Annotated in this window: 56 protein-coding genes (1 of these 56 only partly in view); 39 read left to right on the top strand and 17 right to left on the bottom strand. The window is 71.2% G+C overall.

What is annotated here, in order from left to right:
• The 3 genes from ACZ6I3_RS23300 to truA all read left to right on the top strand — a co-directional run.
• Nucleotides 1–510, top strand: a 510-nt coding sequence (locus tag ACZ6I3_RS23300) for a DNA-directed RNA polymerase subunit alpha C-terminal domain-containing protein (RefSeq protein WP_358241866.1), incomplete at its 5' end; no start/stop codon positions are given.
• Nucleotides 511–695: 185 nt separating this feature from the next.
• On the top strand, nt 696–1181 hold the full coding sequence (gene rplQ / locus ACZ6I3_RS23305) for a 50S ribosomal protein L17 (RefSeq protein WP_469417032.1): 486 nt from the start codon (nt 696–698) through the stop codon (nt 1179–1181).
• Between the two features lie 86 nt (nt 1182–1267).
• Nucleotides 1268–2122: a tRNA pseudouridine(38-40) synthase TruA gene (gene truA, locus ACZ6I3_RS23310; protein ID WP_469417033.1), complete on the top strand. Its 855-nt coding sequence runs from the start codon at nt 1268–1270 to the stop codon at nt 2120–2122.
• Nucleotides 2123–2138: 16 nt separating this feature from the next.
• Here the strand turns inward: truA and ACZ6I3_RS23315 are convergent, their stop codons facing one another.
• Nucleotides 2139–2957 (bottom strand): hypothetical protein, encoded by an 819-nt coding sequence (locus tag ACZ6I3_RS23315; RefSeq protein WP_469417035.1) that lies wholly within the window; start codon nt 2955–2957, stop codon nt 2139–2141.
• Between the two features lie 215 nt (nt 2958–3172).
• On the opposite strand from ACZ6I3_RS23315, the gene ACZ6I3_RS23320 reads away from it, so the two are divergent.
• The 5 genes from ACZ6I3_RS23320 (at nt 3173) to ACZ6I3_RS23340 (ending at nt 9981) form a co-directional block, all read left to right on the top strand.
• Complete coding sequence (locus tag ACZ6I3_RS23320) at nt 3173–4330, top strand: CapA family protein (RefSeq protein WP_469417036.1); 1158 nt, start codon at nt 3173–3175, stop codon at nt 4328–4330.
• 208 nt (nt 4331–4538) lie between these two features.
• Nucleotides 4539–6785, top strand: coding sequence for a HAMP domain-containing protein (locus ACZ6I3_RS23325; RefSeq protein ID WP_469417296.1), 2247 nt, complete (start codon nt 4539–4541; stop codon nt 6783–6785).
• A gap of 7 nt (nt 6786–6792) precedes the next feature.
• On the top strand, nt 6793–8289 hold the full coding sequence (gene pgsB / locus ACZ6I3_RS23330; protein ID WP_469417038.1) for a poly-gamma-glutamate synthase PgsB: 1497 nt from the start codon (nt 6793–6795) through the stop codon (nt 8287–8289).
• 80 nt (nt 8290–8369) lie between these two features.
• Nucleotides 8370–8852: a poly-gamma-glutamate biosynthesis protein PgsC/CapC gene (locus ACZ6I3_RS23335; protein ID WP_020276280.1), complete on the top strand. Its 483-nt coding sequence runs from the start codon at nt 8370–8372 to the stop codon at nt 8850–8852.
• A 40-nt stretch (nt 8853–8892) separates the two neighbouring features.
• Nucleotides 8893–9981 (top strand): NlpC/P60 family protein, encoded by a 1089-nt coding sequence (locus ACZ6I3_RS23340; protein WP_469417040.1) that lies wholly within the window; start codon nt 8893–8895, stop codon nt 9979–9981.
• Nucleotides 9982–10003: 22 nt separating this feature from the next.
• Here the strand turns inward: ACZ6I3_RS23340 and ACZ6I3_RS23345 are convergent, their stop codons facing one another.
• A complete protein-coding gene (locus tag ACZ6I3_RS23345; protein WP_469417042.1) occupies nt 10004–10876 on the bottom strand; it encodes a hypothetical protein in 873 nt (290 codons plus the stop codon).
• A gap of 74 nt (nt 10877–10950) precedes the next feature.
• Between ACZ6I3_RS23345 and ACZ6I3_RS23350 the strand changes: the two genes are divergently transcribed.
• The 4 genes from ACZ6I3_RS23350 (at nt 10951) to glmM (ending at nt 14066) form a co-directional block, all read left to right on the top strand.
• On the top strand, nt 10951–11316 hold the full coding sequence (locus tag ACZ6I3_RS23350; RefSeq protein ID WP_469417043.1) for a hypothetical protein: 366 nt from the start codon (nt 10951–10953) through the stop codon (nt 11314–11316).
• 214 nt (nt 11317–11530) lie between these two features.
• The gene (gene rplM / locus ACZ6I3_RS23355; RefSeq protein WP_469417044.1) at nt 11531–11974 is read left to right on the top strand and encodes a 50S ribosomal protein L13; all 444 of its coding nucleotides are present in this window, start codon (nt 11531–11533) and stop codon (nt 11972–11974) included.
• A gap of 44 nt (nt 11975–12018) precedes the next feature.
• On the top strand, nt 12019–12531 hold the full coding sequence (gene rpsI, locus ACZ6I3_RS23360) for a 30S ribosomal protein S9 (RefSeq protein ID WP_184591418.1): 513 nt from the start codon (nt 12019–12021) through the stop codon (nt 12529–12531).
• Between the two features lie 176 nt (nt 12532–12707).
• Complete coding sequence (gene glmM, locus ACZ6I3_RS23365; protein ID WP_469417046.1) at nt 12708–14066, top strand: phosphoglucosamine mutase; 1359 nt, start codon at nt 12708–12710, stop codon at nt 14064–14066.
• A 98-nt stretch (nt 14067–14164) separates the two neighbouring features.
• Here the strand turns inward: glmM and ACZ6I3_RS23370 are convergent, their stop codons facing one another.
• Both ACZ6I3_RS23370 and coaA read right to left on the bottom strand, forming a co-directional pair.
• A complete protein-coding gene (locus tag ACZ6I3_RS23370) occupies nt 14165–15103 on the bottom strand; it encodes a DUF389 domain-containing protein (protein WP_469417048.1) in 939 nt (312 codons plus the stop codon).
• A 32-nt stretch (nt 15104–15135) separates the two neighbouring features.
• Complete coding sequence (coaA, locus tag ACZ6I3_RS23375; RefSeq protein ID WP_359887783.1) at nt 15136–16104, bottom strand: type I pantothenate kinase; 969 nt, start codon at nt 16102–16104, stop codon at nt 15136–15138.
• Nucleotides 16105–16305: 201 nt separating this feature from the next.
• Between coaA and ACZ6I3_RS23380 the strand changes: the two genes are divergently transcribed.
• The 4 genes from ACZ6I3_RS23380 (at nt 16306) to ACZ6I3_RS23395 (ending at nt 20541) form a co-directional block, all read left to right on the top strand.
• The gene (locus ACZ6I3_RS23380; RefSeq protein ID WP_469417050.1) at nt 16306–17334 is read left to right on the top strand and encodes an ATP-binding cassette domain-containing protein; all 1029 of its coding nucleotides are present in this window, start codon (nt 16306–16308) and stop codon (nt 17332–17334) included.
• Nucleotides 17331–18140: an ABC transporter permease gene (locus ACZ6I3_RS23385; protein WP_469417052.1), complete on the top strand. Its 810-nt coding sequence runs from the start codon at nt 17331–17333 to the stop codon at nt 18138–18140. Before ACZ6I3_RS23380 ends, ACZ6I3_RS23385 begins: the two co-directional genes overlap by 4 nt.
• A gap of 122 nt (nt 18141–18262) precedes the next feature.
• Nucleotides 18263–20110: a glutamine--fructose-6-phosphate transaminase (isomerizing) gene (gene glmS, locus ACZ6I3_RS23390; RefSeq protein ID WP_469417054.1), complete on the top strand. Its 1848-nt coding sequence runs from the start codon at nt 18263–18265 to the stop codon at nt 20108–20110.
• A gap of 59 nt (nt 20111–20169) precedes the next feature.
• Nucleotides 20170–20541, top strand: a complete 372-nt coding sequence (locus ACZ6I3_RS23395) for a holo-ACP synthase (RefSeq protein ID WP_469417056.1) — start codon at nt 20170–20172, stop codon at nt 20539–20541.
• A 70-nt stretch (nt 20542–20611) separates the two neighbouring features.
• Here ACZ6I3_RS23395 and ACZ6I3_RS23400 read toward each other — a convergent pair whose 3' ends face one another.
• Nucleotides 20612–21796: a hypothetical protein gene (locus tag ACZ6I3_RS23400; protein WP_469417057.1), complete on the bottom strand. Its 1185-nt coding sequence runs from the start codon at nt 21794–21796 to the stop codon at nt 20612–20614.
• Between the two features lie 242 nt (nt 21797–22038).
• Between ACZ6I3_RS23400 and ACZ6I3_RS23405 the strand changes: the two genes are divergently transcribed.
• From ACZ6I3_RS23405 to ACZ6I3_RS23425, 5 genes are all read left to right on the top strand, one after another.
• Nucleotides 22039–23475: an NAD(P)H-hydrate dehydratase gene (locus ACZ6I3_RS23405; protein WP_469417059.1), complete on the top strand. Its 1437-nt coding sequence runs from the start codon at nt 22039–22041 to the stop codon at nt 23473–23475.
• 127 nt (nt 23476–23602) lie between these two features.
• A complete protein-coding gene (alr, locus tag ACZ6I3_RS23410; RefSeq protein ID WP_469417061.1) occupies nt 23603–24772 on the top strand; it encodes an alanine racemase in 1170 nt (389 codons plus the stop codon).
• A gap of 122 nt (nt 24773–24894) precedes the next feature.
• A complete protein-coding gene (locus ACZ6I3_RS23415) occupies nt 24895–26154 on the top strand; it encodes an alpha/beta fold hydrolase (RefSeq protein WP_469417063.1) in 1260 nt (419 codons plus the stop codon).
• Nucleotides 26123–26641 carry a tRNA (adenosine(37)-N6)-threonylcarbamoyltransferase complex ATPase subunit type 1 TsaE gene (gene tsaE / locus ACZ6I3_RS23420; protein WP_469417065.1) on the top strand — a complete coding sequence of 173 codons (519 nt, stop codon included), beginning with the start codon at nt 26123–26125 and terminating at the stop codon, nt 26639–26641. The genes ACZ6I3_RS23415 and tsaE overlap by 32 nt, the downstream gene beginning before the upstream one ends.
• A 181-nt stretch (nt 26642–26822) precedes the next feature.
• Nucleotides 26823–26990: a hypothetical protein gene (locus tag ACZ6I3_RS23425; RefSeq protein ID WP_469417066.1), complete on the top strand. Its 168-nt coding sequence runs from the start codon at nt 26823–26825 to the stop codon at nt 26988–26990.
• Between the two features lie 304 nt (nt 26991–27294).
• Here the strand turns inward: ACZ6I3_RS23425 and ACZ6I3_RS23430 are convergent, their stop codons facing one another.
• The 6 genes from ACZ6I3_RS23430 to ACZ6I3_RS23455 all read right to left on the bottom strand — a co-directional run bounded on the left by ACZ6I3_RS23430 (nt 27295) and on the right by ACZ6I3_RS23455 (nt 31726).
• On the bottom strand, nt 27295–27648 hold the full coding sequence (locus ACZ6I3_RS23430; protein WP_469417067.1) for a helix-turn-helix domain-containing protein: 354 nt from the start codon (nt 27646–27648) through the stop codon (nt 27295–27297).
• A 561-nt stretch (nt 27649–28209) separates the two neighbouring features.
• The gene (locus ACZ6I3_RS23435) at nt 28210–28521 is read right to left on the bottom strand and encodes an SCO5918 family protein (protein ID WP_469417068.1); all 312 of its coding nucleotides are present in this window, start codon (nt 28519–28521) and stop codon (nt 28210–28212) included.
• Nucleotides 28522–28568: 47 nt separating this feature from the next.
• Entirely contained in the window at nt 28569–28847 is a 279-nt protein-coding gene (locus ACZ6I3_RS23440; RefSeq protein ID WP_469417070.1) for a CBS domain-containing protein, read from the bottom strand.
• Between the two features lie 42 nt (nt 28848–28889).
• The gene (locus tag ACZ6I3_RS23445) at nt 28890–30395 is read right to left on the bottom strand and encodes a DEAD/DEAH box helicase (RefSeq protein WP_469417072.1); all 1506 of its coding nucleotides are present in this window, start codon (nt 30393–30395) and stop codon (nt 28890–28892) included.
• A gap of 191 nt (nt 30396–30586) precedes the next feature.
• A complete protein-coding gene (locus ACZ6I3_RS23450; RefSeq protein ID WP_018102064.1) occupies nt 30587–30790 on the bottom strand; it encodes a cold-shock protein in 204 nt (67 codons plus the stop codon).
• Between the two features lie 381 nt (nt 30791–31171).
• Nucleotides 31172–31726, bottom strand: a complete 555-nt coding sequence (locus ACZ6I3_RS23455) for a hypothetical protein (RefSeq protein ID WP_469417073.1) — start codon at nt 31724–31726, stop codon at nt 31172–31174.
• Between the two features lie 241 nt (nt 31727–31967).
• Here ACZ6I3_RS23455 and tsaB point away from each other — a divergent pair, with 241 nt between their 5' ends.
• From tsaB to ACZ6I3_RS23475, 4 genes are read left to right on the top strand one after another with little or no spacing between them, the layout of a single operon-like run.
• Nucleotides 31968–32621 carry a tRNA (adenosine(37)-N6)-threonylcarbamoyltransferase complex dimerization subunit type 1 TsaB gene (gene tsaB / locus ACZ6I3_RS23460; protein WP_469417075.1) on the top strand — a complete coding sequence of 218 codons (654 nt, stop codon included), beginning with the start codon at nt 31968–31970 and terminating at the stop codon, nt 32619–32621.
• Nucleotides 32618–33124: a ribosomal protein S18-alanine N-acetyltransferase gene (rimI, locus tag ACZ6I3_RS23465; protein ID WP_469417077.1), complete on the top strand. Its 507-nt coding sequence runs from the start codon at nt 32618–32620 to the stop codon at nt 33122–33124. The genes tsaB and rimI overlap by 4 nt, the downstream gene beginning before the upstream one ends.
• Nucleotides 33117–34247, top strand: a complete 1131-nt coding sequence (gene tsaD, locus ACZ6I3_RS23470; protein WP_469417079.1) for a tRNA (adenosine(37)-N6)-threonylcarbamoyltransferase complex transferase subunit TsaD — start codon at nt 33117–33119, stop codon at nt 34245–34247. Before rimI ends, tsaD begins: the two co-directional genes overlap by 8 nt.
• Nucleotides 34244–34501 (top strand): hypothetical protein, encoded by a 258-nt coding sequence (locus ACZ6I3_RS23475; RefSeq protein ID WP_469417081.1) that lies wholly within the window; start codon nt 34244–34246, stop codon nt 34499–34501. The genes tsaD and ACZ6I3_RS23475 overlap by 4 nt, the downstream gene beginning before the upstream one ends.
• Nucleotides 34502–34510: 9 nt before the next feature.
• Here ACZ6I3_RS23475 and ACZ6I3_RS23480 read toward each other — a convergent pair whose 3' ends face one another.
• Nucleotides 34511–36826 carry a beta-xylosidase/alpha-l-arabinosidase gene (locus ACZ6I3_RS23480; protein ID WP_469417083.1) on the bottom strand — a complete coding sequence of 772 codons (2316 nt, stop codon included), beginning with the start codon at nt 36824–36826 and terminating at the stop codon, nt 34511–34513.
• A 163-nt stretch (nt 36827–36989) separates the two neighbouring features.
• Here ACZ6I3_RS23480 and ACZ6I3_RS23485 point away from each other — a divergent pair, with 163 nt between their 5' ends.
• From ACZ6I3_RS23485 to ACZ6I3_RS23500, 4 genes are all read left to right on the top strand, one after another.
• Nucleotides 36990–38057, top strand: a complete 1068-nt coding sequence (locus tag ACZ6I3_RS23485) for a LacI family DNA-binding transcriptional regulator (protein WP_469417085.1) — start codon at nt 36990–36992, stop codon at nt 38055–38057.
• 219 nt (nt 38058–38276) lie between these two features.
• Nucleotides 38277–39320: an LCP family protein gene (locus ACZ6I3_RS23490; RefSeq protein ID WP_469417087.1), complete on the top strand. Its 1044-nt coding sequence runs from the start codon at nt 38277–38279 to the stop codon at nt 39318–39320.
• 140 nt (nt 39321–39460) lie between these two features.
• Nucleotides 39461–39817, top strand: coding sequence for a YciI family protein (locus ACZ6I3_RS23495; protein WP_469417088.1), 357 nt, complete (start codon nt 39461–39463; stop codon nt 39815–39817).
• A gap of 47 nt (nt 39818–39864) precedes the next feature.
• Entirely contained in the window at nt 39865–41142 is a 1278-nt protein-coding gene (locus ACZ6I3_RS23500) for an RNA polymerase sigma factor (RefSeq protein ID WP_469417089.1), read from the top strand.
• Nucleotides 41143–41145: 3 nt separating this feature from the next.
• On the opposite strand, the gene ACZ6I3_RS23505 is transcribed toward ACZ6I3_RS23500, so the two are convergent.
• Nucleotides 41146–42309 carry a THUMP-like domain-containing protein gene (locus ACZ6I3_RS23505; RefSeq protein WP_469417091.1) on the bottom strand — a complete coding sequence of 388 codons (1164 nt, stop codon included), beginning with the start codon at nt 42307–42309 and terminating at the stop codon, nt 41146–41148.
• Nucleotides 42310–42400: 91 nt separating this feature from the next.
• Here ACZ6I3_RS23505 and ACZ6I3_RS23510 point away from each other — a divergent pair, with 91 nt between their 5' ends.
• The 5 genes from ACZ6I3_RS23510 (at nt 42401) to ACZ6I3_RS23530 (ending at nt 47891) form a co-directional block, all read left to right on the top strand.
• Nucleotides 42401–43324, top strand: coding sequence for a polysaccharide deacetylase family protein (locus ACZ6I3_RS23510; protein ID WP_469417092.1), 924 nt, complete (start codon nt 42401–42403; stop codon nt 43322–43324).
• Entirely contained in the window at nt 43321–44088 is a 768-nt protein-coding gene (locus ACZ6I3_RS23515; protein WP_469417093.1) for a polysaccharide deacetylase family protein, read from the top strand. Before ACZ6I3_RS23510 ends, ACZ6I3_RS23515 begins: the two co-directional genes overlap by 4 nt.
• A gap of 169 nt (nt 44089–44257) precedes the next feature.
• Entirely contained in the window at nt 44258–44566 is a 309-nt protein-coding gene (gene groES / locus ACZ6I3_RS23520; RefSeq protein WP_003974211.1) for a co-chaperone GroES, read from the top strand.
• A 121-nt stretch (nt 44567–44687) separates the two neighbouring features.
• Nucleotides 44688–46313: a chaperonin GroEL gene (gene groL / locus ACZ6I3_RS23525; RefSeq protein ID WP_432965083.1), complete on the top strand. Its 1626-nt coding sequence runs from the start codon at nt 44688–44690 to the stop codon at nt 46311–46313.
• Nucleotides 46314–46670: 357 nt separating this feature from the next.
• On the top strand, nt 46671–47891 hold the full coding sequence (locus ACZ6I3_RS23530) for an RNA-guided endonuclease InsQ/TnpB family protein (protein WP_469417095.1): 1221 nt from the start codon (nt 46671–46673) through the stop codon (nt 47889–47891).
• A 34-nt stretch (nt 47892–47925) separates the two neighbouring features.
• Here the strand turns inward: ACZ6I3_RS23530 and ACZ6I3_RS23535 are convergent, their stop codons facing one another.
• From ACZ6I3_RS23535 to ACZ6I3_RS23545, 3 genes are all read right to left on the bottom strand, one after another.
• Nucleotides 47926–48633 carry an ester cyclase gene (locus ACZ6I3_RS23535; RefSeq protein WP_469417096.1) on the bottom strand — a complete coding sequence of 236 codons (708 nt, stop codon included), beginning with the start codon at nt 48631–48633 and terminating at the stop codon, nt 47926–47928.
• A gap of 84 nt (nt 48634–48717) precedes the next feature.
• On the bottom strand, nt 48718–49491 hold the full coding sequence (locus tag ACZ6I3_RS23540) for an SDR family NAD(P)-dependent oxidoreductase (protein ID WP_469417097.1): 774 nt from the start codon (nt 49489–49491) through the stop codon (nt 48718–48720).
• A 94-nt stretch (nt 49492–49585) separates the two neighbouring features.
• Nucleotides 49586–50254: an MOSC domain-containing protein gene (locus tag ACZ6I3_RS23545; RefSeq protein ID WP_469417099.1), complete on the bottom strand. Its 669-nt coding sequence runs from the start codon at nt 50252–50254 to the stop codon at nt 49586–49588.
• Nucleotides 50255–50335: 81 nt separating this feature from the next.
• On the opposite strand from ACZ6I3_RS23545, the gene ACZ6I3_RS23550 reads away from it, so the two are divergent.
• Nucleotides 50336–51232, top strand: a complete 897-nt coding sequence (locus ACZ6I3_RS23550; protein ID WP_469417100.1) for a LysR family transcriptional regulator — start codon at nt 50336–50338, stop codon at nt 51230–51232.
• 47 nt (nt 51233–51279) lie between these two features.
• Here ACZ6I3_RS23550 and ACZ6I3_RS23555 read toward each other — a convergent pair whose 3' ends face one another.
• Nucleotides 51280–51609 carry a WhiB family transcriptional regulator gene (locus ACZ6I3_RS23555; protein WP_184591351.1) on the bottom strand — a complete coding sequence of 110 codons (330 nt, stop codon included), beginning with the start codon at nt 51607–51609 and terminating at the stop codon, nt 51280–51282.
• A 380-nt stretch (nt 51610–51989) separates the two neighbouring features.
• Here ACZ6I3_RS23555 and ACZ6I3_RS23560 point away from each other — a divergent pair, with 380 nt between their 5' ends.
• The 4 genes from ACZ6I3_RS23560 to ACZ6I3_RS23575 all read left to right on the top strand — a co-directional run.
• Nucleotides 51990–52601 carry a response regulator transcription factor gene (locus ACZ6I3_RS23560; RefSeq protein WP_003948568.1) on the top strand — a complete coding sequence of 204 codons (612 nt, stop codon included), beginning with the start codon at nt 51990–51992 and terminating at the stop codon, nt 52599–52601.
• 604 nt (nt 52602–53205) lie between these two features.
• Nucleotides 53206–53793, top strand: coding sequence for a sigma-70 family RNA polymerase sigma factor (locus tag ACZ6I3_RS23565; protein ID WP_469417102.1), 588 nt, complete (start codon nt 53206–53208; stop codon nt 53791–53793).
• Between the two features lie 149 nt (nt 53794–53942).
• Nucleotides 53943–55445, top strand: a complete 1503-nt coding sequence (guaB, locus tag ACZ6I3_RS23570; protein WP_469417104.1) for an IMP dehydrogenase — start codon at nt 53943–53945, stop codon at nt 55443–55445.
• A 105-nt stretch (nt 55446–55550) separates the two neighbouring features.
• Nucleotides 55551–55938: the 5' end (the start) of a GuaB3 family IMP dehydrogenase-related protein gene (locus tag ACZ6I3_RS23575; protein ID WP_184591345.1), read on the top strand. The gene runs 737 nt beyond the window's last position; 388 of the gene's 1125 nt are visible here — the first part of the coding sequence; its start codon is at nt 55551–55553; the stop codon falls past the right edge of the window.

Here is a 55938-nt window from a genome sequence, read left to right on the forward strand (position 1 = left end):
CTCAAGGTCACGTACAAGGTCGAGGCCACGCGTGTCGAGCAGCGGACCGACTTCGACAAGCTGATCGTCGACGTCGAGACCAAGCAGGCCATGCGTCCGCGTGACGCGATGGCGTCGGCCGGCAAGACCCTGGTCGAGCTGTTCGGTCTGGCTCGTGAGCTGAACATCGACGCCGAGGGCATCGACATGGGTCCGTCCCCGACGGATGCCGCGCTCGCGGCCGATCTGGCGCTGCCGATCGAGGAGCTGGAGCTCACCGTTCGGTCGTACAACTGCCTCAAGCGTGAGGGCATCCACTCCGTGGGTGAGCTCGTCGCGCGTTCCGAGGCGGACCTGCTCGACATCCGCAACTTCGGTGCGAAGTCGATCGACGAGGTCAAGGCCAAGCTCGCGGGTATGGGGCTTGCGCTGAAGGACTCGCCTCCCGGGTTCGACCCGACCGCCGCGGCCGACGCGTTCGGTGCGGACGACGACGCGGACGCCGGGTTCGTGGAGACCGAGCAGTACTAAGAGCTCGGGCCTTGCGGTCCGTACTCGGGTGCGGGTGCGCTGTGCTTGATCGCGCAGTTCCCCGCGCCCCTTCCGGACAACAGCCCCTTCGGGGCTTGTCGTCCGGATCTCTGACAGACGACCGTCTGCTCAGATACTGACCCCGGTACCTGATACGGCCGGGGCAGACACCTAGGAGAGACACCATGCCGAAGCCCACCAAGGGTGCCCGTATGGGCGGCAGCGCCGCGCACGAGAAGCTCCTCCTCGCGAACCTCGCGAAGGCGCTGTTCGAGCACGGTCGCATCACCACCACCGAGGCGAAGGCCCGCAAGCTGCGGCCGTACGCCGAGCGTCTGGTCACCAAGGCGAAGAAGGGCGACCTTCACAACCGCCGTCAGGTGCTCCAGGTCATCACGGACAAGAGCATCGTGCACACGCTCTTCACCGAGATCGGCCCGCGCTACGAGAACCGTCCGGGTGGCTACACCCGTATCACCAAGATCGGTAACCGCCGTGGCGACAACGCGCCCATGGCTGTCATCGAGCTGGTCGAGGCGCTGACGGTGGCGCAGGAGGCGACCGGCGAGGCCGAGGCCGCGACCAAGCGTGCCGCGAAGGACACCGAGGCTGCTGAGGCTCAGGTCGACACGACCAAGGCTGAGGACACCGAGGAGTCCAAGGACGCGTAAGCGTCCTGCCGCCCCTGAGGGTGCGTCGGCGGGCCCGTTCCTTTTCAGGAGCGGGCCCGCCTTTGTGTTGCTGAGAGGATCTGTGCGTGAGTGATGAAGCAGCTGCCGGGTTCGTCCGTGTCCGGCTTGATCTGTCGTACGACGGGAGCGAGTTCTCCGGGTGGGCCAAGCAGGCCGGGGGGCGGCGGACCGTGCAGGGGGAGATCGAGGACGCGCTGCGGACCGTGACGCGGTCCCGGGAGACGTACGAGCTGACCGTGGCGGGGCGTACCGATGCCGGGGTGCATGCCCGGGGGCAGGTCGCGCATGTCGATCTGCCGCTGGAGGTCTGGGCCGAGCACCATCAGAAGCTGCTGAAGCGGCTCGCCGGGCGGCTGCCCCGGGACGTGCGGGTCTGGGCCCTCAGGGAGGCGCCCAGTGGCTTCAACGCGCGGTTCTCGGCCGTGTGGCGGCGGTACGCGTACCGGGTGACCGACAATCCGGGCGGGGTTGATCCGTTGCTGCGCAGCCATGTGCTGTGGCACGACTGGCCGCTGGACGTCGACGCCATGAACGAGGCCGCGGGGCGGCTGCTCGGGGAGCACGACTTCGCCGCCTACTGCAAGAAGCGGGAGGGCGCGACGACCATCCGTACGCTCCAGGAGCTGAGTCTCGCCAGGGGCGAGGACGGGATCATCACCGCGACCGTGCGGGCCGACGCCTTCTGCCACAACATGGTGCGCTCGCTCATCGGGGCGCTGCTCTTCGTGGGCGACGGGCACCGGCCCCCGGACTGGCCGGGGAAGGTGCTGGCGGCCGGCGTGAGGGACTCGGCCGTGCACGTCGTACGGCCGCACGGGCTGACGCTGGAGGAGGTCGGCTACCCGGCCGACGAACTGCTGGCCGCGCGCAGCAAGGAGGCGCGGAACAAGCGGTCGCTGCCGTCGGCCGGGTGCTGCTGACAGGCCTCCGCCGTCCTCACCGGTGGGCGGAGTTCCAGGTCGTGACCAGCCCTGAGAGAGCCGTGACGGCGGCGTCGGTGTCGTCGGTGTAGTCGTCGCGCGCGTCGGGGGAGAGCTCCACGTGGAGGAACCTGGCGTGGAGGCGCTCAGCGGCCCTGCCCTGGACGTTCGTGGTGCCTTCCAGGGGGCAGCGGGCCGACCAGCCCCGGCAGACCCGCAGCCCGTCGGCTTCCATGCCGTCGGCCAGGGCGGCGGCCTCGGTGAGGGTGCTCCGCGCGGCTCCGGTGGAGAGGACGGCCTCAAAAGGCCGCCGTGACTCCTTGGCGAAGCCGTGCAGTTGCACACCGGGGACGTCGCGCTTCTGGAGTTCCACGACGATGGCGTGAAAGACGCTGTCCTCCCGGTGGGCGACGTCGGCGGCGTCGCCCCGGCCCGCCTCGCGGTGCGCGCCGGCCAGGACCAGCGAGCCGCCGGGGTTGTCCTCCAGAAGCCGCACGCCCAGGCGTTCGGTGTCCCGGTCGGAGACCGGGTGCGGCACCTGGGCGTTCCAGCGGACTTCGGAGTCGGCGGTCAGGTAGAGGCGCCCCCAGCGTTCGGCCGGGCCCGGGCGGGCGGCGGCGATCTCGTCGTACCTGCGGCCGGACTCGGTGTCGGTGAGGCGGGTGAGCTTGAGGCCGAGGGAGGCGAGCAGTCGTTCGGCCTTCGCGGTGTCGCCGTCCAGGAGGTGGCCGACGCTCTCGGCGACGCGCTCGCGCCGGGTGGCGTCCGGTGGGGTGTACGCGGCGTCGGGCTCCAGGCCCGCCGTGTACGTGAGGATCCGGCTGCGGAGGTCCACCAGCTCCCGGGTGTGCGGAACGGAATCGTCCGTTGATCGGTCTGTTGCAGACTGGCAGCCGAACAAGGCGAGGACGAGACCGATTTGGACCAGAATACGAGTCAAATGTGACTGTCTTGTGATGGTAACGTCCGTGGTGCTTGTGTGGTTCATGTGAATATGATGCGGTGACATTTCGTAATCCTCTCCGGGTCGTTCGGGCAGCAACCGCTCTCGTGGCCACCGTTGCCGTGACGGCCGCGTGCACCTCCGCGGCCTCCTCACCGCAGGTGAAGCCGGGCGGCCGCTCGTTCACCGTCGCCGCCGCCGGTGACGTGCTGATCCACCCCGAGCTGGTCGACCAGGCGGCCAAGGACGCCAAGAGGACCGGCAAGGGGGAGGCCGGGCTGGACTTCGGGCCGCTGCTCAACCGGGTGCGGCCGGTCATCAGCGAGGCCGACCTGGCCATCTGTCACATGGAGACGCCCGTCGGAAAGCCGCGGGGGCCCTTCGAGGGGTACCCGGAGTTCCTCGTCCCGCCGCAGATCCTCACGACGCTCAAGGACGTGGGCTACGACACCTGCTCGACGGCCTCCAATCACACCTACGACCACGGCCTGGGGGCCGTGCGGCGCACCTTGCAGGCCATGGACAAGGCCGGCCTCGGACACACCGGCTCCGCCGGCACTCCCGAAGAGGCGGAACGCGTCAACATCCGGGACGTCAACGGCGTCAAGGTCGCCCACCTCTCGTACTCGTGGATGTCGTTCCTCAACCCGACGCCGGACAAGGAGAAGTGGGCGTTCAACCAGCTCGACACGGACGCGATCAAGGACGCCGAGGCCCGGGCCCGCGAGAAGGGTGCCGAGGTGGTCATTCTCTCGGTGCACTGGGGGCTTGAGCACTACAACGAACCGAGCGTTCCGCAGCTGCAGCTGGCGGAGCGGCTCACCACGGAGACCGGGATCGACCTGGTGATCGGGCACCACGCCCATGTGGTGCAGCCGATCCAGAAGGTGAACGGCACCTGGGTCGCCTACGGCCTGGGCAACCAGGTCGCCCGTCACTCCTCGCCCAGCGGGCTCACGGAGGAGGGCGCGATCGGCTGGTTCGAGTTCCGCGAGACGACCGACGGCTGGGACGTCTCAGCCCGCTACGCCACGACGCTGGTGGACATCCCGCCCGAGGTGGAGGCCGGCGAGAAGCCGCCCGCCGGCGCGGTCGAGGACCACCGGGTGGTGGACGTGCGGCGGGCACTCGAGACGCCGGGCGAACTCTCCGAGGAGCGGCTGGCCCGCTACCGGCTGGCCGCCGACCGTACGCGCGGCTTCCTGTACAACCGCGGGGCGCCGGGCGGCGACGGCCTGAAGGAGCTCACGCTGGAGCGTGACTAGCGCCACAGCGCACGGGAGGGCGAGCGGCACAACCCGAACCCTTCACAGAAGTCTCATACATGACGGCCCGTTACCCCTCCCTCCCGCGGGAGGGAGGTTCCGCGCGGCCGTCCTCACCCAGAGAGCCCGGAGGAAAGCACCGGTGACACCCACCCGCGCCGTGCGCCCCATGAAGGGAGGACGGCGGCGCAGCCGGAGACGCGCGGACATGCCGCTGCTGGGCGGCATCCGTCCCCCGATCGCGCTGCTGTGCGTACTGGTGCTCGCCCTCGCGGGCCTCACCGCCCAGGTGCTCGGCCCCGCCGGCGAGCCGGCCGTACCGCAGGCGGTGCTCTCCTCGCAGCAGCACTTCGCGGAGGACGGCGCCATCGCCCTGCGTGCCTCGATCGACGAGCGGGTCACCGACCTGAACCGCACCGCGGCCGCGCTGAACGCGGGGTCGCCGGTGAAGCCCGAGCGCGTCCTGTCCGACCTGGGGAAGACCTACCAGAAGTGGACCGGCACGGCGGTGCTGGAACTGCGGAGCGGCAAAGTGCTGGCCGCCAGGGGTGAAACGATTCCCCTCGCCTGGCTGGACAAGGACGTCCTCACCGGGGACACGGCTCTCAAGCCCCGCATGGTGCGGCTGGAGACCGGTGACGTACGCCTGATGACCATGGCCGTCCTCGGTTCCGAGGACCGGCCCCAGCAGCTCCTGCTCGCCTCCAACAGCCTGTCCGTGCCCGCCATCAACCTGGGCCAGTTCCGCTCCATGGCGGTCGTGGCCACCGGCGGGGAGATCCTCGCCACGGCCGGTTTCGAGCAGTCCGAGGCGCTCAACTCCGACCAGGAGCGCAAGGAGCTGGCCTTCCTCCAGAAGCAGATGAGCGGGCTGTCCGCCCGGGCGGCACGGGAGACCGAGCAGGACCCGGTCAGCGCCAGGGAACCGGGCTCCCGCGGCTACCCCGGGGTCAGCGGGAACCTGGTCGGCGGGAGCTACAACGGCCGTATCGCCACCGTCGGTTACGCCTCCCTCTCCTCCGCCGACCCGGAGGAGAAGAAGAGCGTCGGCGCGGGCCTGGGGCTCACCGTCGTCGCCCTGCTGCCCGTGGTTCAGCAGCAGGGCGCCGGTGCGGACCGGGAGCTGTACGGACTGCTGGCGGCCGGAGCCCTGGTCGTGCTCGGACTGCTCGCCGCGGCCGTGCTGTGGGCGACCGTGCAGCGGCCGCTGCTGCGGCTGTTCCTGGAGTCCCGCCGACTGGCCCGGGGCGACCTGACCCGGCCGGTGGACGTGCCCCGCGGGGGTGAGGCCGCGCGCATCGGCTCCGCCCTGGAGACACTGCGCGCGCAGCTGGGCGGCCCGACCGGTGACCCCGGCCGGCGCCAGCGCGTCAAGGGGCGGTTCGGGGTACGCGGGCCGCTCGTGCTGACCGCCGTACTGCTGTTGCTGTGGTGTGTGCCCGTGGGCCTCCTGCTGAACCGCACCGACGACTCCGTCAGCATCCCGGCCAGCATGGTCTCGGACCAGCGTGACCGTACCGACCTGGTCGCCGACCGGGTGCGCCGGGCGCTCAACGAGGCGCAGGCGGACCTGGTCTCCACGTCCCGGCTGATCGACCCGGACGACGCCGGCGCCGGCCGCGCGCTGCTCGAGGAAACCCTGCGCGAGCACACCCGCTACCAGGCGCTGTACCTCCTCGACGAGGACGCCGAGGTCGTCGCCCGCGCGGGTGAGGAGCCGCGCGCCGGTCTCGCCGACGGGGACGACACGCCCCTGGTCCGGGTGGCCGGCAAGGGCGGGAAGAAGCCGGTCGTCCAGGCCGCGGCCCCGCTGCCGGGCCGCAAGGGGATGACCCTGGTCGGCGAGGTCCGCGTCGAGTTCCTCAACTCGCTGCTGAAGCGGCCCGGGCTCGGCGAGGTCCGCGTGGTGGACTCCAAGGCGCGGACCATCGCCGCCAGCGACGGCTTCCTGGCCTTCGAGGACCTGCCGCGCGACGCGCTCGCCGACCTCGTCCTGGCCGGCAGCGTCCACGTCGGCGCCGGTCCCGTCGAGAACGGCCTGCTGATCCGCGAAGGACGCGGGACCACGGTCGCCGCGGCCGCCCCGTTCTCCGGCGGCGGCGTGGCGGCCGACATCGGCTGGACCGTGGTCAGCTGGCAGAACGCCAAGGACTTCCAGATCACCCCGTACCAGCGCGAGGACCGCAGCGTCCTGGCCGGACTGCTCGGTCTGGCCCTGATCGTCGTCTGCCTCGGCTGGGTGTACCTGGTCGTGGCCAGGCCGATGCGGGCACTGGCGGCCGGCGCGGAGAAGCTGGCCGACGGCGACCTCAAGTCCGTGCTGTACCCCCGCTACCAGGACGAGGTGGGCGCGGTCGTACGCAGCCTCGAACTGCTGCGCCAGCAACTCCAGGCCCGTAAGCAGACCCAGGCACGCCGGCTCGCGGAGCCGGAGGCCGGTGTTCGGGGAAGGTGACCCAGCCGTGCTCTATCTGTACTTCGTCCTGCTCACCGGCAGTGTGCTGCTGCTGGTGGCGGGCATCGTGGAACAGCGCCGGCACTACGCCAGCCTGCACAGCATCCCGTCGCGCGTGCTGGTGAACGGCATCCGCGGCAAGTCCTCCATCACCCGGCTGTGCGCCGGGGCGCTGCGCGGCGGCGACCTGGTCACCGTGGCGAAGACCACCGGTACGGCCGCCCGGTTCATCCACCCGGACGCCACCGAGGAGCCGGTCTACCGCAAGTTCGGCATCGCCAACGTCGTGGAGCAGATCGGCATCGTGCGCCGGGCCGCCACCTACCGGCCCGACGCCCTCGTCATCGAGTGCATGGCGGTCATGCCGGCCCTGCAGGAGGTGAACCAGAGCAAGCTGATCCGCTCCACGATCGGCGTGCTGTGCAACGTCCGCGAGGACCACCTCGCCGAGATGGGCCCCACCCTCGACGACGTGGCGCGGTCGCTGTGCCGCTCCATGCCGGAGGACGGCATCTGCGTCACCGCAGAGAAGGAACGCTTCCACATCCTCCAGGAGGAGGCCGACGCCCGTAACTGCGAGCTGGTCTACGCCGACCCGGAGACCGTCACCGACGAGGAACTGCGCGGCTTCAGCTGGTTCACCTTCAAGGAGAACGTCGCGATCGCCCTCGTCGTGGCCGACCTGCTCGGCGTGGAACGCCAGGTCGCCCTGCAGGGCATGTACGACGCACCGCCGGACCCGGGCGTGCTGTCCGTCGAGCGCTACGCGGCGCCCGAGGGCAAGCGGCTCGCCTTCGCCAACGTCTTCGCGGCCAACGACCCCGAGTCGACGCTGATGAACATCAACCAGCTGCTCGACCTCGGAGCCATCCACCGGCCGCTGAACGTCGTGATCAACTGCCGGCCCGACCGCGTGGAGCGCAACGGGCAGATGGGCGAGATCATCCCCGACCTCCAGCCGGACCATGTCTTCGTCATCGGGCACCCGGCCAAGAGCGCGATCGACGCCATCCCCGCCGAGTGGCGCGAGCGCGCGGTCGACCTCGGGGGCGAACGGCGGTCGGCCGAGGAGTTCATGCCGGCGCTGCTGGAGCGCCTGTCCGCCGACTCCTCCCTGGTCGCGATCGGCAACATCCACGGACAGGGCGAGGAACTGCTGGAGTACCTGGCCGAACTCCCGGCGGACGAGTCCGCCTCCGCCGAAGCCGACGCCGACGCCGCGCGGACCTCGGCCACGGCCGTGCCGCCCCAGCCGGCGCGCCTGGACCCCTACGCCTCGTACCCCGTGGCCTACGAGGAGCGCTACCAGGCCTCCCAGACCCAGGAGATCCCGGTGGTCCGCATCCCCGCCCAGCCGTCGGAGCCGTACGCCGCCGGGTACCCCGACCCGGCCCCCTACCAGCAGGGGCCGTACGCCGCTCCGGCCCAGCAGACATGGCAGTACGCCGACGAGCCCTACGGGTACGTCCCGGCCGACGACGGGGGACAGCCTCCCCGTTCCTGACGTCCACGGGCGGGGCGAGCGCCTCGCGCAGGACCGCCGATCGCCCCGTACCGAACCCGCACCCGTGCCCGGAGACTCCCTTGACCACCGCCGCCCTGACCCCCGAGATGGCCGCCCTCGGCATCGCCATCGGCCTGTTCTTCTCGTTGCTGTGCTACCTGACCACCAACCTGTCGCCCGGTGGCATGATCACGCCGGGCTGGCTCGCCCTGACCCTCATCGAGGACCTCCAGCGGGCGGCCATGGTGGTCGGTGTCACCGCCCTCACCTACGCGGGCACCAAGGTCATGCAGCGGCTGGTGATCCTCTACGGCAAGCGGCTGTTCGCCGCGGTGGTCCTGCTGGGCGTGCTGCTCCAGGCCACCGTGATGATCGTGCTCTCGATCGAGTTCCCGCTGCTGTACGGCAACCAGACCCTCGGCTTCATCGTGCCCGGCCTGATCGCCTACCAGATGGTTCGCCAGCCCAAGGGGGCGACGCTGCTGGCGACCGGCACCGTCTCGCTCATGGCCTACATCGTCGTCGCCGCCGGACTGCTGCTCGGCATCATGCCCACCGTCTGAGAACCGGCGTCCCGGCGACCGAGAACCCAGGAGAGAACACATGGCAGGAAAGAAGAAATCGCGGCCGGTCCTCTCCGGCCTCGTGGTGCTGGCGCTCGTCGCGACCTCCGGCTACCTCACCATGGAGCTCCGCAAGCAGGAGGACAAGGGCGTCCCGGAGATCACGAACGTCGGCGTGCTGGACGGCTCGGACCGGGCCGGCGGCGGCGCGACGAAGACCCGCGACAAGGGCGGGGAGAGCTGGTCCCGGCTGGAGAACCCCGCCCGCTCCGTGCTGCGCGGCTCCGACGGCCAGGTCAGGGCGGTGTTCACCGACGGGGCGCGCACCGCGACCCTGACCGGACCGGCCCGCACCTTCGCGGAGCCCTCGTCGACGAGCTCCAAGGCATCCACGACGGATTGGGTCCGCCTCATGCCCGAGCCCTGGAAGAAGGGCGCGGACCAGCAGAAGTGGTTCAAGGACTGGTACGCCAAGTACCGGTCCAGCAAGGAGGACGACCTCCTGGCCATCGCCTTCCAGTACGTCGCGGGCGCCAAACAGAAGAAGGACGCGCAGGGCACCGTCTACGCCGGTGACGCCAACTTCGGGCCCCTCAACCCGGGCGGGGCGGAGGGCGGCGACCTGCGCCTGGAGCAGTCCGACTTCTACGACTACCTCGGCGTCCCGTACCCCTTCCGGGACGGCGTGATCGGACAGCCGGAGACCGCGCGCGCCCGGTCGACCGACTGCTCGGGATACATGCGGATGGTGTTCGGCTACCGCGCCCGCTACCCGCTCATGTCCTCGGACGCCTCGGGCGACGGCCTGCCGCGCACCGCCAACGGCATGGCCCGCTCCAAGCAGGGTGCCGACATCCTGCCGCTCACCGGCGTCTCGCCCAAGGACCGGCCCACCGGCATAGACCAGCTCCAGCCCGGAGACCTCGTCTTCTTCAAGCTCGACACCCGGACCCAGCAGCGCCTGGACCACGTCGGCATGGTGCTCGGCTACGACACCGAGGGCCACCTGCTCTTCGTCTCCAGCCGCGAGGAGGTCAACGGTCCGACCATCGGCGACGTCGGCGGAGTCTCCCGGCTGGACGGCAACGGCTACTACGCCAAGACACTGCGCAGCGCGAAGAGGCTGTGACGGGGCCCACGGCGGCGGGCGGTCACTCGTTGGCCGCCGCCGACGCCTGGGCCTCGCCGCGGCGGCGGATCTGGTTGAACGTGAACTGGGCCAGGTCGTTGCCGGTCTTGAAGACCGCGGTGTCCTTGGGCGTCACGTCCTTGCCGTTCGTGAAGCCGGCGTTGGTGAAGTAGGCGTACCGGCCGTAGGAGTTGCCGGTCGTGCGGCAGACCCCGGACTCGCAGAAGCCCTTCACACCGCCGCCGGAGAGCGACTTGACGAAGCTCTTCTTGCTGCTCTGGGCCTTGGCCTTGACGGCCTGCGCCTCGGTGTCGAAGACCGCCACGCCGACCGTCACGGCGATGCCGTCCTTGGTGTAGGTGACTCGTATCAGGCGTGTGCAGTCGTTCGCGGTGAGGACCTTGGGGAGCGAGCCGCCGGCCGCCGAGGCGCAGTTCTTCGTCTCGGCGGTGGGGCCCTTCTTGTAGACCGTCTCGCCCATGGTCAGCTGGGTGCCCGGGAAGAGGGTGTCCGGGCCGAGCGGGGCCTTGTCCTTCTTCGCGCTGGCGACGAAGTCCTTCGGGTCCAGCGGGGGCGGGGCGCTGGTCGGGGCGAACGACGGGCCGGAGGGCGACCCGCTCGGGATGTCCGCCGACGGCAGGGAGGCCGGGTTGTTCGCCTGGTTGTCGCCGTTGGCCGAGACCACCGCCACGGCGACGGCGGCACCGATCGCGACGGTGGCGACCGCGCCACCGCCGACCAGCAGCAGCCGCCGTCGTTTGTTACGTGACTCGGACGCCTCGGCGAGCGCGGCCCAGTCCGGAGACTGGCCTCCGCCCCCGCTGTTCCAGGGCTGCTGCGACTGCGGTTTCCAGGGATCCCACTGGGACTGGGGTCCCCCCTGCCCATAGCTCATGGGGCGCATCTTAGACGGGACATGGGGTGTGCTGGTCCGCCTGGATCGGCCTCGTAGCCCCTAGCGTTCCTCCCATGCGGACGGGCAAAGGCGACATCTCCGGGTGGTTGGGGCGACTCGCGAGCGGGGGCCTGTGGGCGGGGTGCGCGGGGGTGCGGGTGCTGGTGGCCGTGGTGCTGCTGGTGAGCCTGCTGTCGTGGCCGACGGCCGGACCGGCGTCCGGACTGCCGTCCGGGCTGTCGGCCGGGCTCGCGGTGCTGCGGGGGTGCCGTCGTCCGCGCGGTGGCGGTTCCGTGCTGCGGTGGGGCGCCGCGGTGGTCGTCGATGTGCTGCTGTCGTCGGTGATTCCGTATGTGCGGCCGGTCCGGGGCAGGACTCTGAGGAGGGCTGTCACGCTGTGTGCGGGCCTGTGCGTCTGTGTGTTCGACCGTCGACGGTGAGCCCGCGTTTTGACCCTTGTGGTGAGCCCCGGTACTCTGCTTGTTCGTTGTGTATTGGCTTGCTCATTCTCACGGGACGGGCCCTTACACCGGTCCGCCGGGCCGATGACCAGCGACCAGCACGCGGTTTGCGTCACCGCAGTGCGGTCAGGGCTGTCGTGATCGTTTCGGTGACCTGTTCAGGACCATTCACTCGAAGCGAAGGCTACGAACCGTGCGTACGTACAGCCCCAAGCCCGGCGATGTGACGCGCCAGTGGCACGTCATCGACGCCCAGGACGTTGTCCTGGGTCGTCTCGCCACCACCGCAGCGACCCTCCTCCGGGGCAAGCACAAGCCGATCTACGCCCCCCACGTCGACGCTGGTGACTTCGTCATCATCATCAACGCGGACAAGGTGCACCTGTCCGGCAACAAGCGGATCCAGAAGATGGCGTACCGCCACTCCGGTTACCCGGGTGGTCTGCGCTCCGTCCGTTACGACGAGCTGCTGGACAAGAACCCCGAGAAGGCCGTCGAGAAGGCCGTCAAGGGCATGCTCCCCAAGAACTCCCTGGGCCGTCAGATGCTCTCGAAGCTGAAGGTCTACAAGGGTGACCAGCACCCGCACGGCGCGCAGCAGCCGCAGCCGTACGAGATCACCCAGGTCGCGCAGTAAGTCCGGCCACACCCCCTAAGACTGAACAGAATCTGAGGAGCATCGTGGCCGAGACCACTGCCGAGCAGCCGCTCGAAGAAGTTGACATCGACAGCTACACCACCGAGTCCGAGGTTCCGGTGGAGGGTGAGTACACCTCCGAGTCCCTCGCCTCGCGTTTCGGTGAGCCCCAGCCGGCCGCCGGCCTGGGCCGTCGCAAGAACGCCATCGCCCGTGTCCGGATCGTTCCGGGCACCGGCAAGTGGAAGATCAACGGTCGCACCCTCGAGGACTACTTCCCGAACAAGGTGCACCAGCAGGAAGTCAACGAGCCCTTCAAGGTGCTCGAGCTCGACGACCGCTACGACGTCGTCGCCCGCATCTCCGGCGGCGGTGTCTCCGGTCAGGCCGGTGCGCTCCGTCTCGGTGTCGCCCGTGCGCTGAACGAGGCGGACGTCGACAACAACCGCGGCCCGCTGAAGAAGGCCGGCTTCCTCAAGCGCGACGACCGTGCGGTCGAGCGCAAGAAGGCCGGTCTCAAGAAGGCCCGCAAGGCCCCGCAGTACAGCAAGCGCTAATCGCGTCGCCTGTCCTGGCGACTGGCTTTCGCAACGATCGCCCCGGCGGCCCGCATGGTGCCGCCGGGGCGGTTCGTTTACACAACCCCTACCGGCCCCGGACACTCTCAGGGATGTACTAGGGAAGTACGTGGGGATGTGAGCCGCACTCTCACAGCAATTCGGAGGACACCACAGTGGGACGACTCTTCGGCACTGACGGCGTGCGCGGTGTCGCCAACGCGGATCTGACGGCGGAGATGGCCCTGGGCCTCTCCGTGGCCGCGGCGCACGTACTGGCCGAGGCGGGCACCTTCGAGGGACACCGCCCGACCGCGGTCGTCGGGCGTGACCCGCGCGCGTCCGGGGAGTTCCTGGAAGCCGCCGTGGTCGCGGGCCTCGCCAGCGCCGGTGTGGACGTCCTGCGGGTCGGCGTGCTGCCGACCCCGGCGGTGGCGTTCCTGACCGGAGAGCTCGGCGCCGACCTCGGTGTGATGCTCTCCGCGAGCCACAACGCCATGCCCGACAACGGCATCAAGTTCTTCGCCCGCGGCGGGCACAAGCTCGCCGACGAGCTGGAGGACCGGATCGAGTCCGTCTACGAGGAGCACCGCACCGGCGCTCCGTGGCAGCGGCCGACCGGGGCCGGGGTGGGCCGCGTCCGGGAGTACGACGAAGGCTTCGACCGGTACGTCGAGCATCTGCTGGGTGCCCTGCCGAACCGGCTCGACGGGCTGAAGGTCGTCCTCGACGAGGCGCACGGCGCCGCCGCCCGGGTCTCGCCGGAGGCGTTCCAGCGGGCCGGTGCCGAGGTCGTCACGATCGGGGCCGAGCCCGACGGGCTCAACATCAACGACGGGTGCGGTTCCACGCACCTCGACAAGATCAAGGCCGCCGTCGTCGAGCACGGGGCCGCCCTGGGCATCGCGCACGACGGCGACGCCGACCGGTGCCTCGCCGTGGACCACACCGGCGCGGAGGTGGACGGCGACCAGATCCTGGCCGTGCTCGCGCTGGCGATGCGGGAACGCTCCGCTCTGCGGGCCGAGACGGTGGTCGCCACGGTGATGTCCAACCTCGGGTTCAAGCTGGCCATGGAACGTGAGGGCATCCGGCTGGTGCAGACCGCTGTCGGTGACCGGTATGTGCTGGAGGAGATGAAGGAGCACGGGTTCGCCCTCGGGGGCGAGCAGTCCGGGCACGTGATCATCCTCGACCACGCGACGACGGGTGACGGGACGCTGACGGGGCTGCTGCTGGCGGCTCGGGTGGCCGGGAGCGGGCGCTCGCTGCGGGAGCTGGCGGCTGTCATGGAGCGGCTGCCGCAGGTGCTCATCAATGTGCCGGATGTCGACCGGACTCGGGTGGGGACGTCCGCGGAGTTGTCGGCGGCGGTCGCCGATGCGGAGGCGGAGCTCGGGGCTACCGGGCGGGTGCTGCTTCGGCCGTCCGGGACCGAGCCGTTGGTCCGGGTGATGGTGGAGGCGGCTGATATCGAGCAGGCTCGGGCTGTTGCGGGGCGGCTTGCTGACGCCGTGAAGTCCGCGTTGGGGTAGTTGGCCTTTGCGGTTCGGGGTGGGGGCTGCGGGTGTTTGCGGTCTGACCGTTCGTTGTGGCTTGTCGCGCAGTTCCCCGCGCCCCTGAGGACGTCGCCCTAGAGGGCGTCTGCCTGCTTGCGTTGTTTTGACCAGAGCCACTTCTGGGCCAGCAAGGTGAGGGTGCCTGCCAACAGGATCCCCGCGAGGTTCAGCAGGAGTTGTTCTGTGGAGCGCAGGGTCTGGTTGGTGTCTCCGTAGATGAGGGCCACGGCCGCGTTCGCGGCGGCCGGGACCGTGGTGACCGAGATGGCCACGCCCACCAGGGCGCCGGACTTCGCTGACGTCAGGGAGAGGGTGCCCGCGATGCCGGCCAGGACCGCCACGACGAAGGAGAACCAGTCGGGGGCGTAGATGAAGTCGGTGTTGGGGCGGTCCGCCTCCAGTTGGGCCTCGGTGAAGAGGCCCACGGCGTTCATGAAGAGGCTGAAGAGGACCGTCACCGCCATCGCCACCGCGAAGCCCACCAGCAGGGCGATCAGGGAGCGCAGGGCCAGGCGTGATCGGCGGCGGACGATCGCGGTGCAGAGGCCGGCGAGGGGGCCGAACTCCGGGCCCACCGCCATGGCGCCCACGATCAGGATCGCGTTGTCCAGGACCACGCCGCAGGCCGCGATCATCGTGGCCAGCGTGATGAAGGCCAGGTAGGTGACGGAGAGCGTCGACTCCTCGTGTGTCGCGTCGCTCAGGTGCTCCCACAGGACCGCGTCCGCGCCCTCGCCCGGCGCGTCGGCCTCGGCCTTCTCGGCCCGCTCGGACAGCGACAGGTCGATGTTCTCGACGGCGATGGAGCCGCTGGTGTCGATGCCCAGCTCCCGCAGGCCGGCGAGCAGTTCGTCGCCCGCCTCGCGGGCCACGTCGCACATGACGACGTCCCCGGCGGGGTTGCGTGCGGTGTCCGGCAGTACGACGAGGTGGGTGGTGCCGACCGTCTTCTCGATCAGCAGCACCACATCGTCGGTCTTCTCGGACGGCGTGATCAGGCGCAGATGGAGCATGGCGACCATCTAACCGGCCTTTTCCCCGTGCGTCACAGCTTGCGCAGACTGAGCCGCTGCACCTTGTGGTCGGGGCCCTTGCGCACGACGAGGGTGGCCCGGCCGCGGGTGGGGGCGATGTTCTCGACCAGGTTGGGCCGGTTGATCGTGCGCCACATCGTCTGCGCGTAGTCGAGGGCTTCCTCCTCCGAGACCTGGGTGTACTTGCGGAAGTACGAGGACGGGTTCTGGAAGGCGGTCGCCCGCAGCTTGCGGAAGCGGTTGAGGTACCAGCGCTCGACGTCCTCGACGCGGGCGTCGACGTACACGCTGAAGTCGAAGTAGTCGGCGAGGCCGACCCGGGTGCGGCCGTCCTTGCCCGGCAGGGCGGGCTGGAGGACGTTCAGGCCCTCGACGATCAGGATGTCGGGGCGGCGGACCGTGAGCTTCTGGTCCGGGACGATGTCGTAGATGAGGTGGGAGTAGACCGGGGCGGTGACCTCGTCCTTGCCGGCCTTGATGTCGGCGACGAAGCGGGTCAGGGCGCGGCGGTCGTAGGACTCCGGGAAGCCCTTCCGCGACATCAGGCCGCGGGCCTGGAGCTCCTTGGTGGGCAGCAGGAAGCCGTCGGTGGTGACCAGCTCGACGCGCGGGTGTTCCGGCCAGCGTGAGAGCAGGGCCTGGAGGAGGCGGGCGACCGTGGACTTGCCGACCGCGACCGAGCCGGCGACTCCTATGACGAACGGGGTGCCGGACTGGGAGCCCTGTTCGCCCAGGAACGTGTTCAGGGCGCCTCTGAGGCCGTCGGTGGCGCCGACGTAGAGGTTGAGGAGTCTGGACAGCGGGAGGTAGATGTCCCGCACCTCGTCGAGGTCGATGACATCGCCGAGACCGCGCAGCTTCTCGACCTCCTCGGCCGTCAGTGGGAGCGGCGTCTTGTCACGCAGCGCGCTCCACTCGGCTCGGGTGAGGTCGACGTAGGGAGTCGCCTCCGGCCGCTGCCGGTGGGCGCTCCGGGGCATCGAGGAGACCGGAGAGATCACAGTCCATTGTTACGGGCGTACGAACGGACGGTGAGGTGGGATCCGTCACGCGAGGCATTCGCCGCCTTTCGCCCTCGTATGCGGGGAGAAAAACTGACACAGGTGGAATGTCAGTGGTATGCGTCACAGTTGTGGGAGGAGTGGGCCCGGTCCGGGGTCCGCGAACGCCTGGGGGTACCCATGACGTATGCGATAGAGGCGGAAGGCCTGGTCAAACGGTTCAAGGAGACCGAGGCGCTGGCCGGCGTCGACCTGGCGGCCCGCAAGGGCACGGTGCTCGGACTGCTGGGGCCCAACGGTGCAGGGAAGACGACCGCGGTGCGGATCTTCGCGACACTGCTGCGCCCGGACGGAGGCAGGGCCCGGGTGGCCGGCCACGACGTGATCCGGGAGGCCGGGGTCGTACGCTCCCTCGTCGGCCTGACCGGGCAGTACGCGGCGGTGGACGAGAACCTGACCGGCACGGAGAACCTGCTGCTCATCGGCCGGCTGCTGGGTCTGCCGCGGCGCGAGGCGAAGGCGCGGGCGGGTGAGCTGCTGGAGCGGTTCCAGCTGACGCACGCGGCCGGGCGGGCCACGAAGACCTTCTCGGGCGGCATGCGCCGGCGCCTGGACCTCGCGGCCAGTCTGGTGGGGCGGCCCAGCATCCTCTTCCTGGACGAGCCGACCACGGGTCTCGATCCGCACAGCCGCGGTGAGCTGTGGGATCTGCTGCGCGGCCTGGTCGCGGACGGGGCGACGGCCCTGCTGACCACGCAGTATCTGAACGAGGCCGATGTGCTCGCCGACGACATCGTGGTGATCGACAAGGGCCGGGTGATCGCCGAGGGCACGCCGGACCGGCTGAAGGCGCAGGTCGGCGGGCAGGTGCTGGAGCTGCGGCCGATCGTTGGGAAGGACCTCGCGCGGGCGCACGCGCTGGTGGCCGGGGCCGCCGGGCCGGAGGCCCGGATCGAGGGCGAGATGGTCACCGCCCCGGTGAAGGACCCCGAGCTGATGCCGGCCGTGGTGCGTGCGCTGGACCGGGAGGGGATCGCGGTGGGGGAGCTGGCCCTGCGCCGCTCCTCGCTCGACGAGGTCTTCCTCGCCCTGACCGGACACCGGGCCGAGCCGGGCGGGCCCGAGGGGAACGGCGGGTCCGCCGTCCATGACGACGAAGAGACCGCCCGAGACGACGACGGGCTGGAGAAGGCGGTGAGCCGGTCATGACCGCGACCACGCTGACCGCGCCGGTCACCGCGTCGGGCCGGGTGCCGCCGCTCGCGGGGATGCGGCAGACCTTCACGATGGCCTGGCGGAGTCTGGTTGCCGTCAAGCACAACCCGCTCGAACTGGTCGACTACAGCATTACGCCGATCATGTTCGTGTTCCTCTTCACCTATGTGCTGGGCGGGCAGATGGCCGGATCGCCCGAGGCGTATCTGAAGTACGCGCTGCCCGGGATCATCGTGCAGAACACCCTGTTCATGACGATGTACACGGCGATGGCGCTCAACACCGACCTCACCAAGGGTGTCTTCGACCGGCTGCGCAGTCTGCCGATCGCGCGGTCCGCTCCGCTGATCGGCCGGATCACCGCGGACCTCGCCAAGCACCTCTGGGCGCTGCTGCTGATGATCGGCCTCGGTCTGGCGCTCGGCTTCCGCGTCACCGGCGGATTCGGCGGGTTCCTGCTCGGCGCGCTCCTGGTGACGGTGTTCGCCGCGGCCGTGTCCTGGACCGCGGTGCTGATCGGGATGCTGGCGGGCGACGCGGAGAAGGTGCAGGCGTTCGCCTTCACCCTCATCTTCCCGATCACCTTCACCAGCAGCGCGTTCGTCGTCGTGGACACCATGCCCGGCTGGCTGCAGGCGTGGAGCGACGTCAATCCGGTCACGCATCTGTCCGACGCGTTCCGGGGGCTGCTGCTGGGCGGGGCGGTGGCGGAGCCGGTGCTGTGGTCGTTGGTGTGGGCCGCGGGGATCGCGGTCGTGTTCTATCCGTTGGCCATGCGGGCCTATCGGGCGAAGGTCTGAGGACAGACGCCCGTTCGCCGTCCGGCGTCCGGCGTCCCAAGCGTTCGTACGACGGTGGGAATTTCCGATATCGGGCACGCAACGGCCTGTTCGGCACGGGAATCGACCCTAAGCTGCCGCCCATGTGTGGAATCGTGGGATACGTGGGGCCGCAGTCCGCGCTCGAGGTTGTGATGGCCGGGCTGAAGCGACTGGAGTACCGGGGGTACGACTCGGCGGGTGTCGCCGTGCTGGCCGACGGCGGGCTGGCGGCGGCGAAGAAGGCCGGGAAGCTGCTCAATCTGGAGAAGGAGCTGGACGGCAGGCCGCTGCCGACCGGTGCGACGGGGATCGGGCACACCCGGTGGGCCACGCACGGCGGGCCGACGGACTCCAACGCCCACCCGCACCTCGACAACGCGGGCCGGGTCGCTGTCGTGCACAACGGCATCATCGAGAACTTCGCCCTGCTGCGGGCCGAGTTGGAGGAGCGGGGCCACGCGCTGGGCTCCGAGACGGACACCGAGGTCGTCGCGCATCTGATCGCCGAGGAGTTCTCGTCGTGCGCGGATCTCGCCGAGGCGATGCGGCTGGTCTGCCGGCGGCTGGAGGGCGCCTTCACGCTGGTCGCGGTGCATGCCGACGAGCCGGAGGTGGTGGTGGGCGCGCGGCGGAACTCGCCGCTGGTGGTGGGCGTCGGAGAGGGCGAGGCCTTTCTCGCCTCGGACGTCGCCGCGTTCATCGCCCATACGCGGTCGGCGATCGAGCTGGGACAGGACCAGGTGGTGGAGCTGCGCCGGGACGGCGTGACGGTGACCGGCTTCGACGGACGGCCTGCCGACGTCCGCTCGTACCACGTCGACTGGGACGCGTCGGCCGCGGAGAAGGGGGGCTATGACTACTTCATGCTCAAGGAGATCGCCGAGCAGCCCAAGGCGGTCGCCGACACGCTGCTGGGCCGGATCGACGGCTCAGGCTCGCTGACCCTGGACGAGGTGCGGATCCCCCAGGGGGTGCTGCGGGAGATCGACAAGGTCGTCATCGTCGCGTGCGGTACGGCCTTCCACGCCGGGATGATCGCCAAGTACGCCATCGAGCACTGGACGCGCATCCCGTGCGAGGTGGAGCTGGCCAGCGAGTTCCGGTACCGGGATCCGATCCTGGACGCGCAGACCCTGGTCATCGCCATCTCGCAGTCCGGCGAGACCATGGACACCCTCATGGCGCTGCGCCACGCCCGCGAGCAGGGCGCCAAGGTCCTGGCCATCTGCAACACCAACGGCTCGACGATCCCGCGCGAGTCCGACGCGGTGCTGTACACGCACGCCGGGCCGGAGGTCGCGGTCGCGTCCACCAAGGCGTTCCTGACGCAGTTGGTGGCCTGCTATCTGGTCGCCCTGTATCTGGGGCAGGTGCGGGGGACCAAGTGGGGCGACGAGATCCGGGCCGTGATCCGCGACCTGTCCTCGATCGCCGGTGCCGTGGAGCAGGTCCTCGGGACGATGGAGCCGGTGCGGGAGCTGGCCCGTTCGCTCGCCGCCAAGAACACGGTGCTGTTCCTGGGGCGGCATGTCGGGTATCCGGTGGCGCTCGAGGGCGCGCTGAAGCTCAAGGAACTGGCGTACATGCACGCCGAGGGGTTCGCGGCGGGGGAGTTGAAGCACGGTCCGATCGCCCTGATCGAGAAGGACATGCCGGTGGTCGTCGTGGTGCCGTCGCCGCGAGGGCGGTCCGTGCTGTACGACAAGATCGTGTCCAACATCCAGGAGATCCGGGCGCGAGGGGCTCGGACGATCGTCGTCGCGGAGGAGGGGGACGAGGCGGTGGTGCCGTACGCCGATCACCTCATCCGGATTCCCGTCACACCGACTCTGCTGCAGCCGCTCGTCGCGACGGTGCCGCTTCAGGTGTTCGCGTGCGAGCTGGCGACGGCTCGCGGCAACGACGTGGACCAGCCCCGGAACCTGGCGAAGTCGGTGACGGTGGAGTAGCCGCCCCTCAGGGCGTCGACGACGGTGGTGTGGTCGTAGAAGGGTCGTAGAGTGCCCGGATGAGCATCATCGGGGTCGGTATCGACGTGGCTGAGATCGACCGGTTCGCGGCGTCGCTGGAGCGGACGCCCGCGATGGCTGAGCGGCTGTTCGTGGAGGCGGAGTTGTTGCTGCCCAGTGGGGAGCGGCGTGGGGTTGCCTCGCTCGCTGCGCGATTTGCCGCCAAGGAGGCGTTGGCCAAGGCGCTCGGGGCTCCGGCCGGGCTGCTCTGGACCGACGCCGAGGTGTATGTGGAGGACAGTGGGCGGCCCCGGCTGCGGGTGAGCGGAACCGTGGCCGCGCGGGCGGACGCGCTCGGTGTGCGGTCCTGGCATGTGTCGCTCAGTCACGACGCCGGGGTGGCCTCGGCGGTGGTGATCGCGGAGGGGTGAGCGACCCCGGAGCCCCGGAGCCTTCGTCCGGTGAGTGACCCGGGGGCTCCGAGGCGGTCGTGGGTCGTCGTCAGCAGATCGACTGGCTGCTGTTCACGCGGGTGATGTTGCGGAACGTCGTGTTCTCGCCGCAGGGGCTTTCCCTGATGGCCGAGTTGGTGACCGTCAGGTTCTGGACGGTGATGTCCTTGTTGTTGGGGAACTCCGAGCGGGCGGCCAGGCGCAGTTCGCCGCCGCCCGTGATCGTGCCGCTCCGGGCCGCCAGAGTGACGTTGTAGCAGTTCTCGATCAGGACCGAGTTGTTGCCGGTGCCGGAGAGCGTCACCTTGTCGATCGTCGCCCCGCCGCTCTCGGAGACGCAGAACACGCCGCGTCCGCCGCCCCGGGCGATGACCTCGCCGACGCGGATGTTGGTGGGGTAGCCGCTGCCGACCCGGCCGTTGCGGTTGGCCATGCGGAAGGCGGCGTAGCCGGTGCCGGTGCCGGCGTTCTCCGCGTCGACCTTGGTGACATCGGCGTTGATCGTCTGGTTGAGCAGCAGGCCGGACTCGCCCACGTCGCGGGCGGTGACCGTGCCGATGGTGAGGCCGTCGACGCCGTAGGTCTCGACGGCGTGGCTGGACGCGCCGGAGACGTAGACGTTGTCGATGCGGACGTTGCGCGTCCACTGGCTGGTGTCGCCGCGGTTGTCGATGCGGACGCCCAGGCCGCGGGAGAGGCGCATGTCGATCTGGCCGAGCACCACGTTCTGGACGTTGCGCAGGAAGATGCCGTAGAGCGGGGTGCCGGTGAGCTTGAGGTTCCGCACCTCGATGTCGCGGGTGCCGCGGGAGTAGACCGGCGCCTGGTCGCCCGAGCCGCTGCCGGTGACGTTGATCGTGCCGCAGACGTCGAGGACGGTGTAGCTGGGGAGCGAGACGCGGGAACCCGCCGGGATCGAGCCCGAGCCGCGGACCACGACCCGCTCCTTCGAAGTCCGGCCCGAGGTGAGGCTGTTGACGGCGGCCTGGACGGCTGCGCGCATGTCGGTGCCGGTGTAGACCGTGCTGCCGCCGCGCCGGGCGGTCCAGCCGGTGCCGTTCTGCACGGCCTCCGCCTGGAAGGAGCCGTCTCCGCAGGCCGCCGCTCGCATGGGGGCGGCGGCTGGGGCGGCGGCTGGGGTGGTGGCGGCCGTGGCGGGAGCGGTCAGGGTGCCGGCGGCGGTGAGGAGGGCGGTGGCACCGGCGGCGGCGAGGAAGGCGGATCTGCGTCCCATGAGGGCCTCGGTTTCGTCGGACGTGGGGGGTGTGCAAGCGCTTTCTGTGCCTGCGGCCGGTGAGTCTGGCAAAGGGTCGGCAAAGCGTCAATGGGTGGGGCAGAGCGCCGAGTTGGGCGGGTCGCGGCACGGTTCCGGGGCGCGGACCCGCCCTGGCTCGCGGTCGCGGGAGGCACCCGACGGTTCGCCGTCGCGCGAGTTGCGCGGGAGTGGCCGGGCGGTCGTACGGGAAACTCGACCGCATGCGGAGTGCGTACAGCGTGGAGACGGTCAGGACCGCCGAACGGGAGCTGATGGCGCGGCTGCCGGAGGGGGCGCTGATGCAACGCGCCGCCGCCGGACTCGCCGCGGCCTGCACCGACCTGCTCGGACGGGTGTACGGCAGCCGGGTCGTGCTGCTGGTCGGCAGCGGCGACAACGGCGGTGACGCGCTGTACGCCGGGGCCCGGCTGGCCCGGCGCGGGGCCGCAGTCACCGCCGTGCTGCTCGCGCCGGAGCGGGCGCACGCTGCGGGGCTCGCGGCGTTGCGGCGGGCCGGCGGGCGGGTCGTGGAAGCCGGTGGCGGTGACGTCGAGGAGTTGATCGAGCGGGCGGACCTCGTCCTCGACGGCATCGTCGGGATCGGCGGGAAGGGCGGGCTGCGGCCGGACGCCGTGCCGCTGGCCGCGGCCGCCGGACGGGCGCGGGGCGCCGTGGTCGCCGTCGATCTGCCGAGCGGGGTGGACGTCGACACCGGGCAGGTGCGCGGTGCCGCGGTCCGGGCCGATCTCACGGTGACGTTCGGGACGCACAAGCCGGGCCTGCTGATCGACCCGGCGCGGGAGTACGCCGGGTCGGTGCGGCTCGTCGGCATCGGCCTCGAACTGCCGGTGGAGCCGGAGCTGGAGTCGTTGCAGCACGCGGACGTGGCGCGGCTGCTGCCGGTGCCCCGGGCCGAGAGCGACAAGTACCGGCGGGGTGTCGTCGGGATCGCCGCCGGGTCCGCGCGCTACCCGGGCGCCGCCGTACTCGCCGTCTCGGGGGCGTTGCGGGGCGGGGCCGGGGCCGTGCGCTACGTCGGGCCGGCCGGGGACGCCGTCATCGCGCGGTTTCCCGAGACGCTCGTGTCGGACCGGGGGCCGAAGCATGCCGGGCGGGTGCAGGCGTGGGTCGTCGGGCCGGGGGCCGGGGACGACGCGGCGACGGTGGGGGAGGTGCTGGCGGCGGACGTGCCGGTGCTGATCGACGCGGACGGGTTGCGGCTGGCCGACGCGGAGGCCGTGCGGGGCCGGAGGGCGCCGACGCTGATGACGCCGCATGCCGGGGAGGCGGCGGCGCTGCTCGGCGTGGAGCGCGGGGAGGTCGAAGGGGCCCGGCTGGCGGCGGTGCGGGAACTGGCGGGGCGGTACGGGGCGACCGTGCTGCTGAAGGGGTCCACGACCCTGGTCGCCGACTCGGGGGGCGGTGCGGTGCGGGTGAATCCGACGGGGACGTCCTGGCTGGCCACGGCGGGGAGCGGGGATGTGCTGTCCGGGCTGGCGGGGTCGTTGCTGGCGGCGGGGCTGTGCGCGGTGGACGCCGGGAGTGTGGGGGCGTATGTGCACGGGCTCGCCGGGAGGCTGGCGGCGGACGGGGCGCCGGTGGGAGCGCATGATGTGGCGGACGCGGTTCCGGTGGCGTGGCGGAATGTTCTCGGCTGAGGGAGTGGTCTGTGCGCGGCTGGGTGGCGGATGCGGCCTGGACGGCCGCGTCCTCGGGTGCCGGAGCGGCTGACATTGCGGGGCCGCTGCCCCGGCAGTGTCGGGCCGCTCTGAGACACTGTTCGCGATGAGCGAGAGAACAGCCCCCCGGACCGCGCCCCTGCGGGCCCGCGCCGAGATCGATCTGGCCGCCCTGCGGGCCAATGTGCGGGCCCTGCGCGCCCACGCGCCGGGCGCGGCCCTGATGGCCGTGGTGAAGTCCGAGGCATACGGCCACGGGGCTGTGCCGTGCGCCCGCGCCGCCGTCGCCGCGGGGGCGGACTGGCTGGGCACCGCCACGCCCGAGGAGGCCCTCGCCCTGCGCGCCGCCGGGCTGCCGGGCCGCGTCATGTGCTGGCTGTGGACGCCCGGCGGGCCCTGGCGCGAGGCGATCGAGGCCGACCTCGACGTGTCCGTCAGCGCGATGTGGGCCCTGGACGAGGTCACCGCGGCGGCCCGGCTCGCCGGACGGCCCGCGCGGGTGCAGCTCAAGGCCGACACCGGGCTCGGGCGCAACGGCTGCCAGCCCGGTGACGACTGGGCTCGGCTGGTCGACGGGGCACTGCGCGCCGAGGCCGAGGGACTCCTGCGCGTCACGGGGCTCTGGTCGCACTTCGCCTGTGCCGACGAGCCCGGCCATCCCTCCATCGCCGCCCAGCTCACCCTCTTCCGGGAGATGGTCGCGTACGCCGAGGAGCGGGGCGCCCGGCCCGAGGTCCGGCACATCGCCAACTCGCCGGCCACGCTCACCCTCCCCGAGAGCCACTTCGACCTGGTCCGCACCGGCGTCGCCACCTACGGCATCTCGCCCAGCCCCGAGCTCGGCACTTCGGCCGACTTCGGGCTGCGCCCGGTGATGACGCTGTCCGCCTCGCTCGCCCTGGTCAAGCACGTACCGGGCGGACACGGCGTGAGCTACGGCCACCGGTACGTGACCCCCGGCGAGACCACCCTCGGCCTGGTCCCGCTGGGCTACGCGGACGGCATCCCGCGCCATGCCTCCTCGGCCGGACCGGTCCTGGTCGAGGGCAAGTGGCGCACGATCGCCGGACGGGTCGCCATGGACCAGTTCGTGGTGGACCTGGGCGGCGACGAGCCCCCGGCGGGCGCCGAGGCGGTGCTCTTCGGGCCCGGGGACCGCGGTGAGCCCACCGCCGAGGACTGGGCTCAGGCGGCCGGAACCATCGCCTACGAGATCGTGACGCGGATCGGAACGCGCGTTCCTCGCGTCTATGTGAATGAGGAACAGGACGGGTAACTCGCACAGGGAGCCGTCACGCGAGAAACAACAGGCACCCTGACAACAGTGGCACCAACGGCACCACCCGGCCGTCCCATGACAACGAACCTGATCAGCACCCCGGCGAAGAGGAGCGGTACGTGAGCGAGAGCAGTGCGGAGGCCGTAGCGAACGCAGCCTCCGCGGCCGTCGCGGCCTCCGCCGCGGGGGCCGCGGGAGGCTGGCGGCGGGCGACCGGCATCGCCGGCGTCGCGATAGGCGTGGTGGCCGCGGGCGCGGCCGCCGGTGTCGCCCTGGAGCGGATGACGGTCGGCCGGGGCATGCGCCAGAAGGCCCGGCTCGCCCTGGACTCGGCGGGACCCTACGGCTCGCTGCGCGGCATGCCGGGCAAGGCGTCCGCCGACGACGGTACGGAGCTGTACTACGAGGTCGACGACATCGACCCGGAGGCCGCCCCCGCCGCCATCGGCCCGCGCCGCCGGCGGCTCTTCGGCCGCAAGGCACCCGCTCCCGTCACGGTCGTCTTCAGCCACGGCTACTGCCTCAGCCAGGACTCCTGGCACTTCCAGCGGGCCGCGCTGCGCGGCGTCGTACGGACCGTGCACTGGGACCAGCGCAGCCACGGCCGGTCCGCGCGGGGCGTGGCGCAGGCGCGGGACGACGAGCCGGTCACCATCGAGCAGCTGGGCCGCGACCTCAAGGCCGTCATCGACGCGGCCGCCCCCGAGGGCCCGATCGTGCTGGTCGGCCACTCGATGGGCGGCATGACGGTGATGGCGCTGGCCGACCAGTACCCCGAGCTGATCAGCGAGCGGGTCGTCGGGGTCGCCTTCGTGGGGACGTCGTCGGGGCGGCTCGGCGAGGTCAACTACGGGCTCCCGGTCGCCGGCGTCAACGCGGTGCGGCGGGTGCTGCCCGGCGTGCTGAAGGCGCTGGGGCAGCGGGCCGACCTGGTGGAGAAGGGGCGCCGGGCCACCGCCGACCTCTTCGCCGGGATCATCAAGCGGTACTCCTTCGCGTCCCGGGACGTCGATCCGGCCGTCGCCCGGTTCGCCGAGCGGATGATCGAGAGCACGCCGATCGACGTGGTCGCCGAGTACTACCCGGCGTTCAACGACCACGACAAGACCGAGGCGCTCGAATGCTTCGCCGACATGCCGGTCCTCGTCCTGGCCGGGGTGCAGGACCTGGTCACACCCAGTGAGCACAGCGAGGCCATCGCCGATCTGCTGCCGGACGCCGAGCTGGTGCTGGTGCCGGACGCGGGGCATCTGGTGATGCTGGAGCACCCGGAGGTGGTCACCGACCGCCTCGCCGACCTGCTCACCCGCACGGGTGCCGTGCCCGCAGGGGCTACCGTGAAGGGCTATGGAAGCACCAGCACCGCACAGCCCGGCTGAGCCCGGATCCGTCCAGATCACCGTCACGTCCCCCGAGCAGATGCGGGAGCTGGGCCGCCGGCTCGCGAAACTGCTGCGCGCGGGTGACCTGGTGATGCTCAGCGGAGAACTCGGGGCGGGCAAGACCACACTCACCCGTGGGCTGGGGGAGGGGCTCGGCGTACGCGGGGCCGTCACCTCGCCGACCTTCGTGATCGCCCGGGTGCATCCCTCGCTGGGCGACGGGCCGCCCCTGGTCCATGTCGACGCCTACCGGCTCTCCGGCGGGCTCGACGAGATGGAGGACCTCGACCTCGATGTCTCGCTGCCCGAGTCCGTGATGGTCGTGGAGTGGGGCGAGGGCAAGGTCGAGGAGCTGACCGAGGACCGGCTCCAGGTCGTCATCCACCGCGCGGTGGGCGACACGACCGACGAGCTCCGGCAGATGACGATCACCGGTGTGGGCGAACGCTGGGCGTCGGCGGACCTGAGCGTGCTCGCCGCGTGAGGCCGTGAGCCGTGTACGTCGTGTCGTGAGCCGCGTAGGCCGTGGTGTGCGGTCTTTTGATGAACGTTCCGACAAGACGTCGGCAAGATGTTGCGTTCGGCGTCTTGTGCGTGGTCACATGGTATCCAGTCCGTGGTTAGGTGAACCTAACTTCGTTGCCCCGGCCCTTCGGGAGGCGTCCATGTCGGCTACAGAGAGCAAGGGGCAGCCGCAGCCGTTCGCGGTCGCCGGGGTGTCCATGCGTGACCTGCTGGCGGCCGGCGAGGCGGCGGCCCTGGTCTCCACGCCCCCGCGCGCTCCCGAGCCGGAGTTTTCGGAGCGGGCCCCGGAACACCGCGAAGCGGCTTAGCCGCCAGGTCCTGTCGCCCGCGCCCTGGAGCAACGCGTCACCAGCAGAGGGGCAGGCCTGTACGCGCTCCCGGAAGGCAGCGACCACAGGGGATTCGACGGACCCGGCACCGCCGGTGAACCCGTACGCGTGTACGGCCACGATGCGCCTTGCCGCACAGCCAGGCCGTGGGCCGGCCTGACGGTCTGCAAGGGAGAGGTCGCTCCGGCGCGCGGCCCACGCGGTGGCGTGGAGGGCGCGGATGTCGCCAGGGGCTCGCGGGGCGCTGACACGCGGCGCACGACCTGCTGTCCCAGGGGGGCGCTCAGCTGGAATCGGGGGCGGAGCTGCCGGAAACCTCGTGCCCGGCGCGGCGGCGGTATTCGGCGTTGATGCGCTGAGCTTCCTCGAGCTGGTCCTCGAGGATGACGATGCGGCAGGCGGCGTCGATCGGGGTGCCTCGGTCGACGAGCTCTCGGGCGCGCGCCGCGATCCGCAGTTGGTAGCGGGAGTACCGGCGGTGTCCGCCCTCCGAGCGGAGCGGAGTGATCAGCCGGGCCTCACCGATGGCTCGGAGGAAAGCCGGGGTGGTGCCGAGCATCTCGGCGGCCCGCCCCATCGTGTACGCGGGGTAGTCGTCGTCATCCAGACGACCACTGAGTGGGGTATCTGCTGTCATGTCACCTCGATGTGCAACGCGTCGAGGGGCCCTGGTGCCGTACGGCACCAGGGCCCCGAAGGAAATTCAACACCATCGGTCGACCCTCATGCGGTGCCGACCTTCTCTTTCCGCTACCGGCCCCGCAGAAGGGGGGTGCGGGGATCGCGGTGCGTGACCGGGGACCACCTTCCAATCCGGGGTCTTGCGGTACCCGGGCCGAGTGCCTCTCGGGCCGGGCGATCCTGATGGCGTCTGCTCCTCCGTCCTTCCTCCGAACCAGCCACTGGGCGGACTGGTACTGCGGAACTGCTCAGGTACTGCACCCGCCAGTTCGTGTCTGCCGGGTTTCGCTTGACCTCGTCTACGAGAAAAATGCTAACCGGGTCAGCGCTCAATGTCTACTCTGGCAAGAGTAGATTTCAGCTCTCTGGGGGTGCAGATAGCCTGCGGTCGGCCTGATGGGGGGGGAGCTCGGGCCCCGCGACGGGTGGAACGGACGGTGAGACGGCGATGAGGGCCCTGCCGACGCGCGTCGGCAGGGCCCTCATCGGGATCTCGGTGGCGGTTTCCCGCCCGTGCTCATCCCTCCAGGGGCGGGGTGCCGAGCAGTGCCGACGCCGTCTGGAGGGGAGTGGGGACCCGCGCGGCCGCGGTTGTGACGTGGTCGTGGCAGGTGAAGCCGAGACGGGTCATGGCCCGGATGACCTCGCCGCTGGTGAAGTCGCGGCGGTCCTGCCGGGTGAGGACCTCGCCGACCTGCTTGACGGGGTAGCGGCGGCGGCCGATGGCCACGGACTCAGCCGTGACCAGCTCGGGCGTGACGCCCTTCATCGAGGTCAGCACTCCACTCTTGGTCAGGTCGAACGGGTACCGGGCGATGACACAGCGCATGATGCCCCACGGGGAGAAGGAGAACGGGCTGATCGGGCCGAGGCGGATCAGTGGGAGAGGGCCGGGACGACATCCCGTAGACGGATCCGGTCCGTGTACGTGGCACTGCCGCGGTGAACGGCGAGTTCGGCCCGGGTGACCGAGCCCGTGCACTGGTCGTCCCCGTCGCACAGGAGGAGGTACTCGACCCGGGCACCGGTCATGACGGACAGCGCGACCTCTACGGTCATGTCGTCCCGGACCCGGGGGCCGGACGAGGCCATGTCGTCGGCCAGGGCCAAGGGGGAATGTTCCGCCTCGTGTCGCCGTGCCTGTACCGGTGTCATGGCTGCCTCCTCGGAGATGGGTGGGCTCTTGACCGACGCGCTCTAGGCCGTCGGGTCGAAGGCGTCGGGCCGCTGCGGCCTGCGCCGCCCCGCTCGCCCGGTGGCGCGTCCCTGGGTGGGACGGTCGTGGCGGCCTCGGGACGAGGGAGCCGCGGAAGACGCGGAGCGGCGGGGGCGCGGCGCGGCAGGCGGGGTGATGACGACGGGGACACCGGAAGGGGCCTGGGCGCCTGTGATGCGGCTCAGTTCCGCCTCACCCGAACGTACCGCGGTGATCCGGGGGGTGATCGCGGCCGAAGCCATCAGCCGGCTGATGCCGCGGCGCTGGCCGGGGGTCACGAGGGTGACGACGCTGCCGGACTCGCCGGCACGGGCGGTACGGCCGCCGCGGTGCAGATAGTCCTTGTGGTCGCTCGGCGGATCCACGTTGACGACCAGGTCGAGGTGGTCGACGTGGATGCCGCGGGCCGCGACGTTGGTCGCCACCAGTACCGTCACATGGCCGGTCTTGAACCGGGCGAGGGTCCGGGTGCGCTGGGGCTGGGACTTGCCGCCGTGCAGAGCCGCGGCGCGGACGCCGCTGTTGAGCAGATGCTCGGTCAGCCGGTCCACGGCGTGCTTGGTGTCCAGGAACATGATCACCCGGCCGTCCCGCGCCGCGATCTCGGTGGTCGTCCGGTGCTTGTCCGCCTCGTGCACGTGGAGCACGTGGTGCTCCATCGTGGTGACGGCGCCCGCCGACGGATCGACGGAGTGGACGACAGGGTCCGTCAGGTAGCGGCGGACGAGCCGGTCCACGTTGCGGTCCAGGGTGGCCGAGAAGAGCATCCGCTGCCCTTCGGGACGCACCTGGTCGAGCAGGGCGGTGACCTGGGGCATGAAGCCCATGTCGGCCATCTGGTCGGCCTCGTCGAGGACGGTGATGTCGACGTCGTCCAGTCGGCAGTCACCACGGTCGATGAGGTCCTTGAGCCGCCCGGGCGTCGCGACGACGACCTCCGCCCCGGTCCGCAGCGCACCCGCTTGCCGTCCGATCGACATGCCGCCGACCACGGTGGCCAGCCGCAGCCGCACGGAGCGGGCGTACGGGGTGAGCGCGTCGGTCACCTGCTGGGCCAGCTCGCGGGTGGGGACGAGGACCAGGGCGAGCGGCTGCCGGGACGCCGCGCGTCGGCCCGCTGTGCGGGCCAGCACCGCGAGGCCGAAGGCGAGGGTCTTGCCCGACCCGGTACGGCCGCGGCCGAGCACGTCACGTCCGGCGAGGGAGTTCGGCAGGGTCGCCCCCTGGATGGGGAACGGCACGGTCACGCCCTCGTGGCCGAGCGCGGCCAGCAACGGCGCCGGCAGGGCGAGGTCGGCGAACGACTCGACGGCGGGCAGCGCGGGCGTGATCGTCTTCGGCAGTGCGAACTCGCCCTGGCGTGCGGCCGGTCGACGCTCGTAGCCGTTGGAACGCCGCGACGCTCCCGAGCGCTGGGCGGCAGTACTCCGGGAGCGGTCGTAGGTGCGGGTTGTGCGGGTCGTGCGGTCAGTGCGTGCGCGGTTCAAGCGGAACCTTCCTCGATGTGGGCACGTAGGCACGTAGCAAGGAATTTTCCGCAGCAGAATGAAAGGCGCAGAGAATCGCCAGAAACGAGCCGGAGATGACGGGCGCCGAGTGGGCGCCCTGAAATGCGGCGAGCTGGGGCCCGCACCCCAAGGTGCGGGCCCCAGCTGCGAAGTATGCGTTGCCGCCGGTGTCAGGCGGTAACGATGTTCTCGGCCGTCGGGCCCTTCTGGCCCTGCGCGATGTCGAACGACACCTTCTGGCCTTCCTGGAGCTCGCGGAAGCCCTGGGCGGCGATGTTCGAGTAGTGGGCGAAGACGTCGGCGCCGCCGCCGTCCTGCTCGATGAAGCCGAAGCCCTTTTCCGCGTTGAACCACTTCACGGTGCCAGTAGCCATGTCATTTCTCCTTCGGAGACGATGTTCGGAATTCGCCCTGTGCGAATTCCGCGTCGCCGTGCTGATTAACCGTCGGAAAATGAACCTTCTGGCAACCACACCTGCAACTGAGATCGACATTAGCACGGCGTGATGGGCCCTGTGCGGTCGTTAATTCCGATCCGGTCTGCGATCGAGGAATACTCGCAGCGGACCGCAGCTATTTCTTACGTCACGGATACAGATATTGGTTTCGTGCGGGTGCAGTGTCCCTGCCGGCCACTTCCGGCCGCAGCGCCATGACCTCCGTCGATGAGCCATGCATCCCTCCCCTCGTCATGGCCGGAGGGCGTGACGGCGAGCGCGCCGAGACCCCGCTGTCGCGATGTAGATCACATCGCGCTAGCGGACCACGACGACCCTGCGGCCGATCGTCGCGAACGTCCACATCGCGTCGCCGTTCACCCGGGACTCGCGGATGCCGCCCGTGCGGACCTTCGGGTCGGGGGTGGCGGTCGAGCCGGGCACGGCCGCGCTGAAGCCGATGACGACGCCGTCCACGCTGGTGAAGCGCACGACGTGCTCGACGGGGATGCCGTCGGAGCCGGTGATCGCGTTCGAACGGGATGTCACCGAGTAGCTGCCCGGGACCGGATCCACCGCGCTCGGGTCGACCTCGAACGTGCGCGTGACCACCTCGTCCGTGCCGACCAGCCACACCCGGTCGCCGCCCAGCGAGTACACCACCCGGGCGCCCTGGCCCGAGCCGCCGGGCAGCGCGGCGGGGTCCTTCTTGGTCTGCGGCGTCTTCGAGACGCCGGCCGTCGGCGAGGCGCCCGCCTGCGGCCTGCCCAGACCGGCCGGGACGGTCGCCGACGCCTGGTAGGCCAGATAGCCGACCGTCGCGAGGGCCGCGGCGGTGAGCCCGGCCACGATTCCCGAGCTGCTGACTGCCACCGGCGGCCACCTCCGCGTCCTACGTCCCTGCCGTGACGGTAGGTGACGCTAGCAGCAGGTGACGGCCCGGCAGGTGCGGCTCCGCCGGGCCGGTTGACCGTGTCGAACGTCCTGCGTGCCGCGCGATGCCAGGCACGCACGCTCGCCGCGCTGTCGGGGGCTCCACCGCGCCCCGGGGCCCGCTCGACGGGCGGACGGCAAGGCGTCCGACACCGGCCCCGTAGAGCCGTAGGCTGTTTGCGTGCTCTTGCTCGCTCTGGATACCGCCACACCCGCCGTCACCGTCGCGCTGCACGACGGCCGCGACGTCATCGCCTCGTCGAGTCAGGTGGACGCGCGGCGGCACGGGGAACTGTTGCTGCCGGCGATCGACCGCGTGCTCGCCGAGGCCGCTCTGAAGCTGGACGCCGTCACGGGGATCGTCGCCGGCATCGGTCCGGGCCCGTACACCGGGCTGCGCGTCGGGCTGATGACCGCCGAGACCTTCGGGCTGGCGCTCGGCGTCCCCGTGCACGGCGTGTGCACGCTGGACGGCCTCGCCTTCGCCGCCGACCTGGAGGGCCCGTTCGTCGTGGCGACCGACGCCCGCCGCAAGGAGGTGTACTGGGCGCGCTACGCCGACTCCCGCACCCGCCTCACCGACCCGGCCGTCGACCGGCCCGCCGACATCGCCGAGCAGGTCCAGGGCCTGCCCGCGGTCGGCGCGGGCGCGCTGCTCTACCCGGACACCTTCCCCAAGGCGCACGAGCCCGAGCACGTGTCCGCCGCCGCCCTCGCCCGGCTGGCCGCCGAGAAGCTGGCGGCGGGCGAGGAGTTCCCCGCGCCCCGGCCGCTGTATCTGCGCCGCCCGGACGCCCAGGTCCCCAAGAACTACAAGGTGGTCACCCCCAAGTGACCGAACCCGTGATGTGTGCGCTGCGTGAGATGCGCTGGTGGGACATCGACCCCGTGCTCGCACTGGAACGGGACCTGTTTCCCGAGGACGCCTGGTCGCGCGGCATGTTCTGGTCCGAACTGGCCCACGCCCGCGGGCCGGAGGCGACCCGGCGGTACGTGGTCGCCGAGGACGGTGGCCGGATCACCGGGTACGCCGGACTCGTCGCCACCGGTGAGCAGGGTGACGTCCAGACCATCGCCGTCGCCCGGGACCTGTGGGGCACCGGCCTCGGCGGGGTGCTGCTGGCCGAGCTGCTGCGCGCGGCGACCGCCTTCGAGTGCGCCGAGGTGATGCTGGAGTGCCGCGTCGACAACCTCCGCGCGCAGAAGCTCTACGAGCGCTTCGGCTTCGAGCCCATCGGCTTCCGGCGCGGCTACTACCAGCCCGGGAACGTGGACGCCCTGGTGATGCGCCTCACCGACCCTTCAACTTCCGTACAAGGAACCGAGATCAATGGCTGACGAACCGCTCGTCCTCGGCATCGAGACCTCCTGCGACGAGACCGGCGTCGGCATCGTCCGCGGCACCACCCTGCTGGCCGACGCCATCGCCTCCAGCGTCGACGAGCACGCCCGCTTCGGCGGCGTCGTCCCGGAGGTCGCGAGCCGCGCCCACCTGGAGGCGATGGTCCCCACCATCGACCGCGCGCTGAAGGAGGCGGGCGTCAGCGCCCGCGACCTCGACGGCATCGCCGTCACGGCCGGTCCCGGCCTCGCCGGTGCCCTGCTGGTCGGCGTCTCGGCCGCCAAGGCCTACGCGTACGCGCTCGGCAAGCCGCTGTACGGCGTCAACCACCTCGCCTCGCACATCTGCGTGGACCAGCTGGAGCACGGCCCGCTGCCCGAGCCGACCATGGCGCTGCTGGTCTCCGGCGGCCACTCCTCGCTGCTGCTGTCCTCGGACATCACCTCCGACGTCCGCCCGATGGGCGCGACCATCGACGACGCGGCCGGCGAGGCCTTCGACAAGATCGCGCGGGTGCTGAACCTGGGCTTCCCGGGCGGCCCGGTCATCGACCGCTACGCGCGCGAGGGCGACCCGAACGCCATCGCGTTCCCGCGCGGCCTGACCGGCCCCCGCGATCCGGCCTACGACTTCTCCTTCTCGGGGCTGAAGACGGCCGTGGCCCGCTGGATCGAGGCCAAGCGGGCCGTGGGGGAGGAGGTCCCGGTGCGGGACGTGTCGGCCTCCTTCCAGGAGGCGGTCGTGGACGTGCTCACCCGCAAGGCCGTCCGGGCCTGCAAGGACGAGGGCGTCGACCACCTGATGATCGGCGGCGGTGTCGCCGCCAACTCCCGGCTGCGCGCCCTGGCCCAGGAGCGCTGCGAGGCCGCCGGGATCCGGCTGCGGGTGCCGCGGCCCAAGCTGTGCACGGACAACGGGGCGATGGTCGCCGCGCTCGGCGCCGAGATGGTCGCCCGGAACCGGGCCGCGTCGAGCTGGGACCTGCCGGCCGACTCCTCGCTGCCGGTGACGGAGCCTCATGTGCCGGGCAGTCACCATGACCACGGCCACCACGATCACGGCCACCACCACGGCCACGACCATGTGCACGAGGTCAGCAAGGAGAACCTCTACCCGTGACGGTCGCCCTGATGTGGGAGGCACGGGCCGTGCCCGGGCGCGGTGAGGAGCTGCTGGCCTGGGCACGCGCCCAGGAGCTGCCCCGCGAGCCGCTGCGCCGGGAGACCCTGCGCGCTCCCCAGGACCGGGTCCTCGTCCTCACCTGGTGGGACGCCCCGTACGACGCCGAGCTGCCGGAACTGCCCGAGCCGGACGGGGAGCTGGTGACCCGGGCGGTGCACCGGTGGCGGTTCGAGTCGGTGGGCCTGGACTGAGCGGGCGGGTCACTCCAGGCCGCCGACCTCCGTCTCGCAGCGCAGCCGCCGGTCGGTGCCGAGCACCCGGACCGGGCCCGTCAGGGTGAGACGCGCGGTGTGACGTACGTCCGCGCTCGATGCCGCCAGCCGCAGTTCCAGGGCGCCCGGCTCGACCACCCGCCGGCCCGCCCGGTCGGTGAAGGACGACAGGTCCGCGTGGAAGCGGAACGTCACCCGGGCCGCCTCGCCCGGTGCCGCCGTCACCCGCTGATAGCCGATCAGCCGCATGTCGGGGCGGGTCACGGACGCCACCGGGTCGTGCAGATACAGCTGCACCACCTCCGCGCCCTCGCGCTCGCCCGTGTTGCGGACCGTAACGGACAGGTCGTACGTCCCGTCCGTGCCGAGCTCCGCCTCACCTCCGGTGAACTCCTCCCAGGCGAACGCCGTGTACGAGCGGCCGTGGCCGAAGGCGTACAGCGGGGTCGGGTCCAGGTTGCTGACCTCGCCCGCGAGGCCGAGCGGCGGCTGGAGATACGTCCAGGGCTGGCCGCCGGGGACCTGCGGGACGCTCACCGGGAGCCGGCCCGACGGGTTCACGCGGCCCGACAGCACGCCCGCGACCGCCGGGCCGCCCTCCTCCCCCGGGAAGAAGGCCTGGACGACGGCTCCCAGGCGCTCGTGCCAGCGGCCGAGGGCGTACGGCCGGCCGGTCAGCAGGACCAGGACCACGGGCACGCCGGTGGCGATCAGCGCGTCCAGCAACTCGCCCTGGGCGCCCGGCAGGCCGAGGTCCGTCGCGTCACAGCCCTCGCCCGAGGTGCCCCGGCCGAACAGGCCCGCCCGGTCGCCGAGGACCGCCACGCACACGTCCGCCTCCGCGGTGCGGGCGATGGCCTCCTCGAAGCCCGCCGTGTCCGGGCCGGTGACGTCGCATCCTTGCGCGAACGTCACCTTGGCGTCGGGGAGTTCGGTGCGCAGGGCGTCGAGGACGGTCGGGATCTCGATGCCGGTCGGCACCTCGGGGTGGTGGGTGAGGACATGGGACGGGAAGGAGTAGCAGCCCAGCATGGCCAGGGCGTCGGCCGCCCGGGGACCGACCACCGCGATCCGGGTGTCGGGGGCCAGTGGGAGCAGGCCGTCGGGGTTGTCGAGCAGGACCACCGACTCCTCGGCCAGCCGGCGGGCCAGGATCCGGTTGCCCGTCGAGTCCAGGTTCACCGTGGCGGCCGGCTCCGGGTTCCAGTCCTCGTCCAGCAGGCCCAGTTCGCACTTCTGGAGCAGGACGCGGCGGGCCGCGCGGTCCACGAGTTCCTCGGGCACCTGGCCCGACCGGACGGCGGCCGGCAGCGGATCGCCGTAGCACTTGAGGGTGGGCAGTTCGACGTCGATGCCGGCGGTGAGGGCCGCGTGGGCCGCCTCGGCCGGGGTGCCGGCGACGCGGTGCAGGGTCTGGAGGAAGCCGATGCCGAAGTAGTCGGCGACGACCGTGCCGGTGAAGCCCCACTCCTCGCGCAGGAGTCCGGTCAGCAGCTCGGGGTCCGCCGAGGCCGGGACGCCGTCCCGCTCGGTGTAGGCGGCCATCACCGAGCGCGCCCCGCCCTCGCGCAGCGCCATCTCGAAGGGCGGGAGCGTGACGTCCGCGAACTCGCGGACACCGGCCCGTACCGGTGCCAGATTGCGGGCGCCCGCCGAGGAGGCGTACCCGGCGAAGTGCTTGAGCGTGGCGACGACCCCGGCCGACTCCAGGCCCCGCACATAGGCCGAGCCGACCGTGCCGACCAGGTACGGATCCTCGCCGATGGTCTCCTCCACCCGGCCCCAGCGCGGATCGCGTACGACGTCCAGCACCGGCGCGAGGCCCTGGTGGACGCCGGCCGAGCGCAGGTCGTCGCCGATCCGGCGGGCCATCTCCTCGACCAGCGGGGGATCCCAGGTCGCGCCCCAGGCCAGCGGGACCGGATAGGCCGTGGCCTGCCAGGCGGTGAAGCCGGCCAGGCACTCCTCGTGCGCGATCGCCGGGATGCCGAAGCGGCCGGCCTCGGTGATACGTCGCTGGGCGCGGGCCAGGGCCCGGGCGCCGAGCGCCGGGTCCACGGGGGCGGTGCCGAAGGAGCGGGTGAGCTGGCCCAGGCCGCGCGTGATCAGCTCGTCCCAGGCCTCGTCGGAGTAGTCGACGGTCATGTCGTGCTGGTGCGGAGCGACTCCGTCGCCGTCCGTCGAGGCGCCCACCCACACGCCGTACAGCTGGGCGGTCTTCTCCTCCAGGGTCATCCGGGAGAGCAGGTCGTCGACGCGGGCGGCTGCGGGCAGCGCGGGGTCACGCCAGGGCGCGGTGGTCATGAAGCTCCTGTCGGGTGGACGGACGGCCCTCTCACGAACGGTGCTGACGAGCGTTTCTCGCGAACGTATCTACGAATGTTTCGTAGTACGCTCCGAATGTTCCGGGAACCTATGGCGCCGCGAGGACTTCGTCAAGGGGGCCCGCAGGGTTACGATCGCCGCCATGACTTCCCCGGAGCCCGCTGGAAGCAGGCCGCAAACCCGGACGCAGGGGCGCACCCCGCAGACCGCGACGCTCGCCGAGATCGCCCGCGAGGCCGGTGTGTCGGCGCCGACTGTTTCGAAGGTCCTGAACGGCCGTGCCGACGTCGCCCCGGCCACCCGGGCCCGCGTCGAGGACCTGCTGCGCGCCCACGGCTACCGGCGCCGCCGCGCCGAGGCGACCCGCTCGCCCCTGATCGACCTGGTCTTCCACGAGCTGGAGAGCGCCTGGGCGATGGAGGTCATCCGAGGTGTGGAGAACGTGGCCCGGGACGCCGGGCTGAGCGTGGTGCTGTCGGAGAGCGCCGGGCGCCTCACCCCCGGGCGGACCTGGGCCGACCAGGTCGCCGCGCGCCGCCCGCACGGCGTCGTCCTCGTGCTGTCCGGGCTCGACGCGTCACAGCGGGCGCTGCTGACCAGCCGCTCCATCCCGTTCGTGGTGATGGACCCGGCCGGCGACCCGGGCGCCGATGTCCCGTCGATCGGCGCGACCAACTGGCAGGGCGGTCTCGCGGCCACCCGGCACCTGGTCGAGCTGGGACACCGCAGGATCGGCGCGATCACCGGGCCCTCGCAGATGATGTGCAGCCGCGCCCGGGTCGACGGTTACCGGGCCGCCCTGGAGACGGCCGGGCTGCCGGTGGACCCCGAACTGATCGCAGACGGCGACTTCCACCACGAGGCCGGCTACCGGCGGGGCCTGGAGCTGCTGCGCCGCCCGGACCGGCCGACCGCCGTCTTCGCCGGGAACGACCTCCAGGCGCTCGGGCTGTACGAGGCGGCGCGCGAACTGGGGCTGCGCATCCCCGAGGACCTGAGCGTGGTCGGGTTCGACGACCTGCCGGTGGCACCCCTGGTCGGGCCGCCGCTGACGACCGTACGGCAGCCGCTGACGGAGATGGCCGAGGCGGCGGCCAAGCTGGTCCTGGACCTCGGCCGCGAGCAGGGCACCCCGGCGGCGACCCGGGTCGAGCTGGCGACGAGCCTGGTGGTGCGCAGCAGTACGGCGGCGCCGCTGGCCGGAAGTTGACGTGTTGACGGGTGGGGTCGGTGTCTTCAGGCCTCATTCGAAGTGAATCGGTTGCGTCATCGAAAGTTTCGGATGCGGGCCATGAGATGCGCCGAGATCGGTTCGGTCATCTCCCTGCCGGCCGGCCTGAGGGCCGTCCGGCCCATCAAGTCTGAGAATTTCCGAAGAAAAGGCGCGGCGAGGGCCCTACCCGTAATAATTCGGACCTACGTTCCTGCCGTGACGGGACACGAGGCGAACGGGGACGAGAGCAGAGGCGCGGGCCGGCGGTCGATCGCGCTGCGTACCGCCGGCCTCACCCTGACGGCCCTGCTGGTGCTGGCCGCCGCGGCGGCGGGCTGGGCCTACTGGCAGCTCGACAGCAACATCAAGAGCGTCGACATCGACAACGCCCTGGGCGACAACCGCCCGCCGAGACCGGTGACCGTACCGTCGCCCTCGGCGTCCGCCCTGCCCAGCGGGGCGCTCAACATCCTGGTCCTGGGCTCGGACTCGCGCAGCGGCGAGGAGAACCAGAGGATCGGCGGCGGCGACCCTGCGGGGGCCCGTTCCGACACGGCGATGGTCGTCCATCTCGACGCCGGGCGGACCAGCGCGACGGTGGTGAGCATCCCGCGCGACACCCTGGTCACCCGCCCGTCCTGCCCGCGCTCGTCCGGCGGTTCGACGGCGGTGGCCTACCGGTCCATGTTCAACAGCGCGTACGCAGTGGGCGGTCCGGTCTGCGCCGTGAAGACGGCCGAGTCGCTCACCGGCGTCCGCATGGACCACTACATCGAGATCGACTTCTCCGGCTTCGAGAAGCTCGTGGACGCGCTCGGCGGCGTCACCGTCACCACGAAGGAAGACATCGACGACGACCACAGCCATCTGCGTCTGAAGGCGGGTACCCACCACCTCGACGGCACCCGCGCCCTCGCCCTGGCCCGCACCCGGCACGGCATCGGCGACGGCAGCGACCTCGGCCGCATCGGCCTCCAGCAGACACTGGTGAAGGCACTGCTGGAACAGATCGCCGCACAGAACCTGCTCACCGACCCGGCGAAGCTGTACCGGGTCGCGGACGCGGTGACCGCCGGCCTCACCACCGACACCGGCCTGGACTCCCTGACCGACCTGACCCGGCTCGGACAGAGCCTGCGGGGGCTGTCGGCGAGCGAGGTGCGGACGGTGACGATGCCGGTGGTGCGGGCGCCGTCGGACCCCAACCGGGTGGTGGCCGAGGAGCCCGAGGCGGAGAAGCTGTGGGAGTCGCTGCGCTGACCTGCGGGAACGTGACTCAGGGGTGGGCCGGAAAAGAATCTCGAAGAAAACGCGGCGACCGTGTCGATCCCGGGCGCTCCCGATCGACGCAGAGGTGAGAGCGGGAGAAGCCCCGCTCCGGAGCCCCCCGAGGAGTCACCATGCCGCGCTTTCTCACCCTGATCCGCATCGACGAGAAGAACGCCCCCGCCGAGGGCCCGAGCCCCGAGCTCATGGAGCGGATGGGCGCGCTCCTGGAGGAGATCACCAAGGCCGGGGTCATGCTCGACACGGCCGGGCTCACCCCGACCTCGGACGGCAGCCGGGTGACCTGGGAGGGCGGGCAGCTCTCCGTCACCGACGGGCCGTTCACCGAGTCCAAGGAGGTCATCGGGGGCTATTCGATCAGCCAGTGCAAGGACAAGGCCGAGGCGATCGAGTGGACCAAGCGGTTCCTGGCCACGCACGAGGACTACTGGACGATCACGGCCGAGGTCCGGCAGATCACCGAGGACTGACGGGTCCTCCTTGGCCGGGTGCCGCCGAGGGTGTCTGATGGTGGGCTGTGACAGCGCAGCCCACCCCGGACCCGAGCGGCACCGGCACGGCCATCGAAACGGTCTTCCGCATCGAGTCGCCCCGCGTCATCGCCGGCGTCACCCGGATCGTCCGGGACGTCGGCATCGCCGAGGAACTCGCGCAGGACGCGCTGGTCGCCGCGCTGGAGCAGTGGCCGCGGGACGGCGTGCCCGACAACCCGGGCGCCTGGCTCATGGCCACCGCCCGCAACCGCGCCGTCGACCTGGTCCGGCGCCGGGAGAACTACGCCCGCAAGCTGGCGGAGATCGGCCGCGACCTGTCGGCCGTGTCTCCCCCGGAGGAGCCCGCGGTCCTGCATGACCCCGACGACATCGACGACGACCTGCTGCGCCTGGTCTTCACCGCCTGCCACCCGGTGCTGTCCACCGAGGCCCGCACCGCCCTCACCCTGCGCCTCCTCGGCGGCCTCACCACGGCCGAGATCGCCCGGGCGGTCCTGGTCCCGGAACCGACCGTCGCGCAGCGCATCGTGCGCGCGAAACGCACCCTGGCGACACGGAACATCGCCTTCGAGGTGCCCTACGGCCCCGACCGCGAGGCCCGTCTCGGCTCCGTCCTCGACGTCATCTACCTCATCTTCAACGAGGGCTACGCCGCCACGGCCGGCGACGACTGGCTCCGCCCGTCCCTGTGCGAGGACGCCCTGCGGCTGGCCCGGGTGCTCTCGTCCCTCATGCCGAAGGAACCTGAGGTCCACGGCCTGACCGCGCTCCTGGAGTTCCAGGCGTCCCGCACGGCGGCCCGGACCGGCCCCTCCGGCGAACCCGTCCTCCTGAAGGACCAGAACCGCGCCCGCTGGAACCGCATGCTCATCGCCCGCGGCGTCGCCGCGCTGGGCAGAGCCGAGGCCGCCTCCTCCGGCGCTCCGGGCCCCTATCTGCTGCAGGCCGCCATCGCCGCCTGCCACGCGCACGCTTACACGTACGAGGAGACCGACTGGCCGCGCATCGCCGTGCTGTACGGCCTGCTGGCCGCCCGCTCGCCCTCCCCGGTCGTGGAGCTGAACCGCGCGGTGGCCGTCTCCATGGCCGAAGGCCCGTCCGAGGCACTGCCGATCGTCGAGGCCCTGACCGACGACCCCGCCCTGCGCGACTACCACCTGCTCCCCAGCGTCCGGGCCGACCTGCTCTCCCGACTGGGCCGTACGGCGGAGGCCCGGGCCGAGTTCGAACGGGCGGCGTCCCTGACCCGGAACGAGAGGGAGCGGGAGCTGCTGCTGCGCAGGGCGGCGGAACAGCCCTGACCGTCAGACGGGGTGCCCGATGAGCATCGCCGGTGCCCCCGCCACCCGGGTCAGGAACACCGTGGCCGCGTGCGGCCCCTGCGGCTTGACCTTCTTGCGGAGTTCCTCCGGCTCGACGGCCGAGCCCCGCTTCTTGACGGTGAGAACGCCGACCTGACGCTCCCTCAGCAGTGCCTTCAGCTTCTTGACGTTGAAGGGGAGATGGTCGGTGATCTCGTAGGCGGTGGCGTACGGGGTCGGACGCAGGACGTCGGCCGTGACGTACGCGATGGTCGCGTCGAGCAGGCCGCCGTCGACCCGGTCGGCCACCTCGGAGACCAGATGGGCCCGGATGACGGCGCCGTCCGGCTCGTACAGGTAGCGGCCGGGCGGGCGGACCTCCGGGTCGGGCAGGCCGCGCGAGAGCAGGGTGCGAGGGCCCGGCAGCAGGGTGGCCCGTACCGCCCCCGGCTCGGTGCCGAACCACAGCACCGCCTCCTTCACGTCCCCGCCGTCGGAGATCCACTCGGCCTCGGCGTCCTCGGGCACCGCCTCGTGCGGGATGCCGGGGGCGATCTTCAGCGCGGCGGCCCGGGGGGCCCGGCGGGCGGCCGACACCGCCCAGGACAGGGGCGGTGAGTAGGCCTCGGGGTCGAAGATCCGGCCCCGGCCGCCCCGCCGGGCCGGGTCGACGAAGACGGCGTCGTACCCCGCCGTGTCCACCTCGGTGACATCGGCCTCCCGCACCTCGATCAGTCCGGCGAGACCCAGCGCGTCGGCGTTCGCCCGCGCCGCCGCGGCCGTCATCGGGTCCCGGTCCACGGCCAGCACCCGGATCCCGGCGCGGGCCAGCGCGATCGCGTCCCCGCCGATGCCGGAGCACAGGTCGGCGACGGAGGTGACCCCCAGGTCCCTCATCCGCTCGGCGCGATACGCCGCCACACTCGCCCGGGTCGACTGCTCCACCCCGTTCGGCGTGAAGAACATCCGCCCCGCGTCCTCGGCCCCGAACTTCACCGCCGCCCGCTGCCGCAGCCGCGCCTGCCCCAGCGCCGCCGACACCAGCTCGGCGGGATGCTCCCGGCGCAGCCGTGTCGCCACGGCCAGCTCCCGCGCCGGGTCGGTGTCCCGCACCTCGTCGAGGAGGTCGCGGCCTTCGGGGGTGAGGAGGAGGGCGAGATCGTTCACCGGATCATTGTGGGCCAGTCGGAGGACGGTGGGGCCGTCGGCCGCAGTGTCGGGGCGGGTTCGCACCGGCCGGCTGCGAGGATCCGGCACCATGCGAGCAGTCGTACAAAATGACAAAAGGCGGGCAACGGGCGGCGCGCGCATCGGCCTCGTCGTGCTCGCCCTCGCCGCCATCGCCTCGGGCTGCGCGCAGGCGGACGGCGGCCAGGTCGCCCCGGCCGGCGGTCAGCAGCCCCTCGAGGCGCCGCCGGCCCGCGCGCTCGACTCCTACGCCACCAAGCTGCGCGCCGCGCACGCTGCCCGTATCGCCGCGGCGCACCGCTGGGGGCTGCGGAGGGTCCCGCTGGTCGCCCCTCCGGCTCCCGGGAAGAAGCCCAGGATCAGGACCCGCAAGGGCTTCGAGGTGGACGGCCACCGGGAGCTGGAGCTGCCGCCCGTCTTCACCACGATCCCCACCCGGGACAAGGTCGTCTTCCTCACCATCGACGACGGCGCCGAGAAGGACCCGGCGTTCCTGCGGATGATGAGCGACCTGGACGTCCCGTACACCGCCTTCCTCAGCGGCTACCTGGTGAAGGACGACGACCGCTACTTCCGGCAGATGCAGGCCAGGGGTGTCGTCCTGAACAACCACACCCTCTGGCACCGCAACATGCGGGGTCTGCCCTACCGCGCGCAGCGGCGCGAGATCTGCGGCATGCAGCGTTTCATCGAGAGGCGCTACGGCACCCGCCCCACCCTCTTCCGCCCGCCCTTCGGCAGCTACGACCGGGCGACCCTGCGCGCCGCCAAGGCCTGCGGCATCGAGTACACCCCTCTCTGGAACGCGGAGGTCTTCGCCGGCCACTGGGAGTACCGCGAGGCGGACCGGAGGCTGCGCCCGGGCGACATCGTCCTCAGCCACTTCCGGGGCCGCGAGCAGTGGAAGGGCGCGATGCCCGACATGGTCCGCCGCTTCCTGAACAAGGTCACGGTCGAGGGGTACGCGGTGGGGCGGCTGGAGGACTACCTGTGAGGCGGCTGCCGACGGCCGCGGCGCTGTGCGCGGGCGTGATCCTGCTGGCCGGCTGCGCCGGGGCGGCGGGGGAGCGGGCGGGAGCGGACGGCCGGGGCCAGGACCCGACCCGCGCGTCCGGCACCCTCGCGCGTCCGGCGCGCCTGCCGCCCGTCGTGGACCGGGTCCGCACCCGGGACCCGGTCGTCTTCCTGACCTACGACGACGGCGCCGAACGCGACCCCCGCTTCGCCGGCCTCGTCCGCGAACGGCGGCTCCCGGTCACCCTGTTCCTCACGGACAGCGTCGCGGGCCCCGGATACGGGCACCTGGCCCGGCTGCGCGCGGTCGGCGCGTCCCTCCAGAACCACACCCTCGACCACCCGGCCCTGCGCGGCCTGCCCTACACCGGCCAGCGCGCCGAGATCTGCGGCCAGCAGCACAAACTCCGCTCCCGCTTCGGCATCCGCCCCCACCTCTTCCGCCCGCCCTACGGCACGTACGACCGGGCGACCCTGCGCGCCGCCGCCGACTGCGGCAGCACGGCGGTCGTCCTCTGGCGGGCGTCCCTGTCCGCCGACGGCGAACTGACGTACGCCCACGGCGAGCCACGCCTCCGCCCCGGCGACATCATCTCCGTGCCGTCGGCCCCGACGGAGTCCCTGTCGCCGGCGGAACGGACCGTGCGCCTGCTGGGGGAGATCGAGGGGCGGGGGCTGCGGGTGGGGCGGCTGGAGGACTACCTCCGACACGAACTCCCCGGCCGACGCGCCGCGGGCAATTAGCAGTCCGCTTGACCGAGTGCTAATCGCGGTCATAGTCTCGGCTCTGGCACTCCCCACTGGAGAGTGCCAACACAGCGACGGGCAGGTCCGGCACCCGCGACGACGGATCGACCTGGTCGCCACCTCAGACAGTTAACCCCGTGAGATCTCCGAAGGGGGAGGTCGGATCGTGACGACCACCAGCTCCAAGGTTGCCATCAAGCCGCTCGAGGACCGCATTGTGGTCCAGCCGCTCGACGCCGAGCAGACCACCGCCTCTGGCCTGGTCATCCCGGACACCGCCAAGGAGAAGCCCCAGGAGGGCGTCGTCCTGGCCGTGGGCCCGGGCCGCTTCGAGGACGGTAACCGTCTTCCGCTCGACGTCTCCGTCGGCGATGTCGTGCTCTACAGCAAGTACGGCGGCACCGAGGTGAAGTACAACGGCGAGGAGTACCTCGTCCTCTCGGCTCGCGACGTGCTCGCGATCGTCGAGAAGTAATTCACCCCGCTTTACCAGCATTGCAGTGAACTGCGCCCCTGGCCCCCGCGATCTTATGAAGCCGGGCGTCGGGGGCGCGGTTCGTTTCACCCACATTTTCCGAGAGGGCTGAACCGCTCCCATGGCGAAGATCCTGAAGTTCGACGAGGACGCCCGTCGCGCCCTCGAGCGCGGCGTCAACAAGCTTGCCGACACGGTCAAGGTGACGATCGGCCCCAAGGGCCGCAACGTCGTCATCGACAAGAAGTTCGGCGCTCCCACCATCACCAACGACGGTGTGACCATCGCCCGTGAGGTAGAGGTCGAGGACCCGTACGAGAACCTCGGTGCCCAGCTGGTCAAGGAGGTGGCGACCAAGACCAACGACATCGCGGGTGACGGTACGACCACCGCGACCGTGCTCGCCCAGGCGCTCGTGCGCGAGGGCCTGAAGAACGTCGCCGCCGGTGCCTCCCCGGCCGCCCTGAAGAAGGGCATCGACGCCGCGGTCAAGGCCGTGTCCGAGGAGCTCCTCGCGACCGCGCGCCCGATCGACGAGAAGTCCGACATCGCCGCCGTCGCCGGTCTGTCCGCCCAGGACCAGCAGGTCGGCGAGCTCATCGCCGAGGCCATGGACAAGGTCGGCAAGGACGGTGTCATCACCGTCGAGGAGTCCAACACCTTCGGTCTGGAGCTGGACTTCACCGAGGGCATGGCCTTCGACAAGGGCTACCTGTCGCCGTACTTCGTGACGGACCAGGAGCGCATGGAAGCCGTCCTGGACGACCCGTACGTCCTCATCACGCAGGGCAAGATCTCCGCCATCGCGGACCTGCTGCCGCTGCTGGAGAAGGTCATCCAGGCCAACGCCTCCAAGCCGCTGCTGATCATCGCCGAGGACGTCGACGGCGAGGCGCTGTCCACCCTCGTCGTGAACAAGATCCGCGGCACCTTCAACGCCGTCGCCGTGAAGGCCCCCGGCTTCGGCGACCGCCGCAAGGCGATGCTGCAGGACCTCGCGGTCCTCACCGGCGCCACGGTCGTCTCCGAGGAGGTCGGCCTCAAGCTCGACCAGGTCGGCCTGGACGTCCTCGGCTCCGCCCGCCGCATCACCGTCACCAAGGACGACACCACGGTCGTCGACGGTGCCGGCAACAAGGACGACGTGCAGGGCCGCGTCGCCCAGATCAAGGCCGAGATCGAGTCCACGGACTCCGACTGGGACCGCGAGAAGCTCCAGGAGCGCCTCGCGAAGCTGGCCGGCGGCGTGTGCGTCATCCGCGTGGGTGCCGCCACCGAGGTCGAGCTCAAGGAGCGCAAGCACCGTCTGGAGGACGCCATCTCCGCGACCCGCGCCGCGGTCGAGGAGGGCATCGTCTCCGGTGGCGGCTCCGCGCTCGTCCACGCCGTGAAGGTCCTCGAGGGCAACCTCGGCAAGACCGGCGACGAGGCCACCGGTGTCGCCGTCGTCCGCAAGGCCGCCGTCGAGCCGCTGCGCTGGATCGCCGAGAACGCCGGCCTGGAGGGCTACGTCATCACCTCCAAGGTCGCCGAGCTCGACAAGGGCCAGGGCTTCAACGCCGCCACCGGCGAGTACGGCGACCTGGTCAAGGCCGGCGTCATCGACCCGGTCAAGGTCACCCGCTCCGCCCTGGAGAACGCCGCCTCCATCGCCTCCCTCCTCCTCACGACCGAGACCCTGGTCGTCGAGAAGAAGGAAGAGGAGGAGCCGGCCGCCGCGGGCCACGGCCACGGCCACTCCCACTGAGGCACCGGCCTCGTAGCAGAAGCCCCCGTTCCGCCCAGGCGGACGGGGGCTTCTCCCGTAGGGCCTGCGTAGGTCCTGCCGGTCACCTGTTTCTTGCGAGGATGCCCCGGCGTTCACGTCGGGGAGGAATCGCATCCGGGTGTTGCGGCGCGGAGCGTCGCCGTGCCCCGTTCAGGGTCGGGCAGCACTCGTGCCACTGCCCGATGGTTTCAAGGTGATGCGAACGTGTGTGCCTGTGGTCACTGGTCGGGGTGGCGGCTACGGGATCGAGGTACGTGCGTGCGGTGGTCGTACGTATGGTCCTTTGCGGGGCTCGGGATGTCAGGTCGCCCGGGCCGGGGACCGTGAGGGGGCGGGATGGCGCGCGTGGGGCTGGCTGTGGAGGCCGGGCATGCCCGCTACACGTACCGGCTGCGTGCGTCGTCCACTGCTCGTACGGCGCTGGTGGCGGAGTGGGATCGGTGCCGGTGGCTGTGGAATGAGTGTGTGGCCAAGTCCAGGGCCGTGTACCTGCACAGCAAAGCGAGTGGGGAGAAGCGGACGTGTGGCCCGGCGCAGTTGGACAGGATGTTGACCGCAGCCCGCAAGATGATCCCGTGGTTGCGTGAGGGTTCGTCGGTGGTCCAGCAGCAGGTCATCCGCGACTTCGGCCGCTCCCGCGCCAAGGCCCACAAGGACATCCGGGAGCGCCTGCCCCTGGCACGCCGGGCCGGGATGCCCACGCACAAGAAGAAGCGCGAAGCACTGGCGACCCTGAACTACACCAAGCGCGGGTTCCGGTTGAAGGACGGCCGGTTGCACCTGGCCGGGGGCATCGTCCTGAGGGTGGTGTGGGCGAGGGAGCTGCCTGCTGAGCCGTCCTCGGTGCGTGTGTACCAGGACAGTCTGGGGCACTGGTACGGCTCGTTCGTCGTGCCCGCCGAAGTGGTGCCGCTGCCTCTGACCGGTCGGGTGCTCGGTGTCGACTGGGGGGTGAAGGAGACCGCGACCACCACCTCCGACGCGTATGACCTGGCGCACGCCGGGTACGGCAGGAAGGCCCGGGTGAAGCTGACCCGGTACGACCGGATGATGGCCCGCCGCAGGCCGAAGAAGGGGCAGCCGGCTTCGAGGGGCTATCGCGAGGCGAAGCGGCTGCGGGCGAAGGCCTACAAGAAGGTGGCCGGGCAGCGTGCGGACACCGCCCGGAAGTGGGCGAAGAAGGTGGTGCGCGACCATGACGCGGTCGCTGTGGAGGATTTCCGTCCGAGGTTCCTGGCCAAGTCCACGATGGCCCGTAAGGCTGCGGACGCCGCCATCGGCGCCACCAAGAGGGCGCTGGTCGAGATGGGCCGCAAGCACGGGCGGGACATTCGCCTGGTCCACCCCGCGCACACCACGATGGACTGCGCCAACTGCGATGCGAGAGCCAAGCACGCACTGCCGCTGTCGGAACGTACCTACACCTGCACCGCATGCGGGCTCGTGTCCCCACGGGACAAGAACTCCGCACGCGTGATGCTTCACCGGGCTGGTCTCAACCCGGCTGGTGCCGATGGCGCAAGACCTCTTGGAGCGCAGCTCCAGGAGGCAGCCTGAGCCAGGAATCCCCTCCCTCCAGGGAGGGGAGGATTCAAAGCTCCAGCGGATCGAGCGCCCCGAGCTGCTGCATCAGCCCCAGCCGGTCGTACTCCCACCAGCCCTCGGCGATCTTCCCGTCCGGCGTGCACCGGTACACGGTCGTCCCGGTCATGGTGACGTCCTTCCCGGTCGGCGGAATCCCGAGGAAGTCGCCCTTGTGGTGCCCCTGCCAGGCCCACCGGGTGCACACCCGGTCGCCCTGGGCGATCTGGTCCGCGATCGTGAACGAGAAGTCGAACCCGCCCCGCCACACCTCCACCTCGCGCCGCAGCGCGTCCAGCCCGATGACGTCCTGCACATTGGCGGGATCGTGGTCGTGGTAGTCCTCGATGAACACGTCGTTGAACGGGGGCGCCGCCCCCTGCCCGGGCGCCTGCTCGAAGAACCTGCGCGCGGTGGCCGCGTAGAGCTGCTCGTCCCGCACCACGTCCAGGTCCGTGAACGTCGGCGTCTCGTCGCAGAGCGCCACCATCTCCCGGAAGATCCGCCCGGTCTCCGGGAGCCCGGAGTTCCGCATCGCCTCCTCGTACGACGGGAACTCCACGATCTCGACGACGTGCGACGCGTCGGCCCGGTCCTTCGCGACCACACTGTGCGACGCCGTCCGCTTCCCTCTGGTCTGCTCGACCCACTGATCCATCAGCTGGTTCATCTCGTCGAGCCGACTGGTCCTGCACTCGATGAGCTGTACGAAGGTCATGGCCTCGCCTCCGGCCCCCCTGGTCCGGTGGAACAGCTCCAATTGTCCCAACGGGAGCTGCCCGGCGCCTCCTGACCAGGGCTCCTACTGCGGCCCGTACTTCCGCCCCGTCCTGGACGAAACCGCCCCGAGCATCCCTCTGGGCACCAGCTTCGCCGCACCCATCAGCGCCTTGTACCGCGGGTCCGGGATCGACAGCGTCCTGCCCCGGGCCAGATCGTGCAGCGCCGCCGCCACCAGCTTGTCCGCGTCGAGCCACATCCAGCTCGGGATGTTGTCGGTGCCCATGCCGGCCCGGTCGTGGAACTCCGTGCGCACGAAGCCGGGGCAGAGCGCCATCAGCCGTACGCCGCTGCCGGCCAGGTCGCGCGCCGCGCCCTGCGTGAACTGCACGACCCAGGCCTTGGACGCGCCGTAGGTGCCCCGCGGCACGAACGCGGCGACCGACGCGACATTGACGACACCGCCCCGGCCGCGCGCCCGCATGCCCTCGGTCGCCGCCGACGTCAGCCGCAGCACCGCCTCGCAGTGCACCTTGAGCATCCGCAGCTCATCGGCCATGGAGACATCGAGATAGCGGCCCTTGTTGCCGAATCCGGCGTTGTTGACCAAGAGGTCGACGGGGTTCCTGCGGTCGCCCAGCCGGTCGGCCACCGCCTCGATGCCCTTGTCCTGCGCCAGGTCGGCCGTCAGCACCTCCGCCTCGATGCCGTGCCCGTCGTGCAGCTCGGTCGCCTGTTCCCTGAGCCGCTTGGTGTCGCGGGCCACCAGCACCAGGTTGTGCCCGTCGGACGCCAGTCGCCGCGCGAACGCGGCCCCGATGCCTGCCGTCGATCCCGTAATCAGAGCCGTTGTCATGGCAGAAGGTTAGTGACCCGGACTGGGTGCGTCCGCTTCCGTACGGGGCCTTCGGCGGTGAAGGGTCGGTGGAGACAATCGCGGTGAGCCGCCGTCAGGACCCGTACTTCTCCTTGTACTCCCGCGCCTGGCGCAGCACCTCAGGGTGCAGGGCCTCGCCCGCCGCCAGCAGCCGCGGCAGCAGCGTCCGCTCGGTGGTCACCGCCCGGAACTGCAGGGCCACCGTCACGTCGTGGTCCGGCCGGTGCACGATCTCGACGGAGTCGCCCGCGCGAATCGCGCCGGGCTCGATCACCCGCAGATACGCCCCCGGCGCGCCCCGCCGGGTGAACCGCTTCACCCAGCCCTTCTCCTCCAGATGGCCCTGGAACGTGCGGCACGGGATCCGTCCGGAGGTGATCTCCAGGACCACCTCGGGCCCGATGCGCCAGCGCTCGCCGATCAGCGCGCCGGACACGTCCAGCCCCCGGGTCGTGAGGTTCTCGCCGAACGCCCCGTCGGCCAGCGTCCGGCCCAGCTCGCGCTCCCACTCGTCCAGGTCCTCGCGCGCCATGGCGTACACCGCCTGGTCGTCGCCGCCGTGGTGCTCCAGCTTGCACACCGCGTCCCCGGCCAGCCCGCTCCCGCCGATGCCCTTGGGCCCGGGCGCCGACACCCGCACGGCCCCGTCCACCGGCTGCTTGTCGATCCCGGTCACGCCCTCCGGGTTGTCCGTGTACGGCACAGCCTTGGCACGGCCCAGATTCACAGACAGAAGCTTCATGCCTCGCACGGTATGGGACCGGCCCTCAAAGCGTCGACGCATTATTCGCATCGGCATCAAAGGGTCGCTTATTCTCGAAGGGTGATCGAAGCTCGTCATCTCCGCGTACTGCGCGCCGTCGCCGCCACCGGTTCCTTCTCCGCCGCGGGGCGTGAACTGGGCTGCACACAACCCGCCGTCAGCCAGCAGATGAAGGCCCTGGAAACCTCCGTCGGCACCCCCCTGCTCATCCGCACCGGACGCGAGATGCGCCTGACCCAGGCCGGTGAGGCGCTGGTGCGGCACGCCGCCGGGATCCTCGCCGGGCTCACGGCCGCGGAGGAGGAGATCGCCGCCATCGCCGGGCTGCGCGCGGGACGGGTCCGGCTCGTCTCCTTCCCCAGCGGCAGCTCCACCCTCGTACCGACGGCCCTCGCCGCACTGCGCGCGGCACACCCGGGTACCCGCGTCTCCCTGGAGGAGGCCGAACCGCCCGCCTCGGTCGGCCTGCTGCGCGAGGGCGACTGCGACGTGGCGCTCGCCTTCCGCTACGAGGGCGCGGCGGGCGCGGAGGAGTGGGACGACCTCGTCGTACGACCGCTGCTGTCGGACCGGCTCGTCGCCCTGGTGCCGGAGCGGCACCGGCTCGCGGGCGCGGGGTCCGTCGCCATCGGCGAGCTGGCACGGGAGTCGTGGATCGCGGGCTGCCCGCGCTGTCGCGGCCAGTTGGTCGAGGTGTGCGCGGCGGCCGGCTTCACGCCCCGCATCGACTTCGCCACCGACGACTATCCGGCGGTGGTCGGCCTGGTCGGCGCCGGACTGGGCGTGGCCGTGCTGCCGCAGCTGGCCGTCGAGGCGGTACGGCCCCGGGGGGTGAGCACCGTGACGCTGGAACCGGCGGTGCGGCGGGAGATCGTCGCGCTCACGCTGCCCGACCTCGCACAGGTCCCGGCGGTGTCGGCGACGCTCGACCAGCTGGCGCGGGCGGCCGTCCGGTAGCAGGGACCGGCGGCACGCGTGCGCGTGCCCTTCGCAGAAACGTTATTTCAGTGATGCGAGGCGGTGTGCCCGCCAGGTGCCGACGCCGACACCAGCCGGTTGCGCGCCCGCCCCATGAGCTCTTCGCGCTCGTCCTCGGTCAGCCCGCCCCACACGCCGTACGGCTCGCGCACCGCCAGTGCGTGAGCGGCGCACTCGGCGCGTACCGGGCACCTCATGCAGACCTCTTTGGCCGAGTTCTCGCGAGCACTCCGAGCCGCACCGCGCTCGCCCTCCGGATGGAAGAAGAGCGAGCTGTCCACCCCGCGACAGGCAGCCAGCAGCTGCCAGTCCCACAGGTCCGCGTTCGGTCCGGGAAGGCGGGAGAAATCTGCCATTACGTGACCCCTTGTAGCCGTTTTGGGCGGATCCGGTGTCTACGACCGTACAACTACGATCTAAGGAGATGAAAATATGACTCATTGCGAATCTAGCTCCAGACACTGGCAAAGCGGAAGAAATGGGTCTGAATGGGGCATAGGTTGTGATGAAAGTTCGTGGGTCTGCTGCGCATGTCTGCACCGTGTCCGCCCCCTCACGTAGAGTGCCGAAGATGGAAGCCGACCCCGTAACTCTTTCGAGTGACCGTCGTTGAGAGTGCGAGGCGGTTGAAGGAACAAGCGCTCGGACAGGCGTCCGAGACGGTCGACCGCACAGGTGACGATTCCGTACCAGCCTGGAGGCTCAAGGTGACGTGCATCAGCTGCGGAGGGCGGTCATGACTTCCGTCCTCGTCTGCGACGACTCCCCGCTTGCCCGAGAGGCGCTCCGTCGCGCGGTCGCGACCGTGCCCGGCGTAGAGCGCGTGACGACGGCGGCCAACGGCGAGGAAGTCCTCCGCCGCTGGGGGGCCGACCGCTCGGACCTGATTCTGATGGACGTGCGCATGCCCGGTCTGGGCGGCGTCGAGACGGTCCGGCGGCTGCTGTCCGCCGACCCCGGTGCGCGCATCATCATGCTCACCGTCGCCGAGGACCTGGACGGCGTGGCCCTCGCGGTCGCCGCCGGTGCCCGCGGCTATCTGCACAAGGACGCCTCCCGCGCCGAACTGCGCGCGACGGTGACGCAGGCCCTGGCCGACCCGACCTGGCGGCTTGCCCCGCGCCGGCTGCGCTCGGCCGAGATGGGCGCCGCGCCCACGCTCACGGCGCGTGAGATCCAGGTCCTCGAAGGCATGAGCCACGGCCGCTCGAACGCGGAGATCGGCCGCGAGCTGTTCCTCTCCGAGGACACCGTCAAGACCCACGCCCGGCGCCTGTTCAAGAAGCTCGGCGCCTCGGACCGGGCCCACGCCGTGGCGCTCGGCTTCCGGTGGGGCCTGGTGCGCTAGGGCGTGTTTCGAAAGTAGCGTCGTCTGCCCGAAGGGCAGGGCCGGGGGCGTCTGGTGCGTGCGATCGCAAGGCGGAGGGAGGAGAGCGCAGCGGGCTGCGCCGACGACCGACAACGCGGCGAGCGTGCGTGCCAGGCGTTCCCGGCCAGACGGGACTTTCGAAACACGCCCTAGGACCTGTCCTTCGGATCGGGCCGGCTTCGGCGCGAGGCTCCCGGCGCGGGCCGGGGAGCGGGGGCATGCGGATGCCCCCGCGCGAGCCGTACGCACGCGCGCGAGAGTTCGGCGGGGCGCCTGCGAGGCCTCCCGGCCCCGGGACGATCCGAACGGCAGGTCCTGAGGGCGGCCGCGCGTGTGGCGGTGGTCGCAGTGGGGGCACGAAGAGCCAGGTGGGCGGGGTCGGACCGGGTGTCCGCCGGGTGCCCGCTGCTTGTTTCGCCGCGGATGCCGCATCCTTGAGGGTGTGGAGTTCCTCGGGGACGAGTCGGTCGAGCGGAAGGGGAGGGCGCAGGGGATGAGTGCCGGCGCACCTGCTCATAACGCTTCGGTGCACAACAACGGGCGCGGTGCCGCGGACCCAACGGCCGCAAGGCACCATGGACCGATGCGCGAAGACGAGGCGGTCAATGCCCAAGGGGCGATCGGCGCGCTCGTCCACCGCGCGGTCGACGGGGACGAGCAGGCCACGCACGATCTGCTCGCCCATGTCCATCCCTTGGCGCTGCGCTACTGCCGCACCCGGCTGTCCCGTCTGCCGGGCGACGCCCGGCATTTCGTGGAGGACCTCGCCCAGGAGGTGTGCGTGGCGGTGCTCCTCGCGCTGCCCCGCTACCGGGACACCGGGCGTCCCTTCGAGGCGTTCGTCTTCGCCATCGCCGCCCACAAGGTCGCCGACCTGCAGCGCGCGGCGATGCGCCACCCCGGCTCGACGGCCATCCCCTCCGACGAGATGCCCGAGCGCCCCGACGACTCCCTGGGACCGGAGGAGCGCGCACTGCTGAGCAGTGACGCGGCATGGGCCAAGAAGCTCCTGGCCAACCTGCCCGAGAATCAGCGGGAGCTGTTGCTGCTGCGCATCGCGGTGGGGCTCACGGCCGAGGAGACGGGCCAGATGTTGGGAATGTCACCCGGCGCCGTCCGGGTGGCGCAGCACCGGGCGCTGAGCCGGCTGCGGGCGCTCGCCGAGCAGTAGCCCCTCAGCAGCCCTTGATTGAACAGGCGGTGCGCGGCTTCCGTACGAACATACGAAGCCCTGAGCCGACCGGAACCGTGGAATGAGACAGCCGCGCTTCCCGTTAGCATGGACATCCGCACCGATCAAGGCCATTTGGGGAAGGTGTCATGACTGCAAACGTCGACGGAGTGCCCGGAAAATTCGCGACACTCGGGCTGACCTACGACGACGTGCTGCTGCTGCCGGGCGCATCCGAGGTGCTGCCGGGCGCGGTCGACACCTCGTCCCGCATCTCGCGCAACGTCCGGGTCAACATCCCGCTGCTCTCCGCGGCGATGGACAAGGTGACCGAGTCCCGTCTGGCGATCTCGATGGCCCGCCTCGGCGGCGTCGGCGTGCTGCACCGCAACCTGTCGGTCGAGGACCAGGTCAACCAGGTCGACCTGGTCAAGCGGTCCGAGTCCGGCATGGTCACCGATCCCATCACGGTGCACCCCGACGCGACGCTCGCCGAGGCGGACGCCCTGTGCGCCAAGTTCCGCATCAGCGGCGTCCCGGTCACCGACCCGGCCGGCAAGCTGCTCGGCATCGTCACCAACCGCGACATGGCCTTCGAGACCGACCGCAGCCGCCAGGTGCGTGACGTCATGACGCCGATGCCGCTGGTCACCGGCAAGGTCGGCATCTCCGGCGTCGACGCCATGGAGCTGCTGCGCCGCCACAAGATCGAGAAGCTGCCGCTCGTCGACGACCGGGGCATCCTCAAGGGCCTGATCACGGTCAAGGACTTCGTCAAGGCCGAGAAGTACCCGAACGCCGCCAAGGACGCCGAGGGCCGGCTGCTGGTCGGTGCCGCGGTGGGCGCCAGCCCCGAGGCCCTGGAGCGCGCCCAGGCGCTCGCCGAGGCCGGGGTGGACTTCCTGGTCGTCGACACCTCGCACGGCCACAACAGCAACGCCCTCAGCTGGATGTCGAAGATCAAGTCGAGCGTGTCCGTCGACGTGATCGGCGGCAACGTCGCCACGCGCGACGGTGCGCAGGCCCTGATCGACGCCGGTGTCGACGGCATCAAGGTGGGTGTGGGCCCCGGCTCGATCTGCACCACGCGTGTGGTCGCCGGTATCGGCGTCCCGCAGGTCACCGCCATCTACGAGGCCTCCCTCGCCGCCCGCCCCGCGGGCATCCCGCTGATCGGCGACGGCGGTCTGCAGTACTCCGGCGACATCGGCAAGGCGCTCGCCGCCGGTGCCGACACGGTCATGCTGGGCAGCCTGCTCGCGGGCTGCGAGGAGTCGCCCGGCGAGCTGCTCTTCATCAACGGCAAGCAGTTCAAGTCCTACCGCGGCATGGGCTCGCTCGGCGCCATGCAGTCCCGCGGCCAGGGGCGGTCCTTCTCGAAGGACCGCTACTTCCAGGCCGAGGTGGCCTCCGACGACAAGCTCGTGCCCGAGGGCGTCGAGGGCCAGGTGCCCTACCGCGGCCCCCTGGCCAACGTGCTGCACCAACTCGTCGGCGGTCTGCGCCAGACCATGGGCTACGTGGGCGCGGCCACCATCGAGGAGATGGAGTCCAAGGGCCGCTTCGTCCGCATCACCTCGGCGGGTCTGAAGGAGAGCCACCCGCACGACATCCAGATGACGGTCGAGGCGCCGAACTACAGCCGTCAGTAGGCATCGGGCTCGATGGGGCGGCCCCGGAAGCATCCGGGGCCGCCCTCGTCATGCCCGTCGGCGATACTGGAAGACGCTGCAACGCATCAGGGAAAGGCCACAAACGTGACTGAGATCGAGATCGGGCGCGGCAAGCGCGGCCGCCGGGCGTACGCCTTCGACGACATCGCCGTCGTCCCCAGCCGCCGTACGCGGGACCCGAAGGAGGTCTCGATCGCCTGGCAGATCGACGCCTACCGCTTCGAGCTGCCGTTCCTGGCCGCCCCCATGGACTCGGTCGTCTCCCCGGCCACCGCCATCCGGATCGGCGAGCTCGGCGGCCTCGGCGTGCTGAACCTCGAGGGCCTGTGGACGCGCCACGAGGACCCGCAGCCGCTGCTCGACGAGATCGCCGAGCTGCCCGCCGAGGCGGCGACCCGGCGCCTCCAGGAGATCTACGCCGCGCCGATCAAGGAGGAGCTGATCGGCGCCCGCATCAAGGAGGTGCGCGACT

The sequence above is a fragment of the Streptomyces sp. NPDC041940 genome (genome assembly GCF_055589465.1).

Bases quoted from the DNA above. Each gene is read 5' to 3' on its own strand.
- rplQ (WP_469417032.1), top strand. From the start codon at position 696: ATGCCGAAGCCCACCAAGGGTGCCCGTATGGGCGGCAGCGCCGCGCAC.
- ACZ6I3_RS23325 (WP_469417296.1), top strand. From the start codon at position 4,539: ATGCCGCTGCTGGGCGGCATCCGTCCCCCGATCGCGCTGCTGTGCGTA.
- ACZ6I3_RS23340 (WP_469417040.1), top strand. From the start codon at position 8,893: ATGGCAGGAAAGAAGAAATCGCGGCCGGTCCTCTCCGGCCTCGTGGTG.
- ACZ6I3_RS23345 (WP_469417042.1), bottom strand. From the start codon at position 10,876: ATGAGCTATGGGCAGGGGGGACCCCAGTCCCAGTGGGATCCCTGGAAA.
- ACZ6I3_RS23350 (WP_469417043.1), top strand. From the start codon at position 10,951: ATGCGGACGGGCAAAGGCGACATCTCCGGGTGGTTGGGGCGACTCGCG.
- ACZ6I3_RS23370 (WP_469417048.1), bottom strand. From the start codon at position 15,103: ATGCTCCATCTGCGCCTGATCACGCCGTCCGAGAAGACCGACGATGTG.
- coaA (WP_359887783.1), bottom strand. From the start codon at position 16,104: ATGCCCCGGAGCGCCCACCGGCAGCGGCCGGAGGCGACTCCCTACGTC.
- ACZ6I3_RS23380 (WP_469417050.1), top strand. From the start codon at position 16,306: ATGACGTATGCGATAGAGGCGGAAGGCCTGGTCAAACGGTTCAAGGAG.
- ACZ6I3_RS23385 (WP_469417052.1), top strand. From the start codon at position 17,331: ATGACCGCGACCACGCTGACCGCGCCGGTCACCGCGTCGGGCCGGGTG.
- glmS (WP_469417054.1), top strand. From the start codon at position 18,263: ATGTGTGGAATCGTGGGATACGTGGGGCCGCAGTCCGCGCTCGAGGTT.
- ACZ6I3_RS23395 (WP_469417056.1), top strand. From the start codon at position 20,170: ATGAGCATCATCGGGGTCGGTATCGACGTGGCTGAGATCGACCGGTTC.
- ACZ6I3_RS23400 (WP_469417057.1), bottom strand. From the start codon at position 21,796: ATGGGACGCAGATCCGCCTTCCTCGCCGCCGCCGGTGCCACCGCCCTC.
- ACZ6I3_RS23405 (WP_469417059.1), top strand. From the start codon at position 22,039: ATGCGGAGTGCGTACAGCGTGGAGACGGTCAGGACCGCCGAACGGGAG.
- alr (WP_469417061.1), top strand. From the start codon at position 23,603: ATGAGCGAGAGAACAGCCCCCCGGACCGCGCCCCTGCGGGCCCGCGCC.
- tsaE (WP_469417065.1), top strand. From the start codon at position 26,123: ATGGAAGCACCAGCACCGCACAGCCCGGCTGAGCCCGGATCCGTCCAG.
- ACZ6I3_RS23425 (WP_469417066.1), top strand. From the start codon at position 26,823: ATGTCGGCTACAGAGAGCAAGGGGCAGCCGCAGCCGTTCGCGGTCGCC.
- ACZ6I3_RS23430 (WP_469417067.1), bottom strand. From the start codon at position 27,648: ATGACAGCAGATACCCCACTCAGTGGTCGTCTGGATGACGACGACTAC.
- ACZ6I3_RS23435 (WP_469417068.1), bottom strand. From the start codon at position 28,521: ATGCGCTGTGTCATCGCCCGGTACCCGTTCGACCTGACCAAGAGTGGA.
- ACZ6I3_RS23440 (WP_469417070.1), bottom strand. From the start codon at position 28,847: ATGACACCGGTACAGGCACGGCGACACGAGGCGGAACATTCCCCCTTG.
- ACZ6I3_RS23450 (WP_018102064.1), bottom strand. From the start codon at position 30,790: ATGGCTACTGGCACCGTGAAGTGGTTCAACGCGGAAAAGGGCTTCGGC.
- tsaD (WP_469417079.1), top strand. From the start codon at position 33,117: ATGGCTGACGAACCGCTCGTCCTCGGCATCGAGACCTCCTGCGACGAG.
- ACZ6I3_RS23480 (WP_469417083.1), bottom strand. From the start codon at position 36,826: ATGACCACCGCGCCCTGGCGTGACCCCGCGCTGCCCGCAGCCGCCCGC.
- ACZ6I3_RS23485 (WP_469417085.1), top strand. From the start codon at position 36,990: ATGACTTCCCCGGAGCCCGCTGGAAGCAGGCCGCAAACCCGGACGCAG.
- ACZ6I3_RS23495 (WP_469417088.1), top strand. From the start codon at position 39,461: ATGCCGCGCTTTCTCACCCTGATCCGCATCGACGAGAAGAACGCCCCC.
- ACZ6I3_RS23510 (WP_469417092.1), top strand. From the start codon at position 42,401: ATGCGAGCAGTCGTACAAAATGACAAAAGGCGGGCAACGGGCGGCGCG.
- groL (WP_432965083.1), top strand. From the start codon at position 44,688: ATGGCGAAGATCCTGAAGTTCGACGAGGACGCCCGTCGCGCCCTCGAG.
- ACZ6I3_RS23530 (WP_469417095.1), top strand. From the start codon at position 46,671: ATGGCGCGCGTGGGGCTGGCTGTGGAGGCCGGGCATGCCCGCTACACG.
- ACZ6I3_RS23535 (WP_469417096.1), bottom strand. From the start codon at position 48,633: ATGACCTTCGTACAGCTCATCGAGTGCAGGACCAGTCGGCTCGACGAG.
- ACZ6I3_RS23540 (WP_469417097.1), bottom strand. From the start codon at position 49,491: ATGACAACGGCTCTGATTACGGGATCGACGGCAGGCATCGGGGCCGCG.
- ACZ6I3_RS23545 (WP_469417099.1), bottom strand. From the start codon at position 50,254: ATGAAGCTTCTGTCTGTGAATCTGGGCCGTGCCAAGGCTGTGCCGTAC.
- ACZ6I3_RS23555 (WP_184591351.1), bottom strand. From the start codon at position 51,609: ATGGCAGATTTCTCCCGCCTTCCCGGACCGAACGCGGACCTGTGGGAC.
- ACZ6I3_RS23560 (WP_003948568.1), top strand. From the start codon at position 51,990: ATGACTTCCGTCCTCGTCTGCGACGACTCCCCGCTTGCCCGAGAGGCG.
- ACZ6I3_RS23565 (WP_469417102.1), top strand. From the start codon at position 53,206: ATGCGCGAAGACGAGGCGGTCAATGCCCAAGGGGCGATCGGCGCGCTC.
- guaB (WP_469417104.1), top strand. From the start codon at position 53,943: ATGACTGCAAACGTCGACGGAGTGCCCGGAAAATTCGCGACACTCGGG.